Annotated in this window: 59 protein-coding genes and 3 pseudogenes (2 of these 62 only partly in view); 15 read left to right on the plus strand and 47 right to left on the minus strand. The window is 68.3% G+C overall.

All coding sequences use genetic code 11. The features are described 5' to 3' along the window. On the minus strand, positions 1-1,026 hold the 5' portion of the coding sequence (locus E1P53_RS07865) for a sensor histidine kinase (RefSeq protein ID WP_244941139.1). It extends 129 nt beyond the left edge of the window; 1,026 of the gene's 1,155 nt are visible here — the first part of the coding sequence; the start codon lies at positions 1,024-1,026; its stop codon lies beyond the left edge, outside the window. Positions 1,027-1,613: 587 nt separating this feature from the next. On the opposite strand from E1P53_RS07865, the pseudogene E1P53_RS07870 reads away from it, so the two are divergent. After that, positions 1,614-2,249 (plus strand): annotated as a pseudogene (locus E1P53_RS07870) (helix-turn-helix domain-containing protein); the annotation flags it as partial. Positions 2,250-2,309: 60 nt separating this feature from the next. On the opposite strand, the gene E1P53_RS07875 reads toward E1P53_RS07870, so the two are convergent. Then, the gene (locus tag E1P53_RS07875) at positions 2,310-3,701 is read right to left on the minus strand and encodes an IS256 family transposase (RefSeq protein WP_131733218.1); all 1,392 of its coding nucleotides are present in this window, start codon (positions 3,699-3,701) and stop codon (positions 2,310-2,312) included. Between E1P53_RS07875 and E1P53_RS07880 the strand changes: the two genes are divergently transcribed. Both E1P53_RS07880 and istB read left to right on the plus strand, forming a co-directional pair. Beyond that, positions 3,694-4,428, plus strand: coding sequence for a Mu transposase domain-containing protein (locus tag E1P53_RS07880; RefSeq protein ID WP_244941140.1), 735 nt, complete (start codon positions 3,694-3,696; stop codon positions 4,426-4,428). The genes E1P53_RS07875 and E1P53_RS07880 overlap by 8 nt on opposite strands. Before the next feature lie 6 nt (positions 4,429-4,434). Beyond that, positions 4,435-5,199 (plus strand): IS21-like element helper ATPase IstB, encoded by a 765-nt coding sequence (gene istB, locus E1P53_RS07885; RefSeq protein WP_131733950.1) that lies wholly within the window; start codon positions 4,435-4,437, stop codon positions 5,197-5,199. Positions 5,200-5,459: 260 nt separating this feature from the next. Here the strand turns inward: istB and E1P53_RS07890 are convergent, their stop codons facing one another. From E1P53_RS07890 to rpsJ, 12 genes are all read right to left on the minus strand, one after another. After that, a complete protein-coding gene (locus E1P53_RS07890) occupies positions 5,460-6,272 on the minus strand; it encodes a glycosyltransferase family A protein (RefSeq protein WP_109237598.1) in 813 nt (270 codons plus the stop codon). A gap of 230 nt (positions 6,273-6,502) precedes the next feature. Next, on the minus strand, positions 6,503-6,793 hold the full coding sequence (rpsQ, locus tag E1P53_RS07895) for a 30S ribosomal protein S17 (RefSeq protein ID WP_006899374.1): 291 nt from the start codon (positions 6,791-6,793) through the stop codon (positions 6,503-6,505). Then, positions 6,790-7,023 carry a 50S ribosomal protein L29 gene (rpmC, locus tag E1P53_RS07900; RefSeq protein WP_006899373.1) on the minus strand — a complete coding sequence of 78 codons (234 nt, stop codon included), beginning with the start codon at positions 7,021-7,023 and terminating at the stop codon, positions 6,790-6,792. The genes rpsQ and rpmC overlap by 4 nt, the downstream gene beginning before the upstream one ends. Then, a complete protein-coding gene (gene rplP, locus E1P53_RS07905) occupies positions 7,023-7,439 on the minus strand; it encodes a 50S ribosomal protein L16 (RefSeq protein ID WP_131733951.1) in 417 nt (138 codons plus the stop codon). Before rplP ends, rpmC begins: the two co-directional genes overlap by 1 nt. 3 nt (positions 7,440-7,442) lie before the next feature. After that, positions 7,443-8,249, minus strand: a complete 807-nt coding sequence (gene rpsC / locus E1P53_RS07910; protein ID WP_006899372.1) for a 30S ribosomal protein S3 — start codon at positions 8,247-8,249, stop codon at positions 7,443-7,445. A 2-nt stretch (positions 8,250-8,251) separates the two neighbouring features. Continuing rightward, a complete protein-coding gene (gene rplV, locus E1P53_RS07915; RefSeq protein ID WP_006899371.1) occupies positions 8,252-8,662 on the minus strand; it encodes a 50S ribosomal protein L22 in 411 nt (136 codons plus the stop codon). Next, positions 8,662-8,943 (minus strand): 30S ribosomal protein S19, encoded by a 282-nt coding sequence (gene rpsS, locus E1P53_RS07920; protein ID WP_006899370.1) that lies wholly within the window; start codon positions 8,941-8,943, stop codon positions 8,662-8,664. The genes rplV and rpsS overlap by 1 nt, the downstream gene beginning before the upstream one ends. Before the next feature lie 18 nt (positions 8,944-8,961). After that, on the minus strand, positions 8,962-9,798 hold the full coding sequence (rplB, locus tag E1P53_RS07925) for a 50S ribosomal protein L2 (RefSeq protein WP_131733952.1): 837 nt from the start codon (positions 9,796-9,798) through the stop codon (positions 8,962-8,964). A 28-nt stretch (positions 9,799-9,826) separates the two neighbouring features. After that, the gene (gene rplW, locus E1P53_RS07930) at positions 9,827-10,132 is read right to left on the minus strand and encodes a 50S ribosomal protein L23 (protein WP_006899368.1); all 306 of its coding nucleotides are present in this window, start codon (positions 10,130-10,132) and stop codon (positions 9,827-9,829) included. A gap of 1 nt (position 10,133) precedes the next feature. Next, positions 10,134-10,823: a 50S ribosomal protein L4 gene (rplD, locus tag E1P53_RS07935; RefSeq protein ID WP_040526433.1), complete on the minus strand. Its 690-nt coding sequence runs from the start codon at positions 10,821-10,823 to the stop codon at positions 10,134-10,136. Next, a complete protein-coding gene (gene rplC, locus E1P53_RS07940) occupies positions 10,820-11,476 on the minus strand; it encodes a 50S ribosomal protein L3 (protein ID WP_109237599.1) in 657 nt (218 codons plus the stop codon). Before rplC ends, rplD begins: the two co-directional genes overlap by 4 nt. Positions 11,477-11,495: 19 nt before the next feature. Next, positions 11,496-11,801, minus strand: a complete 306-nt coding sequence (gene rpsJ / locus E1P53_RS07945) for a 30S ribosomal protein S10 (RefSeq protein ID WP_003938093.1) — start codon at positions 11,799-11,801, stop codon at positions 11,496-11,498. Between the two features lie 499 nt (positions 11,802-12,300). On the opposite strand from rpsJ, the gene E1P53_RS07950 reads away from it, so the two are divergent. Next, positions 12,301-12,777, plus strand: coding sequence for a hotdog fold domain-containing protein (locus tag E1P53_RS07950; protein WP_131733953.1), 477 nt, complete (start codon positions 12,301-12,303; stop codon positions 12,775-12,777). A 99-nt stretch (positions 12,778-12,876) separates the two neighbouring features. On the opposite strand, the gene E1P53_RS07955 is transcribed toward E1P53_RS07950, so the two are convergent. Beyond that, positions 12,877-14,139 (minus strand): hypothetical protein, encoded by a 1,263-nt coding sequence (locus E1P53_RS07955; protein WP_131733954.1) that lies wholly within the window; start codon positions 14,137-14,139, stop codon positions 12,877-12,879. A gap of 265 nt (positions 14,140-14,404) precedes the next feature. Here E1P53_RS07955 and E1P53_RS07960 point away from each other — a divergent pair, with 265 nt between their 5' ends. The 5 genes and pseudogenes from E1P53_RS07960 to E1P53_RS07980 all read left to right on the plus strand — a co-directional run bounded on the left by E1P53_RS07960 (position 14,405) and on the right by E1P53_RS07980 (position 21,380). Beyond that, positions 14,405-16,204, plus strand: coding sequence for an N-acetylglutaminylglutamine amidotransferase (locus tag E1P53_RS07960; RefSeq protein WP_109237601.1), 1,800 nt, complete (start codon positions 14,405-14,407; stop codon positions 16,202-16,204). Between the two features lie 71 nt (positions 16,205-16,275). Next, positions 16,276-18,189, plus strand: a complete 1,914-nt coding sequence (locus E1P53_RS07965; protein WP_131734519.1) for an alpha/beta hydrolase family protein — start codon at positions 16,276-16,278, stop codon at positions 18,187-18,189. Positions 18,190-18,197: 8 nt separating this feature from the next. Beyond that, positions 18,198-18,892: pseudogene (locus E1P53_RS07970) on the plus strand (GntR family transcriptional regulator). Positions 18,893-19,026: 134 nt separating this feature from the next. Then, positions 19,027-20,655, plus strand: coding sequence for an NCS1 family nucleobase:cation symporter-1 (locus tag E1P53_RS07975; protein ID WP_131733955.1), 1,629 nt, complete (start codon positions 19,027-19,029; stop codon positions 20,653-20,655). After that, positions 20,655-21,380, plus strand: coding sequence for an aspartate/glutamate racemase family protein (locus E1P53_RS07980; RefSeq protein ID WP_131733956.1), 726 nt, complete (start codon positions 20,655-20,657; stop codon positions 21,378-21,380). Before E1P53_RS07975 ends, E1P53_RS07980 begins: the two co-directional genes overlap by 1 nt. A gap of 58 nt (positions 21,381-21,438) precedes the next feature. Here E1P53_RS07980 and E1P53_RS07985 read toward each other — a convergent pair whose 3' ends face one another. The 7 genes from E1P53_RS07985 to mftE all read right to left on the minus strand — a co-directional run bounded on the left by E1P53_RS07985 (position 21,439) and on the right by mftE (position 28,227). Further along, positions 21,439-22,302: an LLM class flavin-dependent oxidoreductase gene (locus E1P53_RS07985; RefSeq protein ID WP_131733957.1), complete on the minus strand. Its 864-nt coding sequence runs from the start codon at positions 22,300-22,302 to the stop codon at positions 21,439-21,441. Positions 22,303-22,369: 67 nt separating this feature from the next. Then, entirely contained in the window at positions 22,370-23,308 is a 939-nt protein-coding gene (locus tag E1P53_RS07990) for an SMP-30/gluconolactonase/LRE family protein (protein WP_244941141.1), read from the minus strand. Positions 23,309-23,492: 184 nt separating this feature from the next. Continuing rightward, positions 23,493-23,924 carry a PPOX class F420-dependent oxidoreductase gene (locus tag E1P53_RS07995; protein ID WP_040526410.1) on the minus strand — a complete coding sequence of 144 codons (432 nt, stop codon included), beginning with the start codon at positions 23,922-23,924 and terminating at the stop codon, positions 23,493-23,495. A gap of 28 nt (positions 23,925-23,952) precedes the next feature. Beyond that, positions 23,953-24,609: an IMPACT family protein gene (locus tag E1P53_RS08000; protein ID WP_244941142.1), complete on the minus strand. Its 657-nt coding sequence runs from the start codon at positions 24,607-24,609 to the stop codon at positions 23,953-23,955. An 8-nt stretch (positions 24,610-24,617) separates the two neighbouring features. Beyond that, positions 24,618-25,949 (minus strand): mycofactocin system GMC family oxidoreductase MftG, encoded by a 1,332-nt coding sequence (mftG, locus tag E1P53_RS08005; protein ID WP_131733958.1) that lies wholly within the window; start codon positions 25,947-25,949, stop codon positions 24,618-24,620. Next, positions 25,946-27,520, minus strand: coding sequence for a mycofactocin biosynthesis glycosyltransferase MftF (gene mftF, locus E1P53_RS08010; protein WP_131733959.1), 1,575 nt, complete (start codon positions 27,518-27,520; stop codon positions 25,946-25,948). Before mftF ends, mftG begins: the two co-directional genes overlap by 4 nt. Then, entirely contained in the window at positions 27,517-28,227 is a 711-nt protein-coding gene (gene mftE, locus E1P53_RS08015) for a mycofactocin biosynthesis peptidyl-dipeptidase MftE (protein ID WP_131733960.1), read from the minus strand. Before mftE ends, mftF begins: the two co-directional genes overlap by 4 nt. 175 nt (positions 28,228-28,402) lie before the next feature. Here mftE and E1P53_RS08020 point away from each other — a divergent pair, with 175 nt between their 5' ends. Continuing rightward, on the plus strand, positions 28,403-29,515 hold the full coding sequence (locus E1P53_RS08020; protein WP_006899351.1) for a CaiB/BaiF CoA transferase family protein: 1,113 nt from the start codon (positions 28,403-28,405) through the stop codon (positions 29,513-29,515). A gap of 117 nt (positions 29,516-29,632) precedes the next feature. Here the strand turns inward: E1P53_RS08020 and E1P53_RS08025 are convergent, their stop codons facing one another. The 5 genes from E1P53_RS08025 to mftA form a co-directional block, all read right to left on the minus strand. Next, complete coding sequence (locus E1P53_RS08025; protein ID WP_109237606.1) at positions 29,633-30,445, minus strand: mycofactocin-coupled SDR family oxidoreductase; 813 nt, start codon at positions 30,443-30,445, stop codon at positions 29,633-29,635. Positions 30,446-30,581: 136 nt separating this feature from the next. Then, positions 30,582-31,781: a pre-mycofactocin synthase MftD gene (gene mftD, locus E1P53_RS08030; protein ID WP_131733961.1), complete on the minus strand. Its 1,200-nt coding sequence runs from the start codon at positions 31,779-31,781 to the stop codon at positions 30,582-30,584. 96 nt (positions 31,782-31,877) lie between these two features. Further along, complete coding sequence (gene mftC / locus E1P53_RS08035) at positions 31,878-33,158, minus strand: mycofactocin radical SAM maturase (RefSeq protein WP_131733962.1); 1,281 nt, start codon at positions 33,156-33,158, stop codon at positions 31,878-31,880. Between the two features lie 148 nt (positions 33,159-33,306). Continuing rightward, on the minus strand, positions 33,307-33,678 hold the full coding sequence (gene mftB / locus E1P53_RS08040; protein ID WP_131733963.1) for a mycofactocin biosynthesis chaperone MftB: 372 nt from the start codon (positions 33,676-33,678) through the stop codon (positions 33,307-33,309). After that, entirely contained in the window at positions 33,678-33,776 is a 99-nt protein-coding gene (mftA, locus tag E1P53_RS08045; protein WP_083900191.1) for a mycofactocin precursor MftA, read from the minus strand. Before mftA ends, mftB begins: the two co-directional genes overlap by 1 nt. A 173-nt stretch (positions 33,777-33,949) precedes the next feature. Here mftA and mftR point away from each other — a divergent pair, with 173 nt between their 5' ends. The 3 genes from mftR to E1P53_RS08060 all read left to right on the plus strand — a co-directional run bounded on the left by mftR (position 33,950) and on the right by E1P53_RS08060 (position 36,244). Then, positions 33,950-34,585 (plus strand): mycofactocin system transcriptional regulator MftR, encoded by a 636-nt coding sequence (mftR, locus tag E1P53_RS08050; protein ID WP_131733964.1) that lies wholly within the window; start codon positions 33,950-33,952, stop codon positions 34,583-34,585. A gap of 132 nt (positions 34,586-34,717) precedes the next feature. Continuing rightward, positions 34,718-35,776, plus strand: coding sequence for a ferredoxin--NADP reductase (locus E1P53_RS08055; RefSeq protein WP_006899345.1), 1,059 nt, complete (start codon positions 34,718-34,720; stop codon positions 35,774-35,776). A 66-nt stretch (positions 35,777-35,842) separates the two neighbouring features. Then, positions 35,843-36,244, plus strand: a complete 402-nt coding sequence (locus tag E1P53_RS08060; protein WP_131733965.1) for a DoxX family protein — start codon at positions 35,843-35,845, stop codon at positions 36,242-36,244. 18 nt (positions 36,245-36,262) lie between these two features. Here E1P53_RS08060 and E1P53_RS08065 read toward each other — a convergent pair whose 3' ends face one another. The 10 genes and pseudogenes from E1P53_RS08065 to E1P53_RS08110 all read right to left on the minus strand — a co-directional run bounded on the left by E1P53_RS08065 (position 36,263) and on the right by E1P53_RS08110 (position 44,196). Next, positions 36,263-37,006, minus strand: coding sequence for a DNA alkylation repair protein (locus tag E1P53_RS08065; RefSeq protein WP_131733966.1), 744 nt, complete (start codon positions 37,004-37,006; stop codon positions 36,263-36,265). Positions 37,007-37,013: 7 nt separating this feature from the next. After that, positions 37,014-38,207: an NAD(P)/FAD-dependent oxidoreductase gene (locus tag E1P53_RS08070; protein WP_131733967.1), complete on the minus strand. Its 1,194-nt coding sequence runs from the start codon at positions 38,205-38,207 to the stop codon at positions 37,014-37,016. Between the two features lie 75 nt (positions 38,208-38,282). Further along, the gene (locus E1P53_RS08075) at positions 38,283-38,867 is read right to left on the minus strand and encodes a hypothetical protein (RefSeq protein WP_131733968.1); all 585 of its coding nucleotides are present in this window, start codon (positions 38,865-38,867) and stop codon (positions 38,283-38,285) included. Continuing rightward, positions 38,864-39,526 (minus strand): hypothetical protein, encoded by a 663-nt coding sequence (locus tag E1P53_RS08080; RefSeq protein ID WP_131734522.1) that lies wholly within the window; start codon positions 39,524-39,526, stop codon positions 38,864-38,866. Before E1P53_RS08080 ends, E1P53_RS08075 begins: the two co-directional genes overlap by 4 nt. A gap of 5 nt (positions 39,527-39,531) precedes the next feature. Beyond that, the gene (locus tag E1P53_RS08085; protein ID WP_131733969.1) at positions 39,532-40,038 is read right to left on the minus strand and encodes a hypothetical protein; all 507 of its coding nucleotides are present in this window, start codon (positions 40,036-40,038) and stop codon (positions 39,532-39,534) included. Beyond that, entirely contained in the window at positions 40,035-40,646 is a 612-nt protein-coding gene (locus E1P53_RS08090; protein ID WP_131733970.1) for an Rv1363c family protein, read from the minus strand. The genes E1P53_RS08085 and E1P53_RS08090 overlap by 4 nt, the downstream gene beginning before the upstream one ends. Positions 40,647-40,648: 2 nt before the next feature. Next, positions 40,649-41,539: an SDR family oxidoreductase gene (locus E1P53_RS08095; protein WP_131733971.1), complete on the minus strand. Its 891-nt coding sequence runs from the start codon at positions 41,537-41,539 to the stop codon at positions 40,649-40,651. 90 nt (positions 41,540-41,629) lie between these two features. Next, positions 41,630-42,268 (minus strand): TetR/AcrR family transcriptional regulator, encoded by a 639-nt coding sequence (locus E1P53_RS08100; protein ID WP_006899335.1) that lies wholly within the window; start codon positions 42,266-42,268, stop codon positions 41,630-41,632. Positions 42,269-42,314: 46 nt separating this feature from the next. Further along, positions 42,315-43,065, minus strand: a pseudogene (locus E1P53_RS08105) (cytochrome P450). Between the two features lie 102 nt (positions 43,066-43,167). After that, positions 43,168-44,196 (minus strand): o-succinylbenzoate synthase, encoded by a 1,029-nt coding sequence (locus E1P53_RS08110; RefSeq protein ID WP_131733972.1) that lies wholly within the window; start codon positions 44,194-44,196, stop codon positions 43,168-43,170. Positions 44,197-44,291: 95 nt separating this feature from the next. On the opposite strand from E1P53_RS08110, the gene E1P53_RS08115 reads away from it, so the two are divergent. Further along, a complete protein-coding gene (locus E1P53_RS08115) occupies positions 44,292-45,230 on the plus strand; it encodes an oxygenase MpaB family protein (protein ID WP_006899331.1) in 939 nt (312 codons plus the stop codon). A gap of 7 nt (positions 45,231-45,237) precedes the next feature. On the opposite strand, the gene E1P53_RS08120 is transcribed toward E1P53_RS08115, so the two are convergent. From E1P53_RS08120 to E1P53_RS08160, 9 genes are all read right to left on the minus strand, one after another. Then, positions 45,238-45,981: an alpha/beta fold hydrolase gene (locus tag E1P53_RS08120; protein ID WP_006899330.1), complete on the minus strand. Its 744-nt coding sequence runs from the start codon at positions 45,979-45,981 to the stop codon at positions 45,238-45,240. Between the two features lie 70 nt (positions 45,982-46,051). Next, positions 46,052-46,714, minus strand: a complete 663-nt coding sequence (locus E1P53_RS08125) for an SHOCT domain-containing protein (RefSeq protein ID WP_244941143.1) — start codon at positions 46,712-46,714, stop codon at positions 46,052-46,054. A gap of 217 nt (positions 46,715-46,931) precedes the next feature. Beyond that, on the minus strand, positions 46,932-48,122 hold the full coding sequence (gene tuf, locus E1P53_RS08130) for an elongation factor Tu (RefSeq protein WP_006899328.1): 1,191 nt from the start codon (positions 48,120-48,122) through the stop codon (positions 46,932-46,934). 114 nt (positions 48,123-48,236) lie between these two features. Then, entirely contained in the window at positions 48,237-50,342 is a 2,106-nt protein-coding gene (gene fusA, locus E1P53_RS08135; protein ID WP_131733973.1) for an elongation factor G, read from the minus strand. 104 nt (positions 50,343-50,446) lie between these two features. After that, entirely contained in the window at positions 50,447-50,917 is a 471-nt protein-coding gene (gene rpsG / locus E1P53_RS08140; RefSeq protein WP_006899326.1) for a 30S ribosomal protein S7, read from the minus strand. 5 nt (positions 50,918-50,922) lie between these two features. Then, complete coding sequence (gene rpsL, locus E1P53_RS08145; RefSeq protein ID WP_006899325.1) at positions 50,923-51,294, minus strand: 30S ribosomal protein S12; 372 nt, start codon at positions 51,292-51,294, stop codon at positions 50,923-50,925. Positions 51,295-51,752: 458 nt separating this feature from the next. After that, the gene (locus tag E1P53_RS08150) at positions 51,753-52,517 is read right to left on the minus strand and encodes a hypothetical protein (RefSeq protein ID WP_244941144.1); all 765 of its coding nucleotides are present in this window, start codon (positions 52,515-52,517) and stop codon (positions 51,753-51,755) included. 95 nt (positions 52,518-52,612) lie between these two features. Continuing rightward, complete coding sequence (locus E1P53_RS08155) at positions 52,613-53,212, minus strand: DUF8020 domain-containing protein (protein ID WP_131733975.1); 600 nt, start codon at positions 53,210-53,212, stop codon at positions 52,613-52,615. A gap of 161 nt (positions 53,213-53,373) precedes the next feature. Further along, positions 53,374-54,249: an exodeoxyribonuclease III gene (locus E1P53_RS08160; RefSeq protein WP_131733976.1), complete on the minus strand. Its 876-nt coding sequence runs from the start codon at positions 54,247-54,249 to the stop codon at positions 53,374-53,376. A gap of 69 nt (positions 54,250-54,318) precedes the next feature. Between E1P53_RS08160 and E1P53_RS08165 the strand changes: the two genes are divergently transcribed. Beyond that, the gene (locus tag E1P53_RS08165) at positions 54,319-55,989 is read left to right on the plus strand and encodes a sigma-54-dependent Fis family transcriptional regulator (RefSeq protein WP_131733977.1); all 1,671 of its coding nucleotides are present in this window, start codon (positions 54,319-54,321) and stop codon (positions 55,987-55,989) included. A 25-nt stretch (positions 55,990-56,014) separates the two neighbouring features. Here the strand turns inward: E1P53_RS08165 and E1P53_RS08170 are convergent, their stop codons facing one another. Next, positions 56,015-56,337 carry the final stretch of an HPP family protein gene (locus E1P53_RS08170; protein WP_131733978.1) on the minus strand. The gene runs 838 nt beyond the window's last position, so only the last 323 of its 1,161 coding nucleotides appear in the window; its start codon lies off the right edge, out of view; it ends in the stop codon at positions 56,015-56,017.

Raw genomic sequence — 56,337 nt, forward strand, 5'->3', positions numbered from 1 at the left:
GATCGCTTCCGGATCGAATCCCTCTCCGTTGTCCACGACCGCCATATTGAGCGCGTCTGGAGCCAACTGGACGATCACGCCGCAGTCGGCGCCGCGCCCGGCATGCCGCATCACGTTGCGCAGGGCCTCGCTCATCGCCTCGACGATCGCTGCGACAACGTCGAAGGGATATTCGACATGGTCGCCGGCTTCCCCTGGGGACTCGATCGCGACCACCTGGAGGTCGATGCGCTCGGATATCCCGGCCGCCGCCGAGCGGATGCGCCGCAGGGCCTCCGACGCCGAGACCGGCGCAGCGTCATACCGGTCGGGCACACACTCGAGTTCGTCGAGGGCCGACCGCGCCTGCTCGGCGAGCCTCTCGTCGGGCCGTCCCGTCCGCACCGCCAGCAGTGAGGCGATCACCCGGTCGTGAACGATCGCGTCGAACCGCGCCTTCTCGGCCTCCCTCGCGGTCGCGGCGGCCGCGTTGGCCGCGGAGCGGTACGTGTCCTCCTGGGTCTCGTCGAGCGTCCGCCCCGTTCTGATGGCGACCAGGACGACCGCCAGGAACACCGATGTGAAGACGAACGACCACAGGACCTCGAACGGCAGGTCGGCCGTCAGATGACCGAAACGGCCCATCTGCGACGACACGTGGGCGAGCCCGGACGACGTGAGGAGGCTCAGCGCAGCAAGGCCCGGGTGGACGAGCATCAGAACCATGCTGGGCATACCGCAGAAGGCGATCATCCATTGCGCGTTACCTGCGGAGTCGCTCAGAGTCGAGCCGTCCCATGCGAGGAACCACAGACCGACCGTGCCGAGGTACGCACACCAGGTGCCGATTGCCAGAGGACCGAGCCAGCGGGTACCACTCCGGAAGCTCGCGACGACGAGCATCAGGCCGGGAACCACCGACATCACGATGCTCAACGGAACCCACCAGCCCGCGGTGATCTCCGACGACATCGCAATCGCCGCCGGAGAGACGATCGGGTACCCGATGAATCCGAGCCCCAGGAAACGCGCGCCGACACGACGCACGTGGTCGAGGTTGGGCTCCTCCGAGCCGGATTCGAATGCGCGACGAAGCAGGCGTCGAACGGGGCCCGGCCGCTGCGGCCCGATCCCGGCGATGCCTCGGACCGATGCCGGCGAGGCAGATCCCCTACTCGGCACTGGTGTAGACAAAGACATCACGCCAACACTCGCACCGAGTTCAGCAGAATCAGTCCTCTGGAGAGACGGCCGAACACGCCACCAACGCGCCGTGTGGCCATCGTGATCAACAGCGCCACGTTCGGATCTCATCCGGAGCAGACACCTCTCCACCTGGCGCAAGCTCATGGTGCAGGTATCGTTGCCAGCTCGGTTTCCTACACTCCAGCGACTTCTGCCGACCCGCGTGCGTACCCCGCCACCGGCTTGAGCGCGGAGCGTACATGCTTTCTTTGACGGACCGTTTTATCACAGCAATTGAATACGCTCTGCGACATTGTTGTAGTCGGTGCGCAAGTGACCGTGTTCCATTCAAAGATTCCTCCTCTCGCGGCGCCTGCGTTTGTTGACGACGCCTGAAAACTGACCCCCCTGACGACGGGTGAATTTTGACCCCCCGTCTTGTTAGGAGGGTGATTTCAGTGGAGCAGTGGGCGGAGATCCGCCGTTTGCATCGCAGCGAGGGTGTGCCGATCAAGGAGATCGCGCGTCGGTTGGGGGTGGCGCGAAATACGGTCCGGGCGGCGTTGGCCTCAGATACGGCCCCGAGCTACTCGCGGCCGTCGAAGGGGTCGGCGGTGGATGCGTTCGAACCGCAGATCCGCGCGTTGTTGCGGGAGTATCCGACGATGCCGGCGACGGTGATCGCACAGCGGATTGGGTGGTCGAGGTCGTTGACGGTCCTCAAGGATCGGGTGCGGGTGATTCGCCCGGAGTTCCGCGGGGTGGATCCCGCTGATCGGGTGATCTATCAACCCGGCGGGTGCTCGCAATGGGATCTGTGGTTCCCCGACTACCGAATCCCGGTGGGCCACAACCAGTTGTCGATGTTGCCGGTGTTGGTGATGACGTTGGCGTTCTCCCGGTACCGCTCGGCGGTGATGATCCCCTCCCGCCAGGGCGGAGACATCCTCGCCGGGATGTGGTTGCTGCTGTCGCAGCTGGGTGCGGTGACCCGCAAGCTGGTGTGGGACCGCGAATCCGCGATCGGCGGCAAGGGCAAGCCCACGGCGCTGGCGGCAGGATTCGTGGGCAGTCTGGGCACTCGACGAGCTTGTCAAGATGTTTGTGTAAGAACGTGACTCCTGATTTTCTTGTGGTCGGTGGGTTTAGCCGAGGTGCGGTTCGATCCGGTCGGGGTAGGCCAGAGCGAGCTGTCCGAGGGCCTGCTTCCAGTTGGTGACGACCTGTCCCTCGACCAGTCGTCCGAGGGCCTTACGGGGCTGTGACCGCCTGGTCCCGCGTTCTTTGAGGCGTTGAGCGGCTCGTTTGTCTTCGATGTCGCAGATGGCCAGCCACAGCAGTTTGCGGACCGCGATGTCGTTGGGGAAATGTCCGCGGTTCTTGATGACCTTGCGGAGCTGGTAGTTCAGCGACTCGATCGAGTTGGTGGTGTAGATGACTTTGCGCAGCTCGGGCGGGAATGCCAGGAAGGGGATGAACCGATCCCAGGCTCGGTCGAAAGCCATTGCCGCACTCGGATATTTGGCGCCTAGTTCCGAGTCGCGGAAGGCTTCCCACTCGCGGCGGGCGGTCTCGGCATCGAGGGCGGTGTAGATCGGTTTAATCGCCCGAGCGACGTCTTTGCGGTCTTTGTAGTTCACGAACCGCATCGAGTTGCGGATCAGATGCACCACACAGGTTTGCACCGTGGCCAGCGGCCAAGTCGCCTCGATCGCTTCGGGGAATCCGGTGAGCCCGTCACAGCACACGATCAGCACGTCCTTGACGCCGCGGTTGGCCAGATTCGCACACACCCCGGCCCAGAACTTGGCGCCTTCCTCGGCCTGTATCCAGATTCCCAGCACATGCTTGACGCCGGCCATATCGACGCCAATAGCAATGTGGGCGTGCTTATTTCGGACATGGGCGCCGTCTTTGACCTTCACTACCAGGGCGTCAAGGTAGATGACGGGATACAACGGCTCCAGCGGCCGGTTCTGCCATTCATCGACCGCGTCGAGGACCTCGTCGCAGATCTTCGAGATCGTCTCGTGCGAGAGATCGGTGCCGATCGTGGAGGCCAAATGGTGTTGAATGTCGCGCAACGTCATGCCGCCGGCATACAGCGAGATGATGATGTCGTCGAGGCCGCCGAGGCGGCGCGAGCCCTTCGGGACCAGCCGCGGGGTGAACGTGCCGTCACGGTCACGAGGAATGTTCAGCTCGACCGGCCCGGCCTCCGAGGCCACCGTTTTCGGACTCGACCCGTTACGGGCGTTGGGCAACTCCCGCCCGGCCGGATCGCCCTTGGCATAGCCGAGGTGATCGGTCAGCTCGGCCTTCAGACCGCGTTCGAGGGCCAGTTTGATCAGACCTGGGATCAACCCGCCTTCGCCGGTGATCTGGACCTGGCCGGTATCGATCTGGGCGAGCAGCTCATCGACCATGCCCGAGGCCTGTAATGCCTCGGCGACTTCCGCGGTCGAGCGCGGCTCGGCCAGTTCAGGCAACTGCTCGTCGTCGTGGCCCTGCTGCTTGTCGTCTAACGCCATGCTCATAGATCTTCCTCTCACTGATGAGCACCGGACTTACACAGACCATCTGACACCCCCCACTCGACTCGAGCTGGCACCACCGTGCGATCCCGAATACAAGGGCATGGTCGAACGCAACAACCGGTTCTTCGAGACCTCATTTCTGCCGGGCCGCCATTTCGCCTCGCCAGCCGACTTCACCGCCCAGTTCGATCGTTGGCTGGCCGATTACGCCAACACCCGGGTGGTGCGCTCGATTGGTGATCGACGCCCCTGTGACGTGCTCACCGAGGACCTGGCGCAGATGGCGACGCTGCCGCCGAGCGCACCACAAGTCGGGTTGAGCACTCGGGTGCGGCTGGGCCGCGACTACTACGTGCGCGTGGCCGGCAACGACTACTCGGTGCACCCCTCAGTGATCGGCCGGTTTGTCGACATCACCGCCGATCTACACCGGGTGCGGATCGCGTGCGGCGAGGTCACCGTCGCCGACCATGACCGCAGCTGGGCCAACCACGTCACCATCGCCGACGCACAGCACGTGCGGGCGGCTAAAGAATTGCGCCGCGACTACCGCAACCAACAGCTGCAGAACCGGGCCCGCAATGCCGCGCGCGTACGCACCCACCCCGACGGCCACGAGGTGCCCATCAGAGCGCTACCCGACTACGACGACCTGTTCGGGGTGCACTTCGCCACCCCGCCACCAGGCGGACTCACACCCACCGCATCCACTATCACTGAAGGATGAAACACCATGTCTGACAATTCGATCGGCAAACATATCGAGTTCGCCGCACGGGCGTTGAAGATGCCCACCATCCGCCGCTGCTGGGCCGAGCTGGCTGAGCTGGCACGCGCCGAGAACTGGACCCACGAGCAATACCTTTCCGCGATCCTCGATCGTCAAGTCAGTGAACGCGAAGCCAACGGCACCGCTCTACGGATCAGTGGCGCCCGGTTCCCGGCGATCAAAACCCTTGAGGACTTCACCTTCGACCACGTCCCCGGCCTGCGTCGTGACGTGATCGCCCACCTGGCCACCAGCACCTGGATCGCCAAGAACGACAACGTCATCCTGCTCGGACCACCAGGAGTAGGCAAAACCCATCTCGCCATCGCGCTCGGCATCAAAGCTGCCCACAACGCCTACCCGGTACTCTTTGACACCGCCACCGGATGGGCCACCCGCCTCACCGAAGCACACGCCACCGGTCGCCTAGCCCACGAACTCAAACGGCTCCGCCGCTACCGACTGCTCATCATCGACGAAATCGGCTACCTGCCGTTCGACTCAGACACCGCGAACCTGTTCTTCCAACTCATCGCCAGCCGCTACGAACAAGGTTCGGTGCTGATCACCTCGAACATGCCCTTCGGTCGCTGGGGCGAAGTCTTCGCCGACGACGTTGTGGCCGCCGCGCTCATCGACCGACTCGTCCACCACGCCGAGGTCATCACCATCGACGGCGACTCCTACCGCACCAAAACCCGACGACAACTCGTCAACACCGACCAGTAACCACACCACAAGGGGGTCAAAATTCAACCGTCGATAAAGGGTCAGTTTTCAGCCGCCGTTGACAGCGTTAGTAAGCTTCTTGCGATCCTCGAAGGTTGCACCGAACCGACTCGTCTATCACCGTTAAGAACGTGTCCGTCCTGCGGACACGTTCTCCCCACAACCCATTAAAGACAACACGCATCGCGGCCAGCACCCGGCATCAGGTCGACCTTTACCCACATACTGCGCACAGACGTAAGGCTAATCCGCGGTAACGACTATCTGGTTACCGGCGAAACTCGGTCCTCCCTGGACGCATCCCCACGACGTGCGACGAGACCCAACACAGAAGCCACAACCAAGTTGAAAGGCATGAACACTGCATACATGATCGCATCCTTCTGACGCCCATGCGCATGCTGTGTACGAAGCACGGCGACCATTTCACGTAGGAGCGATTTCGGAGACACCATATACCGGCGCGGAGAAAGACCAACCAGCATTCCCGGCAAACTACTTAACCGACTCCCTGTATCGAGAAGTGCATAAGTAAGATCGATATCTTCGTGGGTCCCGGGAAGATTCTTCACACAAGTCTTGGCAGCCACCCACGCCGATCTCCGAATCGCCATGTTGTTCCCACCCAACATTCGACGCGGACCCGATGATTCAGCGCCGAACTTTTCCGCTCGCGCAAAGGCGCCTTTTCGCATACTTAGAAACGACATGTCATAGAACCAACAGAATCCTCCTACACCATCAATCTCAGAATGGGTGGACAGATACTCCTCGACTACAGCCGCCCAGGATCGTTCCATACGGGTGTCCGCGTCTATACGTGCGATCACGTCGCCACACGCCATGTCGTACCCGTGCTGACTGGCCCACGCCACCCCCTGACGAGACTCACTCAACACTCGGATTGGCAACTTATCGACATATTGCTCGACGACAGCCCGAGTCCCATCAGTGCTGTTGTTATCCACCACCAGAATTTCGTCGAACTGCCGAGTCTGTGCCACTACAGCATCGAGGCATGGACCGATAGCACTCTCCTCGTTGTAACAAGGAATTACCAGCGTTATCTGCATGGTCGAATCCTATACATAGTCTCGTTTACGAGCCCGGCGTAGTGAACCAACATCTCGGCCTGAACGCTCCCGCTGCCCGCACAGACAGGCCTAAGACTCCGCAACTCAAACCCTTCAAGTAGCGTCGACCGACCACCCATCACCCAGGACGACAGACGAGCGTCAGATCGCCAAAGGCCCGTCCCCTCGTAAGGGAACGGGCCTTTGGAGTTCTCGCGTGCAGGAGAGGCCTACTTGGCCTTCTCCAGCACCTCGACGAGGCGCCAGTGCTTGGTCGCCGACAGCGGGCGGGTCTCCATGATCCGCACGCGGTCACCGACGCCGGCATCGCCGTTCTCGTCGTGTGCCTTGACCTTGCTGGTGGTCCGGATGATCTTGTTGTACAGCGCGTGGCGCTTGCGATCTTCCAGCTCGACCACGATGGTCTTCTGCATCTTGTCGCTGACCACGTAGCCGATCCGCTCCTTGCGGCGGCCGCGCTCAGCGGTCTGGTTTTCGGTCACCTTCTGGTCCTCACTCATGCATCATCACCATCCGGTCCGGACGCCAGGCCCAGCTCGCGCTCGCGCATCACGGTGTAGATACGCGCGATCTCGCGACGCACGGTACGCAGGCGACGATTGTTGTCGAGCTGGCCGGTGGCCATCTGGAACCGAAGGTTGAACAGTTCTTCCTTCGACTCTTTCAGGCGGTCGACCAGATCAGCGTCACTGAGCTCGCGGAGCTCGGCCGCAGCAACTCCGAGTGCCATCAGAACTGCTCCTCTCTGGTCACGATCCTGGTCTTGATGGGGAGCTTGTGCTGTGCGCGGCGCAGGGCCTCGCGAGCAATCTCCTCGTTCGGGTAGGTCATCTCGAACAGCACGCGACCCGGCTTGACCGGGGCGACCCACCACTCGGGCGAACCCTTACCCGAACCCATGCGGGTTTCGGCCGGCTTCTTGGTGAGCGGGCGGTCCGGGAAGATGTTGATCCAGACCTTGCCGCCACGCTTGATGTGCCGGTTGATCGCGATACGAGCGGACTCGATCTGACGGTTGGTGATGTACGCGCCCTCCAGAGCCTGGATGCCGTAATCGCCGAACGTCACCTTGGTGCCGCCCTTGGCCTGCCCCTTGAGGTTGGGGTGATGCTGCTTGCGGTGCTTGACCCGACGTGGGATCAACATGGCCTAGCCCTCCTGCTTCTCAGCCGCACCAGCGGTGGCCTCGGCGGGAGCGCTCTCGGCCGCGCGAGCGGCGTCGGTGCTCGTCGCAGTGGTGCCCGAGGCACCGCTACGCCGGGGCCGGCTGGGCCGGCGGGGACGGCGATCCTCGGCTGCCGGAGCGGCCGCGGCCAGCTCGCGACGTCCACCGACGATGTCGCCCTTGTAGATCCACACCTTCACACCGATGCGGCCGAAGGTGGTCTTGGCTTCGTAGAGTCCGTAGTCGATGTCGGCGCGCAGCGTGTGCAGCGGCACGCGTCCCTCGCGGTAGAACTCACTGCGGCTCATCTCTGCGCCGCCGAGGCGACCCGAGCACTGGACCCGGATGCCCTTCACGTTCGGCTGCCGCATCGCCGACTGGATCGCCTTGCGCATCGCGCGGCGGAAGGCCACACGGTTGCTCAGCTGCTCGGCGACGCCCTGGGCCACCAGCTGGGCCTCGGACTCGGCGTTCTTGACCTCGAGGATGTTCAGCTGGACCTGCTTACCGGTCAGCTTCTCCAGGTCACCGCGGATGCGGTCGGCCTCGGCGCCACGGCGACCGATGACGATGCCGGGGCGTGCGGTGTGGATGTCGACGCGGACCCGGTCACGGGTGCGCTCGATCTCCACCTTGGCGATGCCGGCGCGCTCGAGTCCGGTGGACAGGAGCTTGCGGATGGCGACATCTTCCTTGACGTACTCCGCGTACTGCTTGTCGGCGTACCACCGCGACTTCCAGTCGGTGGTGATGCCCAGACGGAAGCCGTGCGGGTTGATTTTCTGGCCCACTGTCAGGCTCCCTTCTTCTTCGGCTGACGCGCACGGCCACGGCCGGCACCTGCCTTCTCCGGCCGGCTCTCCACGACCACGGTGATGTGGCTGGTGCGCTTGCGGATGCGGAAAGCGCGTCCCTGGGCACGGGGCTGGAAGCGCTTGAGGGTCGGGCCCTCGTCGGCGAACGCGGTGGCGACGACCAGGGTCCGGCGGTCCAGGTCCTGGTTGTTCTCGGCGTTGGCGACAGCGCTGGCCAGCACCTTGTACACGGGCTCGGACGCCGACTGCGGGGCGAACCGCAGGATGTCGAGGGCCTCGTCCACGTTCTTGCCGCGGATGAGGTCCAGCACGCGGCGGGCCTTCATCGGCGTGACGCGAACGAAGCGTGCGGTGGCCTTGGCGGTCGGATTATCGGTCTGCGTAGTCATCAGCGGCGCTTCGCTTTCCGGTCATCCTTGATGTGACCCTTGAAGGTGCGGGTGGGGGCGAACTCGCCCAGCTTGTGCCCGACCATCGACTCCGAGACGAACACCGGCACGTGCTTGCGGCCGTCGTGGACGGCGAAGGTGTGACCGATGAAGTCGGGGATGATGGTCGAACGACGGGACCAGGTCTTGATGACCTGCTTGGTGCCCTTTTCGTTCTGCGCGTCCACCTTCTTCAGGAGGTGGTCGTCGACGAACGGGCCCTTCTTGAGGCTGCGTGGCATTCTTTTACCTCCTCCTGTTTATCGCTTGTTCTTGCCGGTACGACGGCGGCGGACGATCAGCTTGTCGCTGGCCTTGTTCTTGCGGGTGCGGCCCTCGGGCTTGCCCCACGGCGAGACCGGGTGGCGACCACCGGAGGTCTTGCCCTCACCACCACCATGCGGGTGGTCGACCGGGTTCATCACGACACCGCGGACGGTCGGGCGCTTGCCCTTCCAGCGCATGCGGCCGGCCTTGCCCCAGTTGATGTTGCTCTGCTCGGCGTTGCCGACCTCGCCGACGGTGGCGCGGCAGCGCACGTCGACGCGACGGATCTCACCGGACGGCATACGCAGGCTGGCGTAGGAGCCCTCCTTGCCGAGCAGCTGGATCGACGCGCCGGCCGAGCGGGCCATCTTCGCGCCGCCGCCCGGGCGCAGCTCCACGGCGTGGATCTGAGTACCGGTCGGGATGTTGCGCAGCGGCAGGTTGTTGCCGGGCTTGATGTCGGCGGTCGGGCCGCTCTCGACGACGTCGCCCTGCTTCAGACCCTTCGGCGCGATGATGTAGCGCTTCTCGCCGTCGACGTAGTGCAGCAGCGCGATGCGCGCGGTGCGGTTGGGGTCGTACTCGATGTGAGCGACCTTGGCGTTGATGCCGTCCTTGTCGTGACGACGGAAGTCGATCAGACGGTAGGCACGCTTGTGGCCGCCACCCTTGTGACGGGTGGTGATGCGGCCGTGGGCGTTACGGCCACCGCGCCCGTGCAGCGGACGCACCAGCGACTTCTCCGGATGGTCACGGGTGACCTCGGCGAAATCGGAGCCGCTGGCCCCGCGACGACCCGGGGTCGTCGGCTTGTACTTACGAATAGCCATGAGTCTCAGTCCTTCTCTGAAGCCCCGGTCAGCTGACCGAGCCTCCGAAGATCTCGATGGGCTTGCTGTCGGCGGTCAGCGACACGATGGCGCGCTTGGTGGCCTTGCGACGGCCGTAGCCGGTGCGGGTGCGCTTGCGCTTGCCCTGACGGTTGGCGGTGTTGACGCTGGCAACCTTCACACCGAAGATCTTCTCGACGGCGATCTTGATCTCGGTCTTGTTGGACTCCGGGTGCACCAGGAAGGTGTAGACGTTGTCCTCCATGAGTCCGTAGGACTTCTCGGAGATCACGGGCGCCAGGATGATGTCGCGCGGGTCGGCAACAGTCGTCATGTCAGGCCTCCTCTGCAGTCTTCTCGACGGCAGCCTTGGCATCCGCCGTGTTCTGGGCGATGAAGGCGTTGAGCGTCTCGACGCTGAACACCACGTCGTCCGAGTCGAGGACGTCGTAGGTGTTGAGCTGGTCGGGAGCGATCGGCAGCACGTTCTGCAGGTTCGCGACGCTCTTCCACGCGGTCAGGTCCTCACGGGACAGGACGACGAGGAACTTGCGGCGATCCGAGAGGCTCTCCAGGAACTGGCGAGCGGTCTTGGTCGACGGGACCTGGCCCGGGACCAGCTCGGTGATCACGTGGATGCGCTCGTTGCGAGCGCGATCGCTCAGCGCACCCCGGAGCGCGGCGGCCTTCATCTTCTTGGGGGTGCGCTGGCTGTAGTCACGCGGCTGCGGGCCGTGGACGGTGCCACCGCCGGTGAACTGCGGCGCACGGGTCGAGCCCTGGCGAGCGCGGCCGGTGCCCTTCTGGCGGTACGGCTTGGCGCCACCACCGCGGACGTCGCCGCGGGTCTTGGTCGCGTGCGTGCCCTGGCGAGCCGCGGCCTGCTGGGCCACGACGACCTGGTGCATCAGCGCGATGTTGGCCGGAGCGTCGAACAGCTCGGCGGGGAGATCAACGGTGCCGTTGGTCTTGCCCTCCGGGGTCTTGACGTCCAGCGTCAGCTTGGTTGCGGTCTCGGTGCTCACTTCGCACCACCCTTCACTGCGTCGCGAACCACGACGATGCCGCCCTTGCGACCAGGGACAGCACCCTTGATCAGCAGCAGGCCGGCCTCGGCGTCCACCTTGTGGACGGTGAGGTTCTGCGTGGTCACCTTGTCGTTACCCATGCGGCCGGCCATGCGCATGCCCTTGAACACGCGGCCCGGGGTGGCGCAGCCACCGATCGAGCCCGGTGCGCGGTGCACGCGGTGGGCGCCGTGGCTGGCGCCCAGGCCGGCGAAGCCGTGGCGCTTCATGGCGCCGGCGAAGCCCTTGCCCTTGGAGGTGCCGGTGACGTCGACCAGCGCGCCGTCGGCGAAGATCTCGGCGGTCAGTTCCTGACCGACCTCGAACTCGCTGACGTCGTTGACGCGGATCTCGGCCAGGTGGCGACGCGGGGTGACCCCGGCCTTCGCGAACTGGCCGGCGACCGGCTTGGTCACCTTGCGGGGGTCGATGGCGCCGTAGGCGATCTGAACGGCGGTGTAGCCGTCCTTCTCCTGCGTACGGAGCTGGGTGATCACGTTCGGGCCGGCCTGGATGACAGTGACCGGGACGACGCGATTGTTCTCGTCGAAGACCTGGGTCATGCCGAGCTTGGTGCCCAGGATGCCCTTGGTCGAACTCTGATTGCTCATGTTTATTCTCGCCCCCGTCCTACTGGATGTTGACGTCGACACTTGCCGGCAGATCGATGCGCATCAGCGCGTCGACCGTCTTCGGGGTCGGGTCGAGGATGTCGATGAGTCGCTTGTGGGTACGCATCTCGAAGTGTTCGCGGCTGTCCTTGTACTTGTGCGGCGAACGGATGACGCAGTACACGTTCTTCTCGGTGGGCAACGGCACCGGGCCGACGACGCGTGCACCCGTACGGGTCACGGTCTCCACGATCTTGCGCGCCGAAGCGTCGATCGCCTCGTGGTCGTAGGCCTTGAGCCTGATGCGGATCTTCTGTCCCGCCACGCTGTGTCCTCTTCCGTCAGTTGTTCTCGACAGACAAACACCGCGTGATCAGGGGCAGGCTCTCGCCGGCTGAGCACATGACCGCCGTGTGAGATTCGGCAATCGACGCTGTTCATCTGTCGTTGTACGTTGGTTCGTCGCTGGTACGAACCGGTTTGCTCCGGCACCCGCGGTCGGGCGTGTCGTGTCCGTGAACCTCATCGATTGCACGCGTTACACGCCCATCCCCGTTAACCGGGCCTGGGAGTCATTCACCTGACGGCGTCCGCGGGGTCATCTTCATCCGACAACCTGCGTCTACCGGTCAAGGCAACCCGACAAGTATGCAACACCGACCGGCGCAGACTCAAATCCGACCTCGTCACAGTCGCCGGGCACGTCCACCAACCCTCCGATCATCGCTCATCGGTTCCGCACCCGCTCACCCGGTCTGCGTGAGCGCGTACGGATCGGATGAGCGCGACGGCGACCCGAACTGACCGCGGAGTAAGATCCGTCCATGACCTCCGCGAGCTCCACCTACGCCCTGCGCAAGAAGCTGCCCGACAACCTCGTCGGGGACGTGCTGTTCTCGCTCGGCCTCGTCGCCAAGGCCCCCTATTTCGGGACCGTGCTGCCCCTCGTCCGCGCGATGGAGCCGGGATACGCCAAGGTGACCGCACCCAAGTGGATCGGCGTCCACAACCACATCGGCACCTTCCACGCCATCGCCGCGTGCAACCTCGCCGAGACGGCGATGGGTGTGCTGATGGAGGCGACGACGCCGTCGACGCACCGCTGGATCCCGAAGGCGATGGACACCCGCTATCTCGCGAAGGCGACCACGCGGCTGACCGCCGAGGCACGTCTCGCCGAGTCCGTCGACTTCGACGCGATCACCGAGGGCACCGACGTCGTGGTGTCGGTCAGCATCACCGACACCACGGGAACCGAGGTCGTGCACTGCGACATCACCACGTGGGTGACGCGCAGGTAGCGGTGCAGCCCGTCTCGCCAGCCCTCCCGCCGGCGCCGGGTCACCGTCCCGACCGCGGAGGCGATGACCCATGCCAGGGGTATCCGGACACTGCAGCCCCTACGAGTAGCAGGCCTGCCAGCCCGCGCTCCGGAGCGTCTCCACAGCGCAGTACGTCGCGCGCGGGTAGTAGTCGCCCATCGTCTTCACCGGGTCGGCCCCGGTCGCCTGCGACGCCTGGACACTATTCGGATAGAACTTCGACGACGGCAGCATGTTGCGCAGGAACACCACCTTGTCGACGCCGGTCGCACCCCACGGGATGACCGTGAGATCGGTGTCTGCGGCCTGGGCTGCGGTCAGATCCGACGGCGCGGCGACCACATAGGTGTAATGGCCCGAGGCGTCGACATTCGTCCGGTCGTCGGAGGCGCAGGCCACGACCGGGTACGGCGAGGCCTTGTCGTTCTGGCACATCGACCAGTACCGCAGCTGCTTGCCGGGTGCGGCCGGCGAGACCCCGGCCCGGGTGTCCGGGTAGGTGGGTGCCTTGCCGCGGATCACCGCGACGCGGCCCGGTTGGTACCGCAGCAGCGAGCCGATGTACTTGTTGTCGCCGTTCGGGAACAGCCCTGACGTGCTGGCCGGGTTCACGAACGTCGCCTCCGGCGAGTTGCCCGGGAAGGCACCCGACGCGGCGCCCTCGATCGCGTCGTCGAAGACCTTTTTCATGGCCTCCGCGATCGGGCCGTTGTAGTCGCCCGGGTTGAACGGCGTCGCGCACGGCTGGGCGGGGATGGTCTGACCCGCGATCGAGAAGGTGACCGACGGCAGCGGGACGCCGCCGTTCGGCGAGTTCGGGTCGTCGGGCACGTACACGCGGATGATGAGGAAGCCGATCGGCGCGTTCTGTCCGCTTGCGGGGAGTCCGCGGATCTCGTTGCGCGAGTGGTCGGCGGCGCCGGGCACGACCGTCGCGTGCCAGCGGCGCTGCGCCGGCGGGACCTGCCCGACCGGAGCCGCGAACGGGTTGACGCTCCCGGCGTCGGGGCGGATCTGGTTGTCGCGCAGCGTGTCGACGGTGTCGAAGTCCGTCCCGTAGGTGTTGAGCGAGAAGTACCGGGCCGACGGATAGGTGCCGGACAGTCGGATCGAGTCCCCCGGCCCCAGCGCGTACGGCAGCACCCAGTAGGTGGCGTCGGCATCGGGGAAGGCGACGTTGAGGTCGGTGCTGTTGGACATCAGCTGCCATACGCAACCGGGACCGGGCGCATAACCCTGCGGCGCAGCGGATGCCGCGGCAGGAACCGCGGACGTGGCGATCAGGACCCCGGTGACCGCAGCGGTGATCGCGCCGACGAACTTCTTCAGCTGTGTGAACATGTTTCTCCGTCCGACGCGGAGATCGTAGCCATCCGAGCGGGTCTCCGCCCGCCGATCGGGTGAGGTCTCTCGCCCTGCCGAGCAGGCCGAACCCTCCTAGGCTGTGTGATGACATCCGTCGGCGACACTCCCCGACTCGAGGCGAGCAGTTCCGGGCGGGCGAAGCCGGCGGGGTCCACCCCTGGAGTGCGGCAGTATCGATGTAGGACGGGTCGAAGCCACCGAACCGTTCGGCCGGACGCCACCGATCGGGAGGACTGACATCATGTGCGGAATCTGCGGCGAGGTCCGCTTCGACGGTGGGGTGCCGGACGTCGCCGCGGTCGACGCGATGACCTGTGAGATGACCCGCCGCGGGCCCGACGGCTCCGGTGTGTTCGCCAAGGGCGCCGTGGCACTCGGGCACCGTCGGCTGAAGATCATCGACCTCACCGACCGGGGCAGCCAGCCGATGATCGACCCGGAGCTCGGGCTGGCGCTGGTCTTCAACGGCTGCGTCTACAACCACCACGAGCTACGGGCCGAGCTCGAGGGGAAGGGTTACCGCTTCTTCTCCCATGCCGACAGCGAGGTGATCCTCAAGGCCTTCCACGCCTGGGGACCGGACTGCGTCGACCACTTCATCGGGATGTTCGCCTTCGCGATCGTCGACACCGACACCGGCGTGGTCACGCTCGGCCGCGACCGCCTGGGTGTGAAGCCGCTGTACCTCGCCGACACCCCCGGGCGCCTCCGCTTCGCGTCGTCGGTGCAGGCCCTGCTGCGGGGCGGCGACATCGACACCTCGATCGATCGCGTCGCGCTGCACCACTACTTCAGCTTCCACGCGGTGGTCCCGGCACCGCACACCATCTACAACGGCATCCGCAAGCTCCCGCCGGCGACGGTGATGACCGTCCACCCCGACGGCCGGCGCACCGAGCGCAGGTATTGGGAACCCACGTTCGCCCCGCACCCCGACCGCGCCGACTGGGACGAGCAGCGGTGGCACGCCGAACTCCTCGACTCCCTGCGCACGTCGGTGCGGCGGCGCATGGTGGCCGACGTCCCGGTCGGCGTGCTGCTGTCCGGCGGCGTCGACTCGTCGCTCGTCGTGGCGCTCCTCGCCGAACAGGGACAGACAGACCTGGCCACCTTCAGCATCGGGTTCGATTCGGCGGCCGGCGAGTCCGGGGACGAATACGCCTACTCGGATCTGATCGCCGACACCTTCGCCACCGACCACCACAAGATCCACATCGGCACCGACCGCCTGCTGCCCGCCATCCCCGACACCGTGGCTGCGATGGCCGAACCCATGGTCAGCCACGACTGTGTCGCCTTCTATCTGCTGTCGCAGGAGGTCAGCAAGTCCATCAAGGTGGTCCAGTCCGGGCAGGGCGCCGACGAGATCCTCGGCGGCTACAGCTGGTATCCCCCGCTGCGGGGCGTGCCCCGCGACCGCACGACCCGCGCCTACGCGGACGTGTTCTTCGACCGGGACGACGCCGCGATCCGCGAGATCCTCGCCGACGAATACCTCGTCGAGGCAGGCTACGACCCGAGTCTCGCGTTCGCGCAGGCCCACCAGTCGGCGCCCGGCGCGGCGACCTCGGTCGACGCGGCACTGCGCCTCGACACCACCGTCATGCTCGTCGACGACCCGGTCAAACGCGTCGACAACATGACGATGGCCTGGGGACTCGAGGCGCGCGTGCCGTTCCTCGACCACGACTTCGTCGAACTCGCCGCGACCTGTCCGGCCGATCTCAAACTCGCCCACGGCGGCAAGGGCGTGCTCAAGGAGGCCAGCCGCGCGTTGCTGCCGTCGGCGGTGATCGACCGGACGAAGGGGTACTTCCCGGTGCCCGGCATCCGGCACCTCGAGGGCGGCGTCCTCGACCTCGTCGCCGACACCCTGCGGTCGCAGGCCGCGATCGACCGCGGCCTGTACCGGCCCGAGACGCTCGAGAAGCTGTTCGCCGACCCCAACGGCATCCGCACGCGCCTCGACGGCAACGAGCTGTGGCAGGTGGCGCTGCTCGAGATGTGGCTGCAGACGATGGAAGAGAAGACCACGCGGTGACCATCGAGACCACCGAGGACACGACGCCGACACCGTCCGGCGCGGCTGCCGGGGGCGCGGGCGGCGTCACGTTGCCGCTTCGCTTCGACGACCGCGGCTGGAAGACATACGGGGCGTCGCTGTCGCCGGACGGACGTGCATTCGCCTACATCGTCGACGACGGCACGGGGTACCCGCGGGCCGCGCAGCGGTCCCTCTCGCGCTCCGGTGTCGGCGAACTGCGCTGGGTGAAGCTGCCCTCCACCGGTCCGGTGCGCAAGATCGTCCACTCCAACGACAGCCGTTGGCTGGCCGTGGAGCTCGCTCCCAGCGGCGGCGAGCACCATCAGGTGTGGGTGGTCACCACCGACCCCGACGACGACGCCTCCCACCGCATCGCCGCGACCCGCCCCGACGGACGCTCGTACGGCACGGTGCGCCTCGTCGGCTGGGACACCGACTGGGTCCTGCTGACCGCCATCGACAACGACGGCACGACGCACGCACTGCGCGTCCATCCCGGCACCCAGACCACCCAGACCCTCGACGTGCGCGTGGGCAGCGAGCTGATCGACTCCTGGAAGGGTGCGACGCTCCTGCGCGTCGGCCCGCGCGGCTACCACGACATGATCCTCATCCGGCGCCGGCCCGACGCCCCCGACGACGACGTGACGATGACGCCGCTGCTCCCCCAGGACCCCGGCGCGGTCACCGACCAGGGCTACATCCTCGACCAGGGTTTCGACCACCCCTCGCTCGTCTTCGTGCCCGCGCCGAACGAAGCGCTCCGCGACCTCGACAGCGTCCAGGCCCTGGTACGCAGCGACTTCGACGCGAAGTTCCCGCGCCTGCTCGGCGTCGAGGCCAGCAAGTTCGGCATCCGGTTCCGCGTGTTGGCCCAGCGCGTCGACATCGGCCTCGACGAGTTCGCCGTCAGCCACGACCAGTCCACCGTGGCGCTGCTGTGGAACGTCAACGGCCGCAGCGAGTTGCAGATCCTCACCCTGCCCGACCAGACCCTCCACCCGCCGATCGAGCTGCCCGGCGAGGTGGCCTCGGAGCTGTCCATCAGCGCCGCCGGGTCGGTCGTGAGCGTCACCGTGTCGAGCCCCCAACACTCGCCGCTGGTCCATCTGGTCGACGTCGCCGGTCGCGAGGTGATCCCGGTCCGCGACGACGTGGTCGCCGGCGAGGGCCCGTCGAGCCAGCTCCACCCGGAACTGCTCGAGTTCTTCGCGCGTGACGGCATGCCGCTGTCGGGATGGCTCTATCGCCCAGCGCGACAACGGGTTTCCGGTGCGAAGCCCGGACCGACGCTTCTCTACTTCCACGGCGGCCCCGAGGGACAGACGCGTCCCGACTACCAGTTCCTGTTCGGCCCGCTGGTCGACGCCGGGATCACCGTGTTCGCCCCCAACGTCCGCGGGTCGTCGGGCTACGGGCGGCTGTTCTCGCACGCCGACGACCGCTACGGCCGCTATGCGGGGATCGACGACGCCGCCGACTGCGCGATCTTCCTGTGCCGTCAGGGGCTTGCCGACCCGGACCGCGTGTACGTGTCGGGACGCTCCTACGGCGGCTACCTGACACTGGCGTCGCTGACCTTCCATCCCGACCTGTTCGCCGCCGGGATAGCCATCTGCGGCATGAGCGACCTCGAATCGTTCTTCCGCAACACCGAGCCGTGGATCGCGGTCGCCGCCTACACCAAGTACGGACACCCCGAGTCCGATCGCGAGCTGCTCGCCGACCTCTCCCCCATCCACCGCATCGACCAGGTCCGGGCGCCGCTGCTGGTGGTGCACGGCGCCCATGACACGAACGTGCCGGTGAGCGAGTCGCAGCAGATCGTCGCCGAGCTCCAGGCGCGCGGCGCGGTCGCCGAGATGCTGATGTTCGACGACGAGGGTCACGAGATCGTCAAGCGGCACAACCAGCATCGGCTCACCGAGGCCGTCGCGGAGTGGATCGCCCGTCACCCGAGCCGTGGGCCGGTGATGCGATGAGCAGACGCATGGCCAATCGTCTGCTCGCACAACTGGCCGAGACCCGCACCCCGAACACACACGCGCCAACGTCCTCGAGGAGCTGCGGCGGCTCATCCTCTCCGGCGGCGCGCCGCCCGGCACCCAGATCCCGCCGGCGGAGATCGCCGGCGCGTTCGGCGTCAGCCCGATCCCGGTCCGCGAGGCGCTCAAGACGCTCGTCGGCGAGGGACTCGTCGTCCACCGGCGGAATGCGGGGTATCGCGTCAGCCAGCTGTCCACCGAGGAGCTGCGCGAGATCTACTTCGTCCGCGGAACCCTCGAGCAGGCCGCGTTGGCGCAGTCGGTCGAGCGGATCGACGCCGTCACCCTGCGTGCGGCCCGCGAACGCCACCAGGAGCTCCTCGTGGCCGTGAAGTACAACGACGGCAAGGCCTTCCACGACGTCTCCCGCGAGTTCCACCGCGCGCTGGTCGTCCCCTGCGGGATGCCCCGACTGCTCAACATGTTCGAGGCGACCTGGAACCTCACCGAACCGTTCCAGGCGATGCGGTCGGTCGACGGCCGGACGCAGGCCGCGCTCAACGCCGACCACGAGGCGCTGCTCGACGCGTTCGACGCGCGCGACACCGCCGCCGTGCTCGAGGTCGCACGGCGGCACCATCGGCGCCTGGAGACCGCCATTGTCGAGACGGCCGCCCGCCTCGACGTGCTCCACGACTGACCGCGGGCGTTCCGCGCGGAATATATCTCCGGCGTCATCACGGGGTAACACAGCGTTCCTAGCTTTGTCGCAACAGCGTTTCCGCACCTGGGATGCGGAAAGACCACGAGCTGTGCGACAAACCGGGAGACCACATGTCCGATTCACCCACCCCCGACACGGTGTCGTCACACCACGGCGCCGCAGGCGAAAGCGTCATCAAGGCCGGCTACGACGAGCGGCTCACCAATCAGGACCTCGCGCCACTCAAGGAACAGAAGTGGACGTGGTACAACATCTTCGCCTTCTGGATGTCCGATGTGCACAGCGTCGGCGGCTACGTCTTCGCGGGCAGCCTGTTCGCGCTGGGCATCGCCGCCTGGCAGGTGCTCGTCGCCCTCGTGGTCGGCATCGTCGCCGTCAACATCCTGTGCAACCTCGTCGCGAAGCCCTCGCAGATCGCCGGCGTCCCCTACCCGGTGACGACGCGGATCTCCTTCGGCGTCAAGGGCGCCAACATCCCCGCCATCATCCGCGGCTCCATCGCGGTGGTCTGGTACGGCATCCAGACCTACCTCGCCTCGGTGGCCTTCGGCCTGCTCGCCCTGAAGTTCTGGCCGGGTCTCGCACCGTGGGGTGACGTCGAGGAGCACGGCTTCCTCGGGCTGTCCGCACTCGGCTGGGCCGGGTTCATCCTGATGTGGGTCCTGCAGGCCTTCGTCTTCTGGAACGGCATGGAGACCATCCGCAAGTTCATCGACTTCTGCGGCCCCGCCGTCTACGTCGTGATGCTCGCGCTCGCGGCGTACCTGGTCGCCAAGGCCGGGTGGGGCAACGTCAGCCTCGACCTCTCCGTGGGAGAGGGGCTGTCGGGCTGGTCGTCGATCACCATGATGATCAGCGCCTTCGCCCTGGTGGTCTCGTACTTCTCCGGTCCGATGCTCAACTTCGGCGACTTCTCGCGCTACGGCAAGACCTTCGGGGAGGTGAAGAAGGGCAACTTCTGGGGCCTGCCGGTCAACTTCCTGTTCTTCTCGCTGCTCGTCGTGTGCACGGTGTCGGCGGCCGTCACCGTGATCGGCACCGACGACGACGGCAACATCATCACCGACCCGGTGCACATCGTCGACAAGATCGACAACACCACCGCCGCGGTCCTCGGCGTGCTGACCTTCGCCATCGCGACCATCGGCATCAACATCGTCGCCAACTTCGTCTCGCCCGCCTTCGACTTCTCGAATGTCGCGCCCACCAAGATCAGCTGGCGCACCGGCGGGATGATCGCGGCGGTCGGCTCGGTGCTGATCACGCCGTGGAACCTCTTCAACAACCCGACGGCCATCCACTACACGATGGACACCCTCGGCGCGGTCATCGGCCCGCTGTTCGGCATCCTCATCGCCGATTTCTACCTCGTCAAGAAGCAGAAGATCGTCGTCGACGACCTGTTCACCATGAGGCCCGAGGGCGCCTACTGGTACCGCAACGGCTGGAACCCGGTCGCCGTGGGCGCCACCGTCGTCGCCTCCATCGCGCCGATCTGCGTGGTCATCTTCGGCACCGCCTATCAGGCCAGCTTCACCTGGTTCATCGGCGCGGCACTCGGCGCGGCGGTGTACTGGATCGGGATGAAAGTCGTTCCGACGCACCTGATCCACGACGCCTCCGTCGAGGCGCGGATCACCACCGACATCGAGGTCGACGCCGCCGGCGAGATCGTCGTCGACGTGCCGGATGCCGAGCCCGCCGTCACCTCCACCGGCGAGGAGACGGTGAGCAGCTGATGCGACTCTGCGTCATCAACCCCAACACCTCGGGGGAGATGACCGCGGTGATCTCCCGGGCCGCGCGATCCGTCGCGCGGCCCGACACCGACATCACCGCGGTCACCTCGCCCACCGGACCCGCCTCCATCGAGAGTCATTACGACGAGGCCCTCGCGGTACCCGGTGTACTCCAGGCCATCTCGGACGACCCCGGCGCGCACGGGTATCTCCTGGCCTGTTTCGGCGACCCGGGTCTCGACGCGGCGCGCGAGGTGGCCGGCGCCCCGGTCCTCGGCATCGCGGAGGCCGCGTTCCATCTAGCCGCTCCGCTGGGCCGAGGCTTCTCCATCGTCACGACCCTCGGACGCACCGTCGGCCGTGCCGAGGATCTGGTGCGCCACTACGGTTTCACCCGCCAGTGCCTGGGCATACACGCGTGCGAGATCCCGGTCCTGGAGCTCGAGTCCAACCCGCACACCGCCGAGATCCTCACCAAGGCCTGCCGCGAGGCGCTGCTCGCCGACGGATCGGACGTCATCGTGCTCGGCTGTGCGGGGATGGCCGACCTCGCCCGCACCATCGGCGACCGGATAGGTGCTCCGGTGATCGACGGTGTCGCCGCCGGGGTCGGCATGTTGTCGGCGCTGGCCGCGATGGGCGCCCGGACCTCCACCGCGTCGGGAGAGTTCGCCGCGCCGCGACCGAAGCCCTATATCGGGCTCCTACGAGGATTCGGCACCTGACGCGGCACCGGGTCCGACGCACGGCCGCACCGGCGCACCCGGCCGGCGGTTCGGGACCTCAGGCCCCCGATGACAGCCCCCGCTCGGCGATCGCCTCGAGGACGTCCGTCGAGGCCCGGTACGGCTCGTCGTCGCGGGGCCAGCACGCGATCACATCGGTGAACCCGAGTTCGGCTGCCCGCCCCACCATCTCGTCGAACAGGCCCACGCTCTCCATCGAGCTGCGCGGCGCGGCGTCGAGATGCAGGTAACGGTCGATCCGCCGCCCCGGGTGCCGCGCGAGTTCCTCGTCGAGTATCTCGACGCAACGCCCGATCGTGGTGAACCACTCGTCGATGGTCTTCGCGGGCGAGCCGGTGGTCGCCCATGCCTCGCCGGTGCGCGCGGCGAAGCGGATCGAGCGCGGACCGTTGCCCGCGAGGATGAACGGGACCCGCTGCCGTACCGAACCCCGCCCGAGGCGCATGTCCCGTGCCCGGTAGTACTCGCCGTCGGCGTCGACGTGGTCGGACTCCAGCGTCCGGTCGAGGAGTCCGACGAACTCCCGGAACCGGTCGACCTTCTGCCCCGGGGTGAGCGGGTCCTGCCCCAGCACGAGGTCGTCCGGGGTCCCGCCCGCGCCGAGTCCCAGCAGGAACCGGCCGTCGGAGATGTCGACAAGGGTCTCGACCTCTCGCGAGAAGGCCACCGGGTGACGGAAGTTCGGGGAGACCACGAAGGCGCCGAGCCCGATGCGGTCGGTCACCACCGCCGCGGCGGTCAGCAGTGGCACGCACGCCGACCACCGGGAGTCCGGCATCCGGCCCCACACCAGGTGGTCATAGGTCCAGGCGTGGTCGAAGCCCATCTCCTCGGCGAGCACCCAGCGGGGTCGCGACTCGGACCAGGTCAGGTCGGGCAGGATGCAGATGCCGTGGCGCACGCCCCGAACTCTACTGCGCCGGGGACTCGGTGAGACGGCCCGAGATCTGCCTCGGTCCCGGCGACGGTCAGCGCGTAGCCGGGACCGCGCGCGGGATCTCGACCACCGAACCCGCGTGGGTGGTCACGAAGACGCTGGTGGCCGGGAAGCCCGCCTCCGAGGGGCCGACCGAGATGCCGGCGGGAGTGGTCAATCCCTTGGCGAGCGCGCAGTGGGAGCCGTCACGTCCGATGCGCCACACCTGGCCGCCGAGGTAGAGCGGCGCGTACAGGTTGCCGGCCGCGTCGATGTCGAGGTCGTCGAAGAACACCCAGTCGAGGCCGGCCGGCGGCCGGAAGTACGTCCGGGCGGCGCCGGTCGCGGTGTCGATGGCGAGCACCCGGGTGTCCGGGACGGACACGTTGGCGTACAGCGTCTTTCCGTCGGCGGACAGGGCCAGCCCGTTGCCGGTGGTGGCGTGATACCAGCCGCGCGACACCCTGCGATCCGGCCCGACGCGGTCGATCGCGGGCGCGACCGCGCTCGAAGCGTAGACCGTGCCGTCGGACGAGCGGACCACGCCGTAGGCCATCGACAAGCCGTGCGCATACCCCCTGCTCGCTCCGGTCCGCGGGTCGACGGTCGCCAGTGATGCGGCGTCCGGGGCGAGGAGCGCGGTCGGGCCGCTTCCCGACCCGACCAGCACCCGGCCGTCGGGCAGCGGTGCGATACCTCGGGGCGCCCGGACCGTCGCGACCTTGCGCGGCGCGGCACCCGGACGGTCGACCCCGACCAGCCGGTTGCCGAGGACGTCGCTGACCAGCATGCGGCGGGACGTATCGAAGGCGACCGCCTCGAACGCCGCAGGCTCGGCGAGGACGGTGCGCGGCTTGCCGGCACCCGCGCACATCGGGGTGTCGTCGGGTGTGCGCGGCAGCGCGGCGGCGTGGCCGGTGCCGAGGACCGACACGGCTGCCGCGGCGGCCACCGCGGCAGCGGCCAGACGTGCTCGAATCGTTGCGCTCACTGGGCTCCCCTCCGGCCGCTCCGGCACGGGCGGTTCCGAGCGGCCATCCGCGTCGCCACGGTGTGGGCAACACTATCGCGGAGGCGAGGAGGACGCACAGTGCTCCGATGAAGGTTCCGGCGGTCGCCGGGGTTGCCCGAACCGTCGTCGCGCAGGCGGGGCCGCGGCTATCCGGGGCCGGCCCTCATTGCGTCACGTCGAGCTCGGCGATCACCTTCGTCGGTTCGATCCACACCGCGAGCTCCCCGGGCACGCCGTTGCGGGAGCCGAACTCCTCTGCGCGGTCGGCGCCCATGTACCGCGCGCCGCACAGCGTGGCAATGCGACGCACCTCGGTGAGTTCGTCGGTCACCACCGCGCGACCCTGCACCTGCACGAACGCGTAGGGCGGTTCCGGCAGGTCCACGGACAGCACGACCCGCGGATCACGCAGCAGGGCACGCCCTTTGGCGGTCGTTGCGCCGGTGTTGAAGGCGAGCCGGTCCCCGTCGACGACGAACCAGACCGGTGCCACGAGGGGCCGTCCGTCCGATGCGAGGTAACCCAGGTGACCGGTCCTCGTCCCGGCGGCGAGGAACTCGCGCACCGCGGGATCAGCCGACGATATGCCTGTCATGCACCCAGCCTAGGTCGCCGCCCCACCCTCACGCGACGACCCGGTCGACGTCGACGATCGATGCCGCACCCGACGTGAGGGACATGACGCGGTCACACAGTGTCTCCTCGTCCGAGGCGTCGACCTCCACCAGGAACGAGACCGAGTGCACCCGGTAGTCGGATGCGCGCACGGCGCCCATCGCGTGGACGGCCTGCTCGATTCGGCCGGCGTCGGCGATCGGCACCGAGAACCGCACGCGGCTGGTCGATTTCGCCGCGCGTAACGGTGCCCCGTCGAGAGCGGCACGGGCGACCGAGCCGTAGGCCCGGACCAGTCCCCCGGTCCCGAGCTGGATCCCGCCGTAATAGCGGACCACCACGATCGCCGCGTTCGTGACGTGCCTGGTCTGCAGGGCCGCGAGGATCGGCGGTCCGGCGGTCCCGGTGGGCTCGCCGTCGTCGGAGGACCGCGTGACCTGTCGGGCCCCGGTGCCCAGGGAGAACGCCCAGCACGCGTGGTGCACACCGTGATGCTCGCCGCGGACCGCATCGAGAAAGCCGCGGAAGTCGGACTCGGAACCGATCGACGTCACGGTGGCGACGAAGCGAGATCTCTTGACGGTCAACGACTCGACGTACGTCGTGCCGACGGCGGCGAGCACGGACACGGCCGATTCCGTCGTCGATCCGTCCTGATCGCGCATGTGCGAACTCACCGCAGGCCCGCCAGTTCGTCGCCGATCGCGACCGCCGTCATCATGATCGTCGCGTGCGGCCCGCTGCGTCCGCCGCTCGGCAGGATCGACCCGTCGACGATGCGCAACCCCCGCACCCCGAGGACGCCGCCGAGTCGGTCGGTGCGCTCCCCCATCGGCATGGTGCCCCAGCAGTGCTGCGAGAAGCCCGGCACATCGGCGACCGACACGCTGCCCGGCACGACGATGTCGGCGAAGTCGGGCGAGTTCAGCATGTCCGCCGCCGCGCCGGCGTGGGCGCGCATCGACTCGGCGACCTCCGAATCCATCTCGCCGAACTCGAGCCGGACCCGGGCATCCGCGTCGACGAGACGCACCGGCGACGGCCGCATCGAGGTCACCTCGACCATTGCCCCGACCGCGGGCAACCCGGCGATGTAGGCAGCGAGATCATCTCGGTAGCAACGGATCTCGAAGACATCGGCGGTGTGCAGGACGGTCGGCAGCACCATGCCCGACGCGGCGGGGCGACGCCGGCGGTAGAAGACCGCGAGCCCTCGGTGTTCGAACGCCCCCAGATGGTCGTGGCCACCGGTCACGTCGAGTCCGGAACCGAGGAGCAGATGCGCGGTTCCCAGCGTTCCGGCGCAGAGGATCACCTCCCCCGCCGACACCGACAGGCGGGCGGCCCGCACCCCGGTCACGGCGTTTCCGGCGGTGTCGAGGCCGAGGACCTCACACCCGGCGACGACCCGCAGATTCGGCCTGTCGAGCGCCCGCGAGAGATACGCCTCCGCCGCGGTGCGGCGCAGCGACCCAACGCGATTGCTGCGAACCCGGTTGACACCGGTCACCGGCCATCGCTCCTCGGGCGGCCGCACATCGGCGCGCGCCGCCCAGTACCGCTCGAAGGACTCGCCCGCGTCGCCGAGTTCGTCGTCGGCCACCGGCGAGACCCCCATGGTCCCGCCGGGCCCGTCGAGTTCGTCGTAGGCGGATTCGATCCGGTCGAGATCCCATCCACGCGGCCAGGAGGCGAAGTCGTCGCGGTGCCACCGCAGGAAGTAGGCGCCGTTGACGGCGGACGAGCCCCCGATCGCCGAACCGCGCGCCGCAGCGAGTCCGGGGAGATCGGTGTCGTGCCGGACCGCATGCCGGGAGTCGTCGCCGATCGGCAGTCGCGCGAGGTCGAGCTCCTCGGGTCCGGGCCATCGGTCCGGACCGCGTTCGAGGAGGACGACCTCACGTCCGGGGTCGCGAGAGAGTCGCTCGGCCAGCACGCATCCCGCGCTGCCCGCGCCCACGATGACGACGTCGACGACGAGGTCCCCGGTGTCCTGCCCCGTCATCGGGATATGACGGGGCGCAGCGCCTCCGGGTCCTTCGCGGCGATGACACCCTGCCACAGGCCGGCGCCGTAGGCGAGGTCGTCGAGGCGGTGCATCAGCAGGTAGCGGACCGGTCCGAGAGCGGGCGGGGTCGTCGGGTCCGCGATGAGGTCCCGGACCCAGGACACCACCCCCTCGACGATCGCCACCTGGACGGCCAGCCTCCGGAACCTCCGGGAGATCAGCGCCAGCAGCAACGCCACCGGCCAGTAGTGCCGGCAGATCGCGTCGGCCGCCTGCAGCAACCCGTACCCGGCGGCCCGCGATGTCAGCTGCGCCGACACGAGCGGGGCCGACGGCAGGTTGCCCAGGCGACGCCGCAGCCGGACGGCCATCTGGGTGAAGATGAGCATCGCGATGGCCGCGCCGAGTCGTGTCCGGGTCAGCAGTGCGACGACGGCGGCCGCCATCGGGAGAGACATCACCAGCGGGGCGGCGCGATCGCCGTGCCGGGACGCGAGGTGCGCCGCGCCGGTCCCGTAGAAGCATCGTCGGGACAGGACCTCGCGCAGGTTCGTGCGGTGATCGTGCGCCACCCGGGCGACCGGGTCGTAGCGGATGCGCCAGCCTGCGGCATGCATCCGCCAGCACAGGTCCACATCCTCGGCGACCCGCAGCGACTCGTCGAACCCGCAGAACGCCGAACGACGCACGACCATCGCCGCACTCGGCACGTACGGGACGCGGGTGGACGGCAGGACCGCGGACTCCTCCGGCCCCATGTCCAGCGACGACCAGCCGTTCTCGTACCGTTCCGCGACGGATGCCGACCCGCCGGCCGCCCGGAGTCCGACGATGCGTGGCGCGACGGCACCGACCGAGGGGTCGGAGAAGTGCGTGAGCAGCACCGTCAGCCAGTCCGGCTCGGGCACGACGTCCGAATCCAGGAAGGCGACGAAATCCGTTGCCGCAGCCTCCACTCCGGCGTTGCGCGCTGCCGAGGGGCCGCGATTGGAATCGAATCGGATCACCGTGACGTCCGGACGCCGGCCGGTGATCGGGACGTCGGACCCGTCGTCGACGACGATCACCTTCAGTCCGTCGAGTGCATCGACGAGCCGATCGACGCCCGCCTGGTTGTCCTTGACCGGGATGACCACGGTGACGTCGTCGGCACGGGGCCCGAACATCGGGCGCGGGTTGGCCACCCCGGCGTCGAGGAGTGCGCGCGCGAGGCGGCGGGTCACGGTGTCGCACACCTCGATCCGCCCGTCGTCCGAGGTCATGCCGAGTGCGGTGTCGGACATCCGCATCAGCCTGGTGGGCGATCCGCCGACGAGGTGGCGCAGGTCGCCGCCGCGGGCCGCCCGCAGGTCGATCTGCACCTGGAACCCGTCCGGGAGATCCCGGGAGGCCGGTGGAGTCCGGTCGACGGCGCCGTCCGGCGTCGGATTCTCCGCCTCGGTGTCCGGACCCTGTTGCGCCGCAACGGTGTCGTCGAGCGAGCCGTCGGCGTCGGCGCACTCCCCCGACGGGGTGTCGCCCCCGATGACGCCCGCCCGGCGGGGGCCCTTGTCGCCCAGTGCGGTCATGTCAGCCGCCCCCGTCCGTCGACCTCCCAGGACGACAGCGCGGAGCGCAACTGCCCGGTGACATCGTCGAGGAGTCGCCGGCCCTCGTCGGCGGTCGCGCCGGCGGGGTCACCGAGCACGCCGTTGGGACTCACGGCCGCCACGCCCGACTCCCGCATCGCCCCCAGGAGCGCGCCCACCGGTTCGCGGTTGCCCACGACTGCACGCTCCAGCGCCACCGACTCGGGCGAGACATGCAGCAGCACAGAGGTTTCGGTGAACCCCGCGTGGGCGTCGGCATCCGGGAACGCGCACGGGAACCACGCGGCGTCCCGTCCCTCATAACGCAGCAGAGACACCGCTTCGATCAGGGTGCGGGTGTTGCCCCCGTGCCCGTTGACGAAGAGGATGCGGCGGGCCCAGCGACACGCGCTGCGGCCGTACTCGACGAGCATCGCCTTCAGCGCGTCGTGGCCGATCGAGATGGTGCCGGGGAAGCCCTCGTGTTCACCCGAGGCGCCGTAGTTGAGGTCGGGCGCGCGCAGGACGTCCTCGCCGGACGTTCCGTCACAGACGCCGTCGGCGACGGCGGCGGCAATCCTGGTGTCGGCGTCGAGCGGCAGGTGCGGACCGTGCTGTTCGACCGAACCGAGCGGGACGACGAGGGTGATCGTCTTGCCATCGAGATCTGGCCAGCTGCGCTGCCCGAGCGTCGACGGTCCTGTCATTCGACCAATGCTAGCGATCCCGCTGCCCCACTTCTGCCCCTCAGCCGAAAAACCTGGCCGCAATCGGCGGATGACGTGGCTCAGACCACTCTGACGAACGTTCGATCGGGTATGCGATGCTTTTGCGTACGCGTGACGCCTGACACAGGGCAGTACAACGACCGGAGGACGACACATGAGCAGTACGACAGCACACACCAGCGGAAAGTCCGGCCCGCTGAGCTCGATCCGCGTCATCGAGTTCGCGGGTATCGGACCGGGTCCGCACGCCGCGATGTTGCTGGCCGACCTCGGCGCCGACGTGGTCCGCGTCCAGCGGCCCGGCGGTCTCCCCCAGCCCGGCCGCAAGGCCGATGCCCTGCTGCGCGGACGCAAGGTGGTCGAGGCCAACCTGAAGGACGAGACCGATCGCGCCACGATCCTCGACCTCGTCGCCAAGGCCGACGTCGTCATCGAGGGCTTCCGTCCGGGCGTCATGGAGCGCCTCGGATTCGGCCCCGAGGACCTCGAGAAGGTCAACCCGGGACTCGTCTACGGCCGCATGACCGGCTGGGGCCAGGACGGCCCGCGCGCGAACCTCGCCGGCCATGACATCAACTACATCTCGCTGACCGGCATGCTGCACGCGATCGGCCGCGCCGACGATCGTCCGGTGCCGCCGCTCAACCTGGTCGGCGACTTCGGCGGCGGGTCGATGTTCCTCGTCGTCGGCATCCTCGCCGCCCTCCTCGAGCGCGGGGTGTCCGGCAAGGGACAGGTCGTCGACGCCGCGATGGTCGACGGGGCTTCCGTTCTGGGACAGATGATGTGGGCGTTCCGCGGCACCGGCCTGTGGCAGGACCGGCGCGGCGTGAACATGCTCGACACCGGCGCCCCCTACTACGAGGTCTACGAGACCTCCGACGGCAAGTACATGGCCGTCGGCGCCATCGAGCCGCAGTTCTACGCGGAGTTCATCAAGGGACTGGGCCTGTCCGACGCCGACATCCCCGAGCAGAACGACTTCGCCAACTGGGGCAAGCTCAAGGAGATCTTCACCGAGACCTTCAAGACCCGCACCCGCGACGAGTGGGCGGAGATCTTCGACGGCACCGACGCGTGCGTCTCCCCGGTCCTGACGTTCGCCGAGGCGCCGCAGGATCCGCACATGGCCGCCCGCGAGAATCTCGTCGACATCGACGGGGTCACCCAGGCGCAGGTCGCCCCGCGCTTCTCGCGCACCAAGCCGGAGACGCCGGAGCCCCCGGCCACCGAGGCCGTCGACCCGAAGACCCTCTGGGCCGACTGACCCGAGCCCGCGCGCGAACGCCGCTGCCGGCGTGAGATCCCTGGTGGACTCTCACGCCGGCAGCGGCGTTTTCGCTTGTCCGGAACCGACGTCGGGCGTCGGCGTCCGCGCGCGGGCTCAGACCTTCGAGTGCCCCATGTCGATCTGGAACTCCGCGCCGGTGATGCCCTTGGCGGAGTCGGACGCGAGGTAGAGCACCGCGTCGGAGATCTCGTCGAGCGAGGCGACCGGGTGGTAGTCCAGCATCGACGCGAAATGGGGTCCGACCCAGGGGATTCCGAAGAGCCGATGGGCTTCGGTGTCGGCCACGCCCATCGGGGTGTTGACCGCGTACGGGTGCACGCTGTTGACGCGGATACGGTGCCGGCCGAGCTCCTTGGCCGCGGACTGCGCCAGCCCGATGAGGCCCGCCTTCGACGCCGAGTACGACGCCTGGAACGGCATCGGCTTGAGACCGGCGACCGAGCTGATGATCGTGATCGATCCGCCGTTGCCGGCCTCCAGCATCGCCGGCACCGTGGCCTTCAGGGTCTTCCAGGAGCCCACCAGGTTGATGTCGACGACGTCGCCGAACTGCTCCTCGCTCAGCTCCCAGACACTCCCCCACGTCAGCACGCCGGCGTTGGCGATGACGTGGTCGAGGCGGCCGAACTGCTCCACGGCGTCGGCGACGAGCTGCTGCTGGAAGGCGAGATCGCGCGTATCACCCTGCCGCGCAATGATCTTTCCGCCCGCCTCCTCGACGAGGCGGATGGTCTCGTCGAGATCCTCGCGCGTGGCCGGGGGGTAGGTCGCGTGGTCGATGATCGGACCCGCGATGTCCAGGCCCACGATCGAAGCCCCCTCACGGGCGAAGCGGACCGCGTGATTGCGGCCCTGACCACGGGCGATGCCGGTGATGTAGACGACCTTGCCGTCGAACTGTCCCATGGCAGAACTGTAACACGTTCTAGTTGGGTGCCCGGGGCGTTGAACACACTCCGCCCGCCGGCCGGATCTGCGGAGATCCGGGCGGCGGGCGGGATGCGATGCGGCCACGGCAAGCGGCGCGTGCCGGCCGCGCGGCTCAGTCCGTGCCGAAGGCGCGGGTGAAGCCGTCGGGGATGAGCAGGTCCTCGGGGGACAGGTCGTGGATGCTCTTGTGCCCGAGGCCCATCAGAACCCCGTCGAGACCCATGCGCATCAGGTCGAGCACGTTCTCCACGCCCGCCTGACCGTTGGCCGCGAGGCCCCAGAGGTAGGCGCGACCGATCATGACCGCCTTGGCGCCGAGCGCGAGCGCCTTGGCGACGTCGCTGCCGCGGCGGATGCCGCCGTCGAGCAGGACCTCGAGGTCGTTGCCGACCGCCTTGGCGATGTCGGGCAACAGGCGGATGGTCGCGGGCGTGCCGTCGAGGTTGTTGCCGCCATGGTTGGAGACCGAGATGGCCGTGGCGCCGATGTCGACGGCCCGCTTGGCGTCGTCGAGCCGGGTGATGCCCTTGACCATGAACGGGCCGTCCCACTGCTCACGCAGCCACTTCAGGTCCTCCCAGGTGGGCGGCGGGGTGTTCATCCACTCGCCGTAGGCGCCGAAGAACGTCGGTCCCGGAACGCCCTGCGGCGTCAGGTTGGGCGCGGTGAGGTCGGGGATGGTGACCTTGCCTCCCTTGACCCAATCGAGTGCGTAGCGCGGCTTGACCGCGATCTCCGGACCGAGTCGCACGAGGGCCTTGAGGTTCACCTTCTCGGGGATCTCCGGGCTGCCCCAGTCACGGCCGACGTTGAACACCCAGTCGGTGGTCACGATGAGGCCCTTGGCGCCGGCCGCCTTGGCACGCTCGGCGCGCATGAGGATGTCGTCGCGGCTGCCGAGCCAGTAGATCTGGAAGAAGATCTTGTCGTTGACCGCCGTGACCTCCTCGACGGGGTGCGAGGCGAAACTCGACAGGCCCATCGCGGTGCCACGGGCGGCGGCGGCGCGGGCGACGGCGACCTCGCCCTCGGGGTCGACGGCCTGCACGCCGGTCGGCGAGATCATGACCGGGAACGAGATGTCCTGGCCCATCACCGAGGTCGCCATCTCGCGCTCGGCCTGAGCGCCCACGACATGCGGCGCCCAGGTGAGTTCGGAGAACGCCTTGACGTTGTCGTCGAGGGTCACACCGGCCTGGGTGCCGGCGACCAGCGACGAGTACACCGACTTCGGCAGGCGCTTCTTCGCACGGCGCTGCGCCTCGGTGACCGTTTCGAACCACGGGTTCTTCGCCCAGGGGTTGAGAGCCATTTGTCACTCACTCTTCTTCTCGGACACGGGCCGTCGCCGGGGATGCTCGGTCGCTTCCCCGGTGGACGGTCCGGTTCACGGTCGGCCGCCGGTGGGTTACCGGGCGGCAGGGTCGAACCCGGCCAGCGGGTTCTCGTCACAGGACTTGGTGGGCCGGCCGACCGGCGCGAGGTCGCCGTCGGGCCGCCGGGTCATCAGGGTGAGCGGGGTGCCGCGCGAATGATCCTTGTTCGCGGTCGGTTTCACGCGCTCACCGGCGAGCAGCTCCTCGCCGTACCCCTGGACGCACTCGGGGTCGGGGCCGGCCAGCGGCAGCCCGGTGAAGAACTTGGCCGCCATGCAGCCGCCCCGGCACGCGTCGAAGTGCGCGCACTTGGTGCAGGCGCCGGCGTTCTGCGGCTCGCGGAGTTCGGTGAACAGATCCGAGCGCTGCCAGATCTCCTGGAATCCGCCGTCGGTGAGGATGTTGCCCGCGAGGAAGTTCTCGTGGATCGCGAAGGGGCACGCGTAGACGTCGCCGACCGGGTCGATGAGGCAGACGACGCGACCCGCGCCGCACAGGTTGAGGCCGGGCAGGCCGCCGCCGGAATCGGAGCCGAAGGCCGACAGATGGAAGAACGAGTCGCCGGTCAGCACGCGGTCACCGTGTGCGACAAGCCAATCGTAGAGTTCGCGCTGCTGCTCCGGCAGCGGGTGCAGGTCGTCCCAGACGTCGGCGCCGCGCCCCGACGGACGCAGCCTGGTGATGCGCAGGGTGGCGTCGTACCGATCCGCCAGCGCCTTGAACTCGTCGAGCTGGGCGACGTTCTGCCGCGTCATGACGACGCTGATCTTCGCGTCCTTGAACCCGGCCTCGGCCAAGTTCTCCAGTGCGCGCACGGCCATGTCGAACGAGCCCGGACCGCGCACGGCGTCGTTGACCTCGGCAGTCGCGCCGTCGAGCGAGATCTGCACGTCGACGTAGTCCGACGCCGCCAGACGCGCGGCGACCTTCTTGTCGATGCGCAATCCGTTGGTGGAGAACTTGACTCCCACCTGATGGCTGGTGGCGTAGTCGACGAGTTCCCAGAAGTCCGGGCGCACGGTCGGCTCACCGCCGCCGATGTTGACGTAGAAGACCTGCATGCGCTGCAGCTCGTCGATGATCTCCTTGCACTGCTCGGTCGACAGCTCGCGCGGGTCGCGCTTGCCCGACGACGACAGACAGTGCACGCAGGCGAGATTGCACGCGTACGTCAGCTCCCAGGTGAGGCAGATCGGCGCGTCAAGGCCGCGCTCGAACTGGTCGACGAGCCGGCCGACCTTGGGGGGCTGGTCGGCCACGGGCGGCGGGGTCAGGAGTCCTGTTGCGGTGGGCGGCATCTCGATGGTGGTCATCGTGGCGGTCCTAAGGTCTGGGCTGGACTGGGGTCTGCGGGACTACGGGAGCGGCCGGTGCGGCCGGTGCGGCCGGATCGCGATCCGGCCGGCGTCGCCGGCTCGTCGGGGCTGTCGACGTGGTGCGGCGAGGGGGTTCACGAGGGGCTCAGGCGGCGCGGCGGGTGATCATCCCGCTGTCGGCGAGCGTGGTGAGCGCCTGCACGTACAACGGCCGCTGCGCGGGGGTGATCCCGGCGGAGGCCAGCGCGGCCTCGGCGGAATCGTGATCGGCGAGGGACTGCACGATGCCCACCACCGTCAGGTTCTTCAGGAACGAGAGCTTGCGGGTGCCGAAGTGGTAGAGCAGGGCTCCGAACGGTTCGGGCCGCAGGGCCACCTTCGGGTTGAGCTCCCATGCGGCGAGGGCGTCGAAGCCCTGATCGCCGGGAGATGTCGCGCCGGTCTCGGGGGTGTCGAACCGGACCCCGGCGGCCGGAACGCGGCCGCCGGAGGTCGGATTCGATGTCGGGGCCGACATCAGTAGACCCCGCACATCCCGTCGATCGACACCTCTTCGACGAGGGACTCGGCGATGAGCTCCTCGTTCTGGCTGTTCACCGGGGACTGATCTGCCATGATCCATTCCTCTCTTGACGGTTGATCGTGACTGCGATCACGTGAGACTGTAGTGGCACCCGGTGCAGAAAACCAGAGGCGCGGCCGAAACTGTCCCAACGGACAGGTCGAAGGCCCCGTATTCCGCCAACGCTCTCGTCAGCCGCGAGCAGGTCTCATAGGGTGTGCTGTCGATGACCACCAAGCAGTCGGACGCGCGTCCGCATCGCCCAACACCCGGGCGGCGTCCCATCTCGTCCCGGGCGCGGATCAGCGCTGTCGCGATCCGACTCTTCTCCACCCGGGGGTTCGACGAGACCAGCGTCGACGACATCGCCGAGGCCGCCGGCATCGCCCGCCGCACCCTGTTCCGGTACTACTCGTCGAAGAACGAGATCCCCTGGGGCGAGTTCGACGCCCACCTCGACGAACTGCGCGAACTCCTCGCACGCATCCCCGACGACATCCCGATGGCCGACGCCCTCGTCGAGGCATTGGTCTCGTTCAACCGCGTCCCGCCCGAGGAGATCGACAATCACCGCCGCCGGATGTCGCTGCTGCTGGGCGTCCCGGCCCTGCAAGCGCATTCGATGATCATGTACGCCGACTGGCGGCAGGTCATCGCGGGATTCTGTGCCGCACGCCTGCACATGAGGCCCGACGACCACCTCCCCCAGACCGTCGGATGGCTGTCCCTGGGCGCCGCACTCGCCGCCTACGAGCAGTGGCTCGCCCACCCCGGCAGCGATCTCGAGGCACTGATCGAGACGGGCGCGCGCACCATGGCCGAAGGCGTCGCCGCACTCACCGCCGCCGACGCCCCTCGTTGACGGCGCGCCCGGCTGGCTAGGCTGGCGGGGTGCACGCCCTCGTGGTGCTCCCACCCGGTGGGTTATTCTGAACTAGAACGTGTTCTAATTCGGCCCGGGTCCGCCCGGTCCTCGACGTCGGAGAGCTGCCACATGTCTGACCTGACCCCTCATGGTTCACGGAGCGTGATCCTCACCGTGGCCGAGGTGATCGACGAGACGTCGGATGCGAAGTCCTTCGAGTTCGAGGTGCCCGAGGCGTCGTCGGCCGCTTTCACCGACTACAAGCCCGGCCAGTTCCTCACCCTCCGCATCCCCAGCGACCTGACCGGATCGGTGGCCCGCTGCTACTCGCTGGCCTCGTCGCCGTTCACCGACGCCCGCCCCAAGGTGACCGTGAAGCGCACCGTCGACGGGTACGGCTCCAACTGGGTGTGCGACAACCTGACCCCCGGCTCGCAGATCGAGGTGCTCCCGCCATCCGGCGTGTTCACCCCCAAGTCCTACGACGACCCGCTCCTTCTGATCGCCGCCGGCAGCGGCGTGACGCCGGTGATGTCGATCCTCAAGGCCGCGCTCCAGAAGAGCAGCGCGCCACTGGTGTTCTTCTATGCCAACCGCACCGAGAACGACGTCATCTTCGCCGCGGAGCTCCGGGATCTGTTGCACGCCCATGCCGATCGGCTCACCGTCATCCACTGGCTGGAGTCGCTTCAGGGCCTGCCCACCGCCGACGCCCTGGCGTCCGTCTTCGCCCCGTACTCGAGCACCCACGTCGCCTACCTCTGCGGGCCGGGGCCGTTCATGGACGCCGTGCACAAGGCGCTCACGCAGGCGAACTTCCCCCACCACAACGTCCACACCGAGGTGTACAACTCGCTGTCCGGCGACCCGTTCGCCGACGTCGAACTCGACGAGGTCACCGAGGAGGAGGCGGCCGACGCGGCGACGGTCGAGGTGGAGCTCGACGGGGAGACCCACAAGCTCAGCTGGCCGCGCAAGCGGACGCTCGTCGACGTCATGCTCGCCGCCGGACTCGACGCCCCGTACTCCTGCCAGGAGGGCGAATGCGGCTCGTGCGCATGCACTCTCACCGAGGGCACCGTCGAGATGGAGAACACCGGCGCCCTCGACCCCGAGGACATCGAGGACGGCTACATCCTCGGCTGCCAGGCCCGGCCCACCTCGGATTCGCTGAAGATCGAGTTCTGAGCACCGCCGCCGTGGCAGCGTGAGGCGACACCGACACCGACACCGACACCGAAGGAGCCCGATCGCATGACCACCGTCGTCGGAAGACTCTCACGCCTTCGATCGGATCCCGCCGCGCTCGCCCGTGCGCTGGCAGCGATGCTGCTCGGCATCGGCGCGCTCCACTTCGCGGCTCCCGAGCCGTTCGACGAGATCGTCCCCGAGGAGATCCCGGGTGATCCGCGCACCCTCACCTACCTGTCCGGCGTCACCGAGATCGGATTGGGCACAGCCCTTCTCGCGCCCCGGACCCGCCGGGCGGCAGGGTATCTCTCGGCACTGCTGTTCATCGCGGTGTATCCGGCGAACCTCAACATGGTGCGGCTGTGGTGGGACAGGCCGCTGCCCTACAAGATCGTCGCCCTCGCGCGTCTCCCGTTCCAGTTCCCGATGATCTGGGCCGCGCTGCGGGTGGCACGCGGCAGCTAGCCGAGCGCCGGCAGACGGTCACAACGACCGGTAGTACGCCCGCTCCTGCGGGCTCCGATGTTCGAGGGCGTAGGTCAGGGCGGTACGTCCCATCTGCGATGCGTTGGCCTCGAGATAGTCGAGGAGGAGCTGCTCGTCGACGCGCTTGCCCATCTCGCGCAGCATCCACCCGAACGCCTTCTGGACGAGGTCCCGACGGTCGTCGCGCACCAGTGGCGCCACGGCGAGCAGCGCCGTGGCGTCGCCGTGCTTGAGGTGGGCGAAGGTGGCGATGATCCCGACGCGCCGGAGCCAGAGGTCCTGGTGCGCAGCATGTTCGAGGATGGGATCGAGTTGGCCGAGATGGTGGCACCACTCCCCCAGCACCGGGTCGGCGGACGAGTCCACCAGATCCCAGTTGTTCACGCGACCGCGACGCACGGCATCGAGGTACACCTCGACCCAGCGCTTCGCGGCATCCCGGTCCGGCCCGGATCGCCTGTTCAGGGCCCTCTCGAACTCGCCGCGCAGCAGGAACAACCCGATCAACCGGTGTTCGTGGACCGGGGAATCGAGCAGGCGGACGACCTCGTCCGGCGCGATCCCGCGGAACCGCCTGGCGATCGCACGCTGCTGCGGCACCTTCAATCCGATGAACTCGTCACCCTCGCCGTAGCCGCCCGGGCGGGCCTGGAAGAACCTGGCCAGGTCGGCCGCGCGCTCGGGATCGGCGAGCTCCGCGGCCGCCGCGACGACCGCTTCCGCCGAGAGGTCGGCACCCACCGGCGCCCTAGAGGAGATCGGCGACGGGGGTCGGCGTCTGCAGCTTCGGCCGGGTCCTCATGACCGCGCCGACCTTGCCCGCCCCGACGACGGCGGTGAGGATGCCGTCGCGACTGTAGTAGGCCAGGAACCTCTTGCCGTCGTCGTCGACGACGTGGACCTCGTCGTCGGGCCGTGGTGCGCCGAGCACCTGGATCTTGAGGTCGAACTGATCGCTCCAGAAGTACGGGACCGCCGACACGACGGCGTCGTCGCCGCCGATGATCTGGTGGGCCACCACCGATGCCTGGTCGACGGTGTGGTTCCAGTGCTCGACGCGGCGGGGCGTGTCGTCCTCGAGCCAGTTGGCGACGTCGCCGACCGCGTAGACGTCCGCAGCACTGGTGCGTCCGGTTGCGTCGCAGGCGATCCCACCGCCGTGGGCGCGGTCGGCGAGTTCGATTCCGGAGCCCTCGAGGAAGCCGGTCACCGGGATCGAGCCGATGCCGACGACCACGATGTCGGCGGGCAGCTCGGTGCCGTCGTCGAGCGTGACCGCGCGCACCGCGCCGTCGGGGGCGACGATCTCGGCGACCCCCACCCCGGTCCGGAGATCGACGCCGTTGTCGGTGTGCAGACGCGCGACGAGCGCGCCGATCTCCTCGCCCAGTGCGAGAGCCAGTGGCGTGGGGGCCGGTTCGACCAGGGCGACCTTCAGACCACGTGCGGTGAGACTGGCCGCGACCTCACAACCGATGAAGCCGGCCCCGATGACGACGGCGTCGGTCGCCGAGTCGATCTGCTCCCGCAGCGCGACGGCGTCGTCGTAGGTACGGATCATGTGGACGCCCTCGACGCGGTCCGCCAGGCCGGGGAACGGACGCGGTTCCAGGCCGGTGGCGAGCACCAGGTGGTCGTAGGCGATGCTCTCGCCCGAGGCCAGGGTGATCGTCTTGTCCGACGGCGACACGGCCGTCACCTCAGAGCCGAGGCGCAGGGTGATGCCGGCCTCGTCGTAGAACTCCGCGGGTTTGAGGTCCACCCGGTCGTCCTTGCCGAGCAGCACCGACTTCGACAGCGGCGGACGGTCATACGGTGGATGCGTCTCGGCACCGACCAGGGTTATCGGGTCGGTGTAGCCGTTGTTGCGGAGGTTCTCCGCGACACGGATCCCGCCCAGTCCGGCGCCCACGATGACCACTCCGGCGGTCGATCCACTCATCTCGTCCCCTCTCCCCGCTCACGCACCCACCCGGCCGGTGCGGCCGCCGGGACCGGCGGCGCTGCGGCAGGTGGCTCAGCGGGTCACATCTCCGACCGGTTGCAGATCGGACAACAGCCAATTCCCGTTGACCTTACGCATAAGAGCCCACCTCGCGGAAGAGGTCTTCTCACCTCCTGCGGCGGCCGATTCCCTGGAGTCCATGGGTTTTTCGCCACCGCCGGTGGGCCTTCCCGCTTCGCCGACGGTCGCGATCTGGTCGACGAACACCAGCACCCGCGCCCGGTCGCCGGCGAGATCCGACAGGCCCGCGCCCACGACCGTCGTGGTCATCGTGATCGACGACGCCTGCGCGCCCGGGAGGACGACGTCCGCGCCGCGCCCCCGGTACTCCAGGCGCAGCGGATCGGCCAGCTGCGCGTCGGTCTCCCGACGCCGCTTCGCGGGGTCCTCGGGGCCGAACGTCATCAGCGACTCGACCGAGGTACGGGCGGCATCGAGTATCGACGCCCGCTCGGCCTCATCGGGCCCCGACGGCGTACGCAGGAGCCCGATCCCCGCGATCAGCGCGACGAGCAAGGCCACGACCGTGACGACGCGGACGGCGACGAGGCGCCGGCGCAGGCGGCGTCCCATCCGCGGGGGCAACGGCTCTGTCATGACAGCCTCGCCTCGGCGATCTTCCAGCCGTCGCCGGTGCGCTCCATGGTCAGGGTCGCGGTGAGACGTTCGGCGGTGGTGTCGACGGCGTCCGCGCCGGGGTTCTCCCCGCCGTCGTCGGGCCGCCCGCCGAGAAGCACCGGGTTCGTCGCGTCGGCGACCACCAGGACACCTGCCCGGGCACCCTCGTCGTCGGATCCCGGATCGGTGACCAGCCCGGCCGAGACCACCTGCCCCACACTGGGACCGGGCTGGCCGGCCACCTCGGCCGTGAGCACGTCGCGGGCCTTCTCGATGCGCTCGCGCTGGGGTCCGGTGCTGACCGCGAGCACCTCGTCGACGTATGCCCCGGCACGGTCGGGATCGGCGGTGAGCATGCTCGTGATCGCCTCCCGCGCCGACGCCAGGACATTCCGTTGCAACTCGGCCTCGCGATCGTGGCCTCGAACCTGCCATGCCGCGACCGCGGTCGCGACGAGCAGGACGACCACCAGTGCCGCCACCGCGTACAGGCCGATCCGCAGGTACCGCGTGCGCCGTAGCGCCCTGGCGCGCAACTGCGGGGTCGCGGCGATCACGGCGAGGCGGGCGGCCCGCGTGGCCTCCTCTACGCGGGTCCGGGCGAGTTGCACCCGGGCGGAGTCCTGCTCGGTTCCCATCGTCGTCATCCGATCACGTCCGCCGCGGCCAGTCGCCACGAGTCGTCGACCTTCACGAAGCGGGCCAGCACCGACCGCCGCGTGGTGGCGGGTTCGGCCGCTGCCGCGGACCGCACGGTCACCGCGGCCCGGATGAGCGCCTGCCCCTCCTCGGCGCCGGCGTCCACGACGGCCACCGCCTCGGGACGCCAGACGATCGACACGGCGCCGTCCGCCGGCGGACGCTCGAGCTGCCCGCCGTAGTTCTCGAGGAACTCGCCGGTGACGTGTTCCCGAGCCCGTGCCCGGTCCTGCCGCCACCGCGCGGCGTCGACGGAGAAGACCTCGGCCACGACGGTTCCCGCCGCGTCGTGCAGAGACGCGCGGCTCTGCTCGACCTGCGCTGCGGAACGGTCGGCGCGCCAGGCGAATCCGGCCGCCGTCAGTGCCCCGGCGAGGATGACGATCACCACCGCGATCCGCACGGCGGCAGCGGCCACCGAGATCGGTGCGTCGGTACGGGCTCGTGTCATGGGAGGTATTGCACCGCCCCGAGTTTCAGCGCGCCGCCTGCGGGTTCCACCAGCACCCGCAGGCGAAACCGACGCGCCTCTCCCTCTGCCGCAGGCCCCTCTGCTGCTGTGCCCTCTGATACGGCGTCACCGGCGAAGACCACGGTCGCTGCGACGAGAACCGTTGCGGCGTCGCCCTTGCGGGCAGACACCCCGGTGCCGTCCACCCAGGACCGCGACACCGCGCCCTTGTCCTTGACGAACGCCGTGTAGGCGTCGGCGGACTGGGCGAACTCGTCGTGGAAGGCGCCCGTCGCACCGGCCAGGATCTTCTGTGCGCGGCGCGGATCCCGGTGATCCGGCGCGATCAGCACCGAGACCCGCTCGGCGGCCGCCCGCTCGTAGTCGGCGTCGGTGTAGGCATCACGCGCCTGCACCCACGCGACCACGGCCACCACCGCGAGGAGCAGTGCCACGGCCGCTGCCGCGATCGGCAGGAGCACGCGGCGGCGCGGCACCGGACGGCGCAGGCCCGCCTCGACCTCGAGGTCGTGCAGGTCGTCGAGCGCCTCGGTGAGCTCGTGTCGTGCCGCCCGCGCGGCGGCGATCGTCGAGGGAGTCCTGGCCACGACTACAGGCGGTTCTCCTTGGTGTCGATCCTCTCCCCGCGGATGCGGCTGGAGTAGGCGGCACGCGCCTGCTGGTCCGGGTTCAGGAAGATCGAGTCGAGCTTGGTCAGCTTGCGGCTGAACCGCTTCATGAACTGCGGGAACAGCGGAGACGACTCGGCCCACCCCATCGAACGCGGGGCGTAGACGCGCACGACCGGCCGGGCGATGGTCTCCACGACGATCCGCGCGACGTCCCCGGGCTCGACGGTCTGGATGAACTTGTTGGTCTGCAGACCCGAGATCAGCGCGGTGCGGGTGAAGGTCGGCAGGACCGCGCTGACCTTGACGCCCTCCGGCCCGAGTTCGGCATCGAGCGCCTCGGAGAACTCGATGACCGCGGCCTTGGCGCCGTTGTAGATGGTCAGGCCCGGCGTGGGGATCCGGCCGGCCGTCGAGGCGATGTTGACGATGTGACCGGTCCGCCGCGCGACCATGCGGCGGGCGGCCTCCTGCGAGCCGATGATCACGCCGAGCACGTCGATGTCGTAGGTGCGCCGGATGATCGTGTCGTCGTAGGACAGGAACGGTCCCACGGGCATGATCCCGGCATTGTTGACGAGCACGTCGATCGGACCGAGCCGCGACTCGACCTCGGTGAGGAACGCGTCGAAGGACTCACGCCTGGTGACGTCGACCTCGATGCCCTCGATACCGAGGTCCGCGGCGGCCTTGCCGACCGCCTCGCCGTCGACGTCGCCGATCGCGACCTTCGCGCCCGCGTCGAAGAGCTGGGTCGCGGTCTCGAAGCCGATGCCGCGTGCGCCGCCGGTCACCACGACGACCTTGTCCTTCAGTGCGGCCCGGATCTCCTCGTGGCTCGGCGTCCGGGACAGTTTGTCGCGCAGGCTCATCGGCTCCCCCTGGGGTGTTCGTTTCGGATTGTCTTCTGTTGTACAGGTGATCGCGACCGGCCTACCGGCCGGCGGTGGTGGGCGGCACGGTCACCAGATCATCGGCGCGAGGAACTTCGCCGCGAATTCGCGGACCCGGTGAGGTTCGTTGCGTTCCGGGTCCGACGGCGGGGTCTCCAGCAGCGAGATGACCAGGCGCACATGGATCTCGACGGCCTCGAGCAGATCCTCCACGGGCATCTGCGCGCCCTCCTCGCGAAGGGTGGCGGCGACCCGGTCGGTGACCATGTCGATGAACAGCGACGTCATCTTCGAGGTGATGCTCTTGACCTCGGCATCGGTGAGGACCATGCGGCTCAGCAGCGGATCGTTCTTGACGAGCTCGGCGCCGACCGCGAAGGCCTCGACGAGCGCCTCCCTCGGGCCGAGGCCGCGGACCGCCTCCTCGAGCTTCTTCATCCCGCGCTCGTAGGCGTCGTTGGCGACCGCGTAGAGCAGGGCCTCCTTGTTCGGGAAGCGACGGTAGAGGGTGCTGCGGCTGACGCCCGCCCGTGCGGCGACCTCGTCGACGTTGGCCCGTCGCACGCCGACCGAGGCGAACTCCGCCCCGGCGGCCGCGAGGATGGCGGCTTCCTGGTCTGCGGGGCTGGCGGTGTTGCGCACCTTGCGGGTGCCCTTGGCCTTCGCGCGGGTGTTCGCGGCGGGGGTGTCCGAGGTCGGGGTCTTCACGGTCGAGGGGTTCACTGCGTCCTTCACGAGATCGTCTGCCACGCGATCACCGGCGCCGCAGGGTGACGGGGAGTTTGTCTGCGGGCACGGGCAACGCGCTGTAGTCCATCGGGATCCGGTAGTCGGCGGGGACCGACCACTCGAACCCGCGGAGCAGGTGGTGCAAGATCGTCTTGATCTCCATCTGGCCAAAATACAGGCCGATGCACTTGTGGACGCCGCCGCCGAAGGGCATCCACGCGAAGCGGTGCGACTTGTCCTCGGCGCGCTCCGGCGAGAAGCGTTCCGGATCGAACATGTCCGGGTTGGTGAAGAACTCCGGGTCACGGTGGCTCGCCAGCCGCCTTGAACTGCTCGAACAGCTTCACCGTCCCGACCGGCAGCCCGGCGACGCGGTCGGCGATCATCGGCTGCATCTCCTGCAGGTAGCCTTTGAGCGCGGTGGTGCCGAAGGCCTGCTGCAGGATGTGCCGGTGGTGGCGGTGCTCGTCGAAGTCCAGGAGCATGATGCCGCGGTTGAAGAACGGGCCGATGAAGTGGCTCCAGGCCGGACCGTTGGCGAACGCACGCTCCTTGTTCATCAGGAGTTCCTGCGCGGCACGCGGATTCCCGCTGATCACCATCTGCACGCCGAAGGCGTCGAGTCCCGACACCGGCCCGAACTCGGCGAGCCGGCGGTCGGAGAAGGCGAACGGGTCGCGTCGCATCGACATGATCTCGAGCACGCTGTTGCGGTGCGAGCACGGCACGGGCCTCAGGTCGGAGCCCGCGGGCGGGGTCGCCAGCACCGATGTCATGGCCATCTCCCTCCACTCGACCGCGTCACCGGACCAGACGGCCCGACGATTGTGACCCAGGTCGCATCGTAGTCAAGTTGAGACAAAACGGCAAGATTGTTCCTAACGGACCGCGGTCCCCTCCAGAATCCGATGGCACCGGCGCAGCCGGTCCAGCCACCACGCCCACCGATCCTCGCCGGCGGCATGGGTCCGGAGATCGAGGTGCGCGTCGGGACCGAACCAGCGCGGCTCGACGACCCCGTCGCGCATCAGGAACGACGGGCCCACGTCTGCGGTGAACAGCGACCCGGTCCCGAGGCCGCAGGCGAGGTCGAGATCCGCCAGCGCCGCCGCCGCGGCCACCCCGGCCGCCATGCCGACGGCGCTGTCGAGCGCACTGGACACCACGACCCGCAGCCCCAGGGTCTCGGCGAGGCGGAGGGTCGCGCGCATGCCGCCGAGAGGCGCCACCTTGACGACCGCGACGTCGGCGGCGTCGGCCGCGACCACGCGGAACGGGTCGTCGGCCTTTCTGATCGACTCGTCCGCGGCGATCGGCACGTCCACCGCGCGACGGACCGCCGCGAGTTCCTCGACGGTCTTGCAGGGCTGCTCGGCGTACTCGACCTCGCCGATCGCCCGCAGCGCGGTGATCGCCTCCTCCACCGTCCAACCGCCGTTGGCGTCGACGCGGACGCGGCCGATGATCTCCCGCGCGGCCTCGACCCGTGCGACGTCGTCGGCAAGTGTCTGGCCGGGTTCGGCGACCTTCACCTTGGCCGTGCCCGCGCCGGGATAGCGCTTCAGCAGCTCGGACACCTGGTCGGCCGGAATCGCGGGCACCGTCGCATTGACCGGCACCGTCTCGTGAACCGCGGGCGGGGGGCCGAGCCAGGCGGCCTCGATCCCGGCGCGCAGCCAGTTGGCCGCCTCGGCGTCGTCGTACTCGACGAACGGGCCGAACTCACCCCAGCCGGCGGGCCCGGCGAAGACCATCGTCTCGCGGGCGGTCAGTCCCCGGAACCGGGTGCGCATCGGGAGGCGGACGACCGCCGCCGACGCCAGCAACTCCTCGACCTCCGGGAGCACCCACCCGTCGCCGGCCACACCGCCGTCTCGAGCACTGCCGCCTGGAGCACCTCCGGCCATGGATCCCTCCTCGTCGCACGCCTCTCTGAACGAGGGTTGTACGAATCAATGAAACAACCTTCACAGTTTGTTCCAATTCCGCTACCCTCGGCCTCATGTCAGTCAACCAGGGATTCGACACCGCCATCCGCGAGGCGGAACCGGTCATCGTCGACGACACCCCCGACGCCGCGGCGGAGATCGTCCGGCCCCGCCTCGGCGCCGACTCACTGGTGTGGAAGTTCTACGGCGACGTCCGGGGCATCCTCGGCTTCCAGCGTCTCGCCGGCACCGAGAACTGCATCGAGCAGCTGGGCCAGGCCGTCCTGGACCACTCGGTCATCTTCGACGACTTCCTCGGCCGCGCGAAGCGGACCGGACCGCCGGTGATGAAGACCGTCTACAGCACCGAACCGGAGAAGTGGGGCCGCACCGTCCGCGACTTCCATCGCGACATCAAGGGCACCATCAGCGACGGTTCGCGCTACCACGCGCTGAACCCGGAGCTGTTCTACTGGGCCCACGCGACCTTCGTCGACCAGGTCCTCTACATCACCGACACGTTCATCCGCCGGCTCAGCTATGCCGAGAAGGTGCAGATCTTCGAGGAGAGCAAGGTCTGGTATCAGCTCTACGGCGTCAGCGACCGCGGGCAGCCGGAGACCTACGAGGAGTTCCTCGAGTACTGGGACGACATGCTCAACCGGTTCATCCCGCACAAGACCGTCGTCTATGCGACCGGCTACATCCGGCAGGGTCTGCCTCGACCGAAGAAGATCCCCGCACCCGTGTGGAAGGTCGCCTCGGCGCCGCTGAACGCCTTCATCCGCACCGTCATCGTCGGCACCCTCCCCCAGCAGATGCGCGACGTCTGCGGCTTGGAGTGGGACGAGAAGAAGGAGAAGAACTTCCAGCGCTTCGCGGCGTTCATGCGGGCGATGAACCCGCTGTTCAACCGCTTGCCGCTGAAGTACCTCTACGTCCCGTGGGCCTACGAGGGCTGGCAGAAGGTGGGCGTCGACCCGCGCAGGCTGCACAACAAGCCGGCGGCGTGAGCCGGGCTCAGGCCAAGAATCCCCGCACCTGCCGGACGAAGTCGTCGCGACGATCGCGGTGCACGCTGTGACCCGCGTCGATCGTCACGAAACGTGACTCCGACAGCGCGTCGGCGACGGTCCGCAGGTGCCGGGGCGGCAGAAAGCTGCGCTCACCACCGGAGATGACCATCGTCGACGCGGTCACGCGCGGCAGCTGCGACCACCAGTCGGGTGCGCACACGTCGAACTCGGCGACGATCTCCTCGCCCATGCGCTTGTCGAACCGCAAGTACGGCATGGGATCACGCGCGAGCGCGAGCAGCCCGCGTACCCGTTCACCGAGGGTCGAACTCATCGTGACGCCCTCGGACAGGTCGTCCTCGTCGCGCGGCATCGGCGGGATCTCCTCGAGCACCAGCCGCCGGACGCGCGAAGGTTCGTACATCGCCAGCCGCAGCGAGGTGTGGGCGCCGAGCGAGTGCCCGACGACGTCGGCGATGTGGATGCCCAGGTTGTCGAGCACGTAGACCAGGTCGTCGCGGAAGTCGTCGAGGCGATAGGGTCCGTCGGGACGGCCGCTGCGCCCGTGCCCGCGGAGGTCGACGCTGACGACCGGCCGCCCCTCGCGGCGCAGCGCCGCGGCGAGATGACGCCAGGTGGAGTGGTCCGACGCCATCCCGTGGACCAGGACCACCGGCACATCCCGGTCCGGCTCACCCGCCACCCGGACCGCGAGGTCCGGTTCGGACCGACGACTCAGCACAAGCATTAGACGAGACTACGATCTGTCCGGTTCGGATCCGTATCACACCTGACCGTGATGCCTCGGCGCCACGTCGCTACAGTTCGTCGACGATCCGCTGCCTGGCGCGACGGTACTCGTCGTCGGTGAGCACACCGCTCGCCCGCAGCTCGTCCGGCGAGGCGAGCCGGTCGGCGGCCGAGCGTCCGCCGCTGTTCGTCGGGCCGACGACCACCCCGCCGGCCCCGTCCCCCATCACGAGCTTTTCGGTCGCGTCCCAGTCGATCTCGAACTCCTGCGTCTCGGCGTCGACGAGCACGGCGAGGCGGCGACGGTACAGCAAGGGCTGCCGGTAGTGCGGGATCACCTTGCGGGTACCGACCTCGAACGGCACGACGTCCGATCCGCCGATCCGCAGCCGGAGGGACATGAGCGGCTCGTCGTTGATCTGGACCCCGGTCTGGCCGACCGAGAGCACCTCGGCGACGCCTCGGACGCCCGTGGCACGCAATCGTTCCGCGCGTGCCCTTCCCTGGTAGGCCAGCGATGCCACGCCGAGTCCGACGAGGACGTCGAGGGCGGTGATCCCGAGGCCCGTCCAGAGCATCCACCCGGTCTCGGGGAGATCGAACACGAAGTAGCAGACCAGGAAGATCGGCCCGACGATGCCGCACAGCATCACGAACGCGAAGGAGCCGACGGCCCGTAGGAGCGGACCCGAGAATCGAGGCCCGGTCCCTGCTTCCCCGAACATCGTCATGCGCGCACTGTAGTCGCCGGCGGCGCGGTGAGCAGCGCTTTCGATCCGCACGCCCCCGGAATCCGCCCGTCCGGGCGTGGCCGATGACGTGGCATCCATCCGCTATCCGCTGTCGGGTCGTGCTCGGGGTCGCCGTTCCGCATGAAGAAAGGCGCCCCAGCCGCTTTCGCGACTGGGGCGCCTTCTCGACTCAGGGAGTCAATGCGTCAGGACAAGATCACTTGATGATCTTGGTGACTCGACCCGCACCGACGGTGCGGCCACCCTCGCGGATGGCGAAGCGCAGGCCCTCGTCCATGGCGACCGGCTGGATGAGCTTGACGCTCATCTCGGTGTTGTCGCCCGGCATGACCATCTCGGTGCCCTCGGGGAGGGTCACGACGCCGGTCACGTCCGTGGTACGGAAGTAGAACTGCGGACGGTAGTTGTTGAAGAACGGGGTGTGGCGGCCACCCTCGTCCTTCGAAAGGATGTAGGCCTGGCCCTCGAACTCGGTGTGCGGAGTCGTGGTGCCCGGCTTGACGATGACCTGGCCGCGCTCGACGTCCTCACGCTTGAGGCCGCGGAGCAGCAGACCCGCGTTGTCGCCGGCCCGCGCCGAATCGAGAAGCTTGTGGAACATCTCGATGCCGGTGACGGTGGTCTTCTGCGACTTCTCGCGGATGCCGACGATCTCGACTTCCTCGTTCACGTTGATCTCGCCGCGCTCCACACGACCGGTGACCACGGTGCCGCGGCCGGTGATGGTGAAGACGTCCTCGACGGGCATGAGGAACGGCTTGTCGGTCTCGCGAACCGGATCCGGGATCGACTCGTCGACGGCAGCCATGAGCTCCTCGATCGACTTGACCCACTCGGGGTCACCCTCGAGGGCCTTGAGAGCCGAGACCTTGACGACCGGGGCCTCCTCGTCGAAGTCCTGCGCGGCCAGCAGCTCGCGGACCTCCATCTCGACGAGCTCGATGATCTCGTCGTCGTCGACCATGTCGGCCTTGTTCAGGGCGACGAGGATGTAGGGAACGCCGACCTGGCGGGCCAGCAGCACGTGCTCGCGGGTCTGCGGCATCGGGCCGTCGGTGGCGGCGACCACGAGGATGGCGCCGTCCATCTGAGCCGCACCGGTGATCATGTTCTTGATGTAGTCGGCGTGGCCCGGGGCGTCGACGTGCGCGTAGTGACGCTTCTCGGTCTCGTACTCAACATGCGAGATGTTGATGGTGATACCGCGAGCCTTCTCCTCCGGAGCCTTGTCGATCTGGTCGAACGCGAAGCTCTTGTTGAGTTCCGGGTACTTGTCGTGCAGCACCTTGGTGATGGCCGCCGTCAGGGTGGTCTTGCCGTGGTCGACGTGACCGATGGTGCCGATGTTCACGTGCGGCTTGGTCCGCTCGAACTTCGCCTTCGCCACTTGATTGTCCTCCTGGACTAGTTGCTCTACTGGGCGGATCCCAGCAGGGGTTTTCTGTTTACGTTGATGCGCCCGCGTGTGGTGCCAGCGCGTTCGCTTGTGCCGGCCGGCGAATTACTCGCCGGTCGCCTTCGCGATGATTTCCTTCGCCACGTTCGCGGGAACCTCCGCGTACGAGTCGAACACCATGGAGTAGTTAGCCCGGCCCTGGGTCTTCGACCGAAGGTCTCCGATGTAGCCGAACATCTCCGACAGCGGAACCAGTGCCTTCACGACACGAGCGCCGCTGCGCTCCTCCATGGCCTGGATCTGGCCACGGCGGGAGTTCAGGTCGCCGATGACATCGCCCATGTAATCCTCGGGAGTCGTGACCTCGACGGCCATGATCGGCTCCAGGATGACCGGGTTGGCCATGCGCGCAGCCTCCTTGAGGGCCTGCGCACCGGCGATCTTGAAGGCCATTTCCGACGAGTCGACGTCGTGGTACTGACCGTCGAGCAGGGTGACCTTCAGGTTGACCAGCGGGTAACCGGCGAGGACACCGTACTGCATGGCATCCTGGGCGCCCGCATCGACCGACGGGATGTACTCGCGCGGCACGCGGCCACCGGTCACCTCGTTGGCGAACTCGTAGGTCGCACCGTCCTCGGCGTCCACGAGGGGCTCGAGCTTGATGACGACCTTCGCGAACTGGCCGGAGCCACCGGTCTGCTTCTTGTGGGTGTACTCGTGCTTCTCGACCGTCTTGCGGATGGTCTCGCGGTAGGCCACCTGCGGCTTGCCGACGTTGGCCTCGACCTTGAACTCGCGACGCATGCGGTCGACGAGGATGTCGAGGTGGAGCTCGCCCATGCCGCCGATGACGGTCTGGCCGGTCTCCTCGTCGAGCTGCACCGAGAAGGTCGGGTCCTCTTCGGCGAGCTTCTGGATCGCGGTGCCCAGCTTCTCCTGGTCCGACTTGGTCTTCGGCTCGATGGAGACGTTGATGACCGGGTCCGGGAAGGTCATGGACTCGAGCACGATCGGCGCGTTCGGATCGCACAGGGTGTCACCGGTGGTGGTGTCCTTCAGGCCGATCATCGCGTAGATGTGGCCCGCGACCGCCTCGTCGACCGGGTTCTCCTTGTTGGCATGCATCTGGAAGAGCTTGCCGACGCGTTCCTTCTTGCCCTTGGTCGCGTTGAGCACCTGGGTGCCGGCGTCGATGCGTCCCGAGTACACGCGCACGAAGGTGAGCTTGCCGAAGTACGGGTGAGCCGCGATCTTGAACGCCAGCGCCGCGAACGGCTCGTCGGCGGACGGCTTGCGCGACATCTCCTGCTCTTCGTCGCCGACGGCGTGACCCTGAACCGAGGGCACGTCCAGCGGGGACGGCAGGTAGTCGATGACCGCGTCCAGCATCGGCTGGACACCCTTGTTCTTGAAGGCCGAGCCACACAGCACCGGGTAGACCTCGCGGTTCACGGTGAGCTTGCGGATGGCCGCCTTGATCTCGTCGATCGTCAGCTCTTCGCCGCCGAAGTACTTCTCCATGAGTTCTTCGGACGACTCGGCAACGGTCTCGAGGAGCTGCTCGCGGTACTCCGCGGCCTTGTCGACCAGGTCGGCCGGGATCTCCTCGATGGTCGGCTCGGCGCCGATCTCGACGGTTCCGCGCCAGATGATGGCCTTCTGCTCGATCAGGTCGACGACGCCGTCGAAGTTTTCCTCGGCACCGATCGGGAGCTGCAGGACCAGCGGCTTGGCGCCGAGGCGGTCCTTGATGGTCTGGACGGTGAAGTAGAAGTCCGCGCCCAGCTTGTCCATCTTGTTGACGAAGCAGATGCGGGGGACCTCGTACTTCTCGGCCTGACGCCACACCTGCTCGGACTGCGGCTCGACGCCTTCCTTGCCGTCGAAGACGGCGACCGCGCCGTCGAGGACGCGGAGGCTGCGCTCCACCTCGACGGTGAAGTCGACGTGGCCCGGGGTGTCGATGATGTTGATCTGGTTCTTGTTCCAGAAGCAGGTCACGGCCGCGGAGGTGATGGTGATACCACGCTCCTTCTCCTGCTCCATCCAGTCGGTGGTCGAGGCACCGTCGTGGGTTTCACCGATCTTGTAGTTGACACCGGTGTAGAAGAGGATTCGCTCGGTCGTGGTGGTCTTGCCGGCATCGATGTGCGCCATGATGCCGATGTTGCGCACCTTGTTCAGGTCGCTGAGCACTTCCTGTGCCACTTAATCGCCTCGCAATTTCGCTAGAGCTGTTGGGTCTGGGATTGTTCCGGCCGCGGAGACCGGGATTCTGGTCTGAACTCGACGGCCTCCGCGGCCGGCAAGTGTCACCAGCGGTAGTGCGCGAACGCCCGGTTGGCCTCGGCCATCTTGTGGGTGTCCTCGCGGCGCTTCACCGAAGCACCGAGGCCGTTCGAGGCGTCGAGGAGCTCGTTGGCCAGACGCTCGACCATGGTCTTCTCACGACGCTGACGGCTGAAGGTGACGAGCCAGCGGAGCGCGAGCGTGTTGGCGCGGCCCGGCTTGACCTCGATCGGCACCTGGTAGGTCGCGCCACCGACGCGACGGCTCTTGACCTCGAGGGTGGGCTTGACGTTGTCGAGCGCACGCTTGAGGGTCACGACCGGATCGGTGCCGGTCTTCTCGCGGGCCTGCTCGAGCGCGCCGTAGACGATGCGCTCGGCGGTCGACTTCTTACCGTCCAGCAGAACCTTGTTCACGAGCTGGGTGACCAGCGGCGAACCGTAGACGGGGTCGTTGATCAGGGGGCGCTTGGGCGCGGGTCCTTTACGTGGCATTTCTGTCAGCTCCCCTTCTTCGCGCCGTAACGGCTGCGGGCCTGCTTGCGGTCCTTGACACCCTGGGTGTCGAGCGAGCCGCGGATGATCTTGTAGCGAACACCCGGGAGGTCCTTCACACGACCACCGCGGACGAGCACCATCGAGTGCTCCTGCAGGTTGTGACCCTCACCGGGGATGTAGGCGGTGACCTCCACCGAGCTGGTCAGGCGCACGCGGGCGACCTTGCGCAGCGCGGAGTTCGGCTTCTTCGGGGTGGTGGTGTACACGCGGGTGCACACGCCGCGACGCTGCGGGCTTCCCTTGAGGGCCGCGGTCTTGGTCTTCGCGGCCTTGTCGTGACGGCCCTTGCGGACCAGCTGATTGATGGTTGGCACTAGGTTGTCATTCCCTCTTCTTGTCGGTTGTGGTTGGTGCTCCGGGCAAGTCCGTTCCGGTCCCGGCTCGTGGCCGGGTCCCTCACGGGCTTCCACAACTCGCCCCACCAGCGAGTTCACGCTGGTCAGTACAATTTCGCTACCCCGAGGTCGGGCGTGTCATACACTCGACAGCGGATTCGCTCTGTCAGCCCGCGTCGCCGCCCTGCCGTGAGACCCCGGGGGTCTCGCGGACCGGCTCGTGAACCGTCGGCCGGGCATGCGGACTGGCCCGGCATGGGCCGGGCACCGACGATCCACTCTACCGATCGGGTTTACACAGGTCAAAAATCGGATCCCCTGCGCGACCTGCAGGCGAGCAGGTCGTGTGCGCTGAGGTCCGACGACGCTGTGAACTGGCATTACCCCAACCATGCTCGCACTCCGGGGGCCGCCGCGTCGAGACTTCGGCCAAGCCGTTACCCGGACCCACCCGCGTCGGCGGTGCCACCCGCCCGGACCTGCGCGGTCAGTGCCGCATAAGGACTGTCGGGATCACACGGCAGCCCGGCCGGCGAGTACTGGCCGCCGAACCACCGGTCGACGATCGTCGCCTGCCGCTCCATGTCGAGGTCCGCCCACGGGTGGTGAGCATCATCCGTCTCCCGGAGCCGGTAGACGTCCTCGCCGAGTTCGCCGCGGACCTGCACGGCCATCGCGTCGCCGAGATAGGACGCCGCCGAGCGCGCGTGGGCCACCTGCCAGGCATGGACGAGCTCGTGGACGAGGAGCTGGCCCGGAGCAGGATAGGCCGACCCTCCGGGCTCGAGCGTCGCGTCGATTCGGGCGCCGAGGTTGACATAGGTCCGGCCGTCGGCGCCGGGGACCACGAACGCCCTCCCACCGCGACCGGGCAGGTCGGTGAGGACGACGTCGTCGAACCAGTCGGCCGGGCCGAAGACCCGCTCGGCCAGGCGCCGCTCGGCGCCGGAGAGCGGCCGATGCCGTAGCCGCGACCTCGCGAGCGCCGCGGCACCGATTCCCGCCGCCGCGACGACCGCCGGACCCACGGGCCCGAGCCAGATCCCCACGAGCGCGACATGGGAGGCGACCAGCACGCCGAGGGTCGGGGCCGGCCCGGCGGGCAGGCGGGAGGCACCGAGACGGCGGGCGGCCGTCAGCACCACGCCGAGGAAGAGTCCGTAGGTCTTCCCCAGACCGATCAGCACTCGCCGGCGGATCACACCGACGAGTATCCGCGACCCGAGTAGCAGCACGCCCCCTGGACCGGGCGAATCCGGCAGGGGGCGTGGTGCGACGTGAGCCGATCCGTAGAGGTCTACGGGGTGTTGAACCAGGCGACCACCGAGGGCCATGCCTTCGGGTTGGTCTCGCCGTAGCCGATGTACCCGCCGATGAACGCACCGACGCCCGCGCCGATCCAGCCGAACACGATGAACCCGACGAGGCCGCCGATCAACGTGTAGAGCGGGGTGTTGCCGCGCCAGCCCTTGTTCAGCTCCTGCCACATGATGTCGTAGCGCTGCGCCTTGGTCAGCGGCTTGGCGGCGTCCTTCTTCGCCGCGGCATCGAGCAGGGCCCGGTAGTCCGCGGGAACGGTCGGGGTCAGCGCGACCCGTGTGCGGTCGGCGCCGACGGCGGCGCGCAGCGGGATCGTGAACCCGTCCATCTGCCCCGACAGCGGCATCGAGGTGACCGTCCGACCGCGGCCGTCGAGGATCTGCAGCGCAGTGGGCGTCACCGCGACGGTCCCCCCGCGCACGTCCACGATGACGCTGGTGTTGTCGTCGGCGAGTGCCGCCGACACGGTCGGCAATGCAGTCACCGCCGGTGCTGCGTGCGCGGTCGCGACCGGCACTGCCACGAGTACTGCACCCATCATGGCCAGCGCCATGATCCCTGCCCTGAGGTGCTTCATGTTCTCTTCTCTTTCCCTGGAGGATCATTCGCCCGCCGCGCGGGCCCGGTGATCCTATCCGGGAAGAGACACCCCACCACAATCGTCCCAACAGGCGAATCGGCCCGACAGCTCGGCGAAAGAGCTTGCACCACAGCGCATTTGACATCGAATGACGTAGATCACTCCGGGGTCTGCGGCAGCTTCACCTTCGTCGCGCCGGGTTTCGCCGGGTTCGACGGCGGCGGCACGACCGGGCCGATGTCGCCGTCGGGCGCCTCGTCGAGGTCGACGACGACCGGCGCGTGGTCGCTGGGCTTGGTGCCCTTGCGCGCCTTGCGATCGACCCACGCCGCCTGGACGCGGCCGGCCGCCTGGTCGCCGGCGAGGATCAGGTCGATCCGCATGCCGAGATCCTTGTGGAACATCCCGGCGCGGTAGTCCCAGTAGGTGTAGACCCGCTCGGAGGGCCACCGCTCGCGCACGACGTCGCGCATGCCCAGGGACTCGAAGCGGGCAAGCGCGGCCCGCTCGGGCGGGGTGACGTGGGTGTGCCCGACGAAGGCCTCCGGATCGAAGACGTCGGTGTCGGCGGGGGCGACGTTCATGTCGCCGCAGAGCAGCGTCGTCGACGGATCGGCGACCGCCCGGGCGAGCGACTCGAGCCACTCGAGCTTGTAGTGGTAGTGGTCGTCGTCGGGGGTCCGGCCGTTGGGCACGTACAGCGAGTAGATGCGCAACCCGCCGCAGACCGCGGAGACCGCGCGCGCCTCCAGGGTGTCGGGGTCGGGGTAGCCGGGCATCCCGTCGAAGCCGACCTGCACGTCGTCGAGCCCGACGCGCGACAGCAGTGCCACGCCGTTCCACTGCCCCTGCCCCACATGCGCGACCTCGTAGCCGCGCTCGGCCAGGTCGGCGCCGAGCACCTCGTCGAACGCGGCGTCGGAGAGCTTGGTCTCCTGCAGACAGACCACGTCCGGACGCCGCTCGTCGAGCCAGGGCAGCAGACGCGGAATCCGCTGCTTGACCGAGTTCACATTCCAGGTCGCCACGCGCATGCGCCCACGGTAGTACGACACACCGACCGACCCGGACACCGACCGACGGCCCTTTTCTTCGCCGGTGATGTGTGCCACGTTTGTCTCATCGACACCGTCTCACTGCGCCCCGATCGGACGCCACGACGCCAGGTCATCGAGCACTCGTGGCGGCGCTCGGCCATGTCCGGCGTGCGACCAGACGACGCGGTGCCCGAGCGCGTCCACGACATCGACTCCGCCGACCCGCTGCTCGACGCGGCGCGCCCGGTCCTCGACGACGCGGCCGCCCGGCTCTCCGACACCGACGTCTCGTTGTTGCTCGTCGACCACGAGTGCCGGATGGTCTCGCGCGTCGCCTTCGGGACCTCGGTCGAGCGCCGCCTCGACGCGATCGGGGTCGCGCCCGGGGTGCCGCTCGGCGAGGACGTCGTCGGCACCACTGCGCTGGGCACCCCCGCCGAGATCCGCGGCGGGGTCGTCGTCAACAGCAGCGAGCACTACTTGGAGCAGCTGCGCTCGATCAGCTGCTACGGGCGGCCGATCATCCATCCGGCGACGCGGCGGCTCGCCGGGATCATCTGCATGTCGGAGATCGCGGAGCGCATCAACCCGCTGGCGGTTCCGCTCGTCGACGGCATCGTCGCCGACATCGCCGACCGCCTCCTCGACCGGTCGAGGGCGCATCAGCGCCGGGTCCTCGACGCCTTCCAACGCGCGGCCGGCCGCCGTGACCTCGCGGTCGCCGCGATCGGCGACGACCTGCAGCTCACCAATGCCCTCGCCGCCGAACTCCTCTCCCCGACCGACATCGGGGCGTTGCGCGTCCTCGCCACCGACCCCGCGCTGCGCGCGACGACGCTCCCACTGACCCTGGTGTCGGGAGCCGAGATCGAGGTCGCGGTCGAGCCGGTGGCCGGAACCCGCGGCGCGGCCCTCTTCCGCTTCCGCCCCGTCGTCTCCCCGCCGAGCCCGCCCACGCCCGGAGTCCGGGTGCCGTCGCCGACGAGCATCGCGGTGTCGGGCGAACCCGGCACCGGACGCACCACCACGGCACGTGCTCTCGCCGCCGACGCGGCCCCCGGCGTCGGTCCGGCCCTCCTCGACGTGGCCGACGAGCTGATCGCCGGCCGCACCCCCGACGTCGCGGCCGCCGTCGCCGGCGCGCGGTCGGCCGGGGTCCCGCTGATCGTCGACGGGGTGGACCTGCTCGACGACCGGTCCCTGGCGTTGCTGACCCGGGCCACGGTCTCGGCGCCGACCTCGTCGCCGCTCATCGTCGTCAGCGGCCCACGCGCGCAGGCCACCCCCGCGGTCGCCGCCCTGCTCGGCCGGTGCGCCACCCGCGTCGACCCCTTGCCGCTGCGCCACCGGACCTCCGAGCTGGCGGCGATCGCCAGCGGCATCCTCGCCGACATCGATCCCGACCTCACGTTGTCGGGATCGGCGACCGACGCGCTCCTCAGCCAGGACTGGCCGGGCAACTTCAGCGAGCTCGTGGCGGTCCTCCGCGAGGCCGCCACCGCCTGCCGGACGCGCATGGCGCGCGTCGTCGAGACCACCGACCTCCCCGCGGACCACCGCACCACCAGCCGGGCCGCCCACCTGTCCGGGCGCGAGCAGGCCGAGCGCGCCGCGATCGTCGACGCCCTCGAGCGATTCGGCGGCAACAAGGTCCGCGCCGCACGCGACCTCGGGATCAGCCGCACCACGCTGTATGCGCGCATCCGCGCACTGGGGATCCAGGCACCCGGGCTCTAGGTACGGGCGCGGGCCGGGCCGGACATCAATCGACCAGCGGATCGGCGAAGGTCTGCCGCGCGAGTGCGGCGATCAGATCGGTCTGGGTGACGATGCCGACCAGTACGTCCCCGTCGAGCACCGGCACCGCGTTGCAGCCACTCTCGGCGAGCATCGGCAGAAGCGCCGCGACCGGGGCGTCGGGCGCCGCGATGGGCAGCGTGGTGTCCATGACATCCGCCGCGGTCAGGGAACTGCCGTCGCGACGGAACAGCCGTCCGAACACGCGGTCCGGCCCACGTCCGGAACCGCCTCCCCGGAGACGGGAGACCAGATGGATCTGGAACACCACGCCGAGGAAACGACCGT

Source organism: Gordonia paraffinivorans (assembly GCF_900683595.1).
In the GTDB taxonomy this organism is placed as follows: Bacteria; Actinomycetota; Actinomycetes; order Mycobacteriales; family Mycobacteriaceae; genus Gordonia; species Gordonia paraffinivorans.

Coding starts and splice junctions, on each gene's coding strand:
- E1P53_RS08115 (WP_006899331.1), top strand. CDS start 44,292: ATGTCAGTCAACCAGGGATTCGACACCGCCATCCGCGAGGCGGAACCG.
- E1P53_RS08060 (WP_131733965.1), top strand. CDS start 35,843: ATGACCACCGTCGTCGGAAGACTCTCACGCCTTCGATCGGATCCCGCC.
- E1P53_RS08160 (WP_131733976.1), bottom strand. CDS start 54,249: ATGCGCGTGGCGACCTGGAATGTGAACTCGGTCAAGCAGCGGATTCCG.
- mftG (WP_131733958.1), bottom strand. CDS start 25,949: ATGACGGGGCAGGACACCGGGGACCTCGTCGTCGACGTCGTCATCGTG.
- E1P53_RS07950 (WP_131733953.1), top strand. CDS start 12,301: ATGACCTCCGCGAGCTCCACCTACGCCCTGCGCAAGAAGCTGCCCGAC.
- rpsS (WP_006899370.1), bottom strand. CDS start 8,943: ATGCCACGCAGCCTCAAGAAGGGCCCGTTCGTCGACGACCACCTCCTG.
- E1P53_RS08025 (WP_109237606.1), bottom strand. CDS start 30,445: ATGGGACAGTTCGACGGCAAGGTCGTCTACATCACCGGCATCGCCCGT.
- E1P53_RS07875 (WP_131733218.1), bottom strand. CDS start 3,701: ATGAGCATGGCGTTAGACGACAAGCAGCAGGGCCACGACGACGAGCAG.
- E1P53_RS07975 (WP_131733955.1), top strand. CDS start 19,027: ATGTCCGATTCACCCACCCCCGACACGGTGTCGTCACACCACGGCGCC.
- E1P53_RS08085 (WP_131733969.1), bottom strand. CDS start 40,038: ATGACACGAGCCCGTACCGACGCACCGATCTCGGTGGCCGCTGCCGCC.
- E1P53_RS07960 (WP_109237601.1), top strand. CDS start 14,405: ATGTGCGGAATCTGCGGCGAGGTCCGCTTCGACGGTGGGGTGCCGGAC.
- rplC (WP_109237599.1), bottom strand. CDS start 11,476: ATGAGCAATCAGAGTTCGACCAAGGGCATCCTGGGCACCAAGCTCGGC.
- E1P53_RS08095 (WP_131733971.1), bottom strand. CDS start 41,539: ATGAGCCTGCGCGACAAACTGTCCCGGACGCCGAGCCACGAGGAGATC.
- rplB (WP_131733952.1), bottom strand. CDS start 9,798: ATGGCTATTCGTAAGTACAAGCCGACGACCCCGGGTCGTCGCGGGGCC.
- E1P53_RS08120 (WP_006899330.1), bottom strand. CDS start 45,981: ATGCTTGTGCTGAGTCGTCGGTCCGAACCGGACCTCGCGGTCCGGGTG.
- E1P53_RS08155 (WP_131733975.1), bottom strand. CDS start 53,212: ATGAAGCACCTCAGGGCAGGGATCATGGCGCTGGCCATGATGGGTGCA.
- istB (WP_131733950.1), top strand. CDS start 4,435: ATGTCTGACAATTCGATCGGCAAACATATCGAGTTCGCCGCACGGGCG.
- E1P53_RS07890 (WP_109237598.1), bottom strand. CDS start 6,272: ATGCAGATAACGCTGGTAATTCCTTGTTACAACGAGGAGAGTGCTATC.
- mftF (WP_131733959.1), bottom strand. CDS start 27,520: ATGACCGCACTGGGCGACAAGGGCCCCCGCCGGGCGGGCGTCATCGGG.
- E1P53_RS08125 (WP_244941143.1), bottom strand. CDS start 46,714: ATGACGATGTTCGGGGAAGCAGGGACCGGGCCTCGATTCTCGGGTCCG.
- E1P53_RS08000 (WP_244941142.1), bottom strand. CDS start 24,609: ATGCGCGATCAGGACGGATCGACGACGGAATCGGCCGTGTCCGTGCTC.
- rplW (WP_006899368.1), bottom strand. CDS start 10,132: ATGACGACTGTTGCCGACCCGCGCGACATCATCCTGGCGCCCGTGATC.
- mftA (WP_083900191.1), bottom strand. CDS start 33,776: ATGGCAGATCAGTCCCCGGTGAACAGCCAGAACGAGGAGCTCATCGCC.
- mftR (WP_131733964.1), top strand. CDS start 33,950: ATGACCACCAAGCAGTCGGACGCGCGTCCGCATCGCCCAACACCCGGG.
- rplP (WP_131733951.1), bottom strand. CDS start 7,439: ATGTTGATCCCACGTCGGGTCAAGCACCGCAAGCAGCATCACCCCAAC.
- E1P53_RS08075 (WP_131733968.1), bottom strand. CDS start 38,867: ATGACAGAGCCGTTGCCCCCGCGGATGGGACGCCGCCTGCGCCGGCGC.
- E1P53_RS07980 (WP_131733956.1), top strand. CDS start 20,655: ATGCGACTCTGCGTCATCAACCCCAACACCTCGGGGGAGATGACCGCG.
- E1P53_RS08080 (WP_131734522.1), bottom strand. CDS start 39,526: ATGGGAACCGAGCAGGACTCCGCCCGGGTGCAACTCGCCCGGACCCGC.
- rpsQ (WP_006899374.1), bottom strand. CDS start 6,793: ATGAGTGAGGACCAGAAGGTGACCGAAAACCAGACCGCTGAGCGCGGC.
- E1P53_RS08110 (WP_131733972.1), bottom strand. CDS start 44,196: ATGGCCGGAGGTGCTCCAGGCGGCAGTGCTCGAGACGGCGGTGTGGCC.
- E1P53_RS08020 (WP_006899351.1), top strand. CDS start 28,403: ATGAGCAGTACGACAGCACACACCAGCGGAAAGTCCGGCCCGCTGAGC.
- rpmC (WP_006899373.1), bottom strand. CDS start 7,023: ATGGCACTCGGAGTTGCTGCGGCCGAGCTCCGCGAGCTCAGTGACGCT.
- E1P53_RS07995 (WP_040526410.1), bottom strand. CDS start 23,924: ATGACAGGCATATCGTCGGCTGATCCCGCGGTGCGCGAGTTCCTCGCC.
- E1P53_RS07955 (WP_131733954.1), bottom strand. CDS start 14,139: ATGTTCACACAGCTGAAGAAGTTCGTCGGCGCGATCACCGCTGCGGTC.
- mftC (WP_131733962.1), bottom strand. CDS start 33,158: ATGACCACCATCGAGATGCCGCCCACCGCAACAGGACTCCTGACCCCG.
- E1P53_RS08070 (WP_131733967.1), bottom strand. CDS start 38,207: ATGAGTGGATCGACCGCCGGAGTGGTCATCGTGGGCGCCGGACTGGGC.
- rplV (WP_006899371.1), bottom strand. CDS start 8,662: ATGACTACGCAGACCGATAATCCGACCGCCAAGGCCACCGCACGCTTC.
- E1P53_RS07880 (WP_244941140.1), top strand. CDS start 3,694: ATGCTCATAGATCTTCCTCTCACTGATGAGCACCGGACTTACACAGAC.
- E1P53_RS08055 (WP_006899345.1), top strand. CDS start 34,718: ATGTCTGACCTGACCCCTCATGGTTCACGGAGCGTGATCCTCACCGTG.
- rpsG (WP_006899326.1), bottom strand. CDS start 50,917: ATGCCACGTAAAGGACCCGCGCCCAAGCGCCCCCTGATCAACGACCCC.
- mftB (WP_131733963.1), bottom strand. CDS start 33,678: ATGTCGGCCCCGACATCGAATCCGACCTCCGGCGGCCGCGTTCCGGCC.
- mftE (WP_131733960.1), bottom strand. CDS start 28,227: ATGACAGGACCGTCGACGCTCGGGCAGCGCAGCTGGCCAGATCTCGAT.
- mftD (WP_131733961.1), bottom strand. CDS start 31,781: ATGGCTCTCAACCCCTGGGCGAAGAACCCGTGGTTCGAAACGGTCACC.